Source organism: uncultured Porphyromonas sp. (assembly GCF_938023125.1).
Classification (GTDB): Bacteria; Bacteroidota; Bacteroidia; order Bacteroidales; family Porphyromonadaceae; genus Porphyromonas.
Genome location: NZ_CALHDW010000017.1, coordinates 173,015 through 229,455, shown reverse-complemented (window position 1 = coordinate 229,455; position 56,441 = coordinate 173,015). Strand labels below are relative to the sequence as shown.

Annotated in this window: 60 protein-coding genes and 1 tRNA gene (2 of these 61 running past the window's edge); 32 read left to right on the top strand and 29 right to left on the bottom strand. The window is 50.9% G+C overall.

What is annotated here, in order from left to right; genetic code table 11:
- The 4 genes from Q0090_RS05700 to Q0090_RS05685 form a co-directional block, all read left to right on the top strand.
- A protein-coding gene (locus tag Q0090_RS05700; RefSeq protein WP_297948541.1) for a ribonuclease III domain-containing protein crosses the window boundary here: on the top strand, positions 1-163 show its 3' portion. It extends 734 nt beyond the left edge of the window; only the last 163 of its 897 coding nucleotides appear in the window; its start codon lies beyond the left edge, outside the window; it ends in the stop codon at positions 161-163.
- Positions 164-184: 21 nt separating this feature from the next.
- Complete coding sequence (locus tag Q0090_RS05695) at positions 185-1,375, top strand: aminotransferase class I/II-fold pyridoxal phosphate-dependent enzyme (protein WP_297948538.1); 1,191 nt, start codon at positions 185-187, stop codon at positions 1,373-1,375.
- 291 nt (positions 1,376-1,666) lie between these two features.
- Positions 1,667-3,634 carry a hypothetical protein gene (locus tag Q0090_RS05690; RefSeq protein ID WP_297948535.1) on the top strand — a complete coding sequence of 656 codons (1,968 nt, stop codon included), beginning with the start codon at positions 1,667-1,669 and terminating at the stop codon, positions 3,632-3,634.
- A gap of 17 nt (positions 3,635-3,651) precedes the next feature.
- The gene (locus Q0090_RS05685; RefSeq protein ID WP_297948532.1) at positions 3,652-5,388 is read left to right on the top strand and encodes a leucine-rich repeat domain-containing protein; all 1,737 of its coding nucleotides are present in this window, start codon (positions 3,652-3,654) and stop codon (positions 5,386-5,388) included.
- Between the two features lie 89 nt (positions 5,389-5,477).
- On the opposite strand, the gene Q0090_RS05680 is transcribed toward Q0090_RS05685, so the two are convergent.
- The 5 genes from Q0090_RS05680 to Q0090_RS05660 are packed head-to-tail and all read right to left on the bottom strand — an operon-like array spanning position 5,478 to position 10,601.
- Positions 5,478-5,870 (bottom strand): helix-turn-helix domain-containing protein, encoded by a 393-nt coding sequence (locus Q0090_RS05680; RefSeq protein WP_297948529.1) that lies wholly within the window; start codon positions 5,868-5,870, stop codon positions 5,478-5,480.
- Positions 5,861-8,674, bottom strand: coding sequence for an excinuclease ABC subunit UvrA (gene uvrA, locus Q0090_RS05675; protein ID WP_297948526.1), 2,814 nt, complete (start codon positions 8,672-8,674; stop codon positions 5,861-5,863). The genes Q0090_RS05680 and uvrA overlap by 10 nt, the downstream gene beginning before the upstream one ends.
- A gap of 11 nt (positions 8,675-8,685) precedes the next feature.
- On the bottom strand, positions 8,686-9,474 hold the full coding sequence (locus Q0090_RS05670) for an RNA methyltransferase (RefSeq protein ID WP_297948523.1): 789 nt from the start codon (positions 9,472-9,474) through the stop codon (positions 8,686-8,688).
- On the bottom strand, positions 9,458-10,231 hold the full coding sequence (locus tag Q0090_RS05665; RefSeq protein WP_297948521.1) for a biotin--[acetyl-CoA-carboxylase] ligase: 774 nt from the start codon (positions 10,229-10,231) through the stop codon (positions 9,458-9,460). The genes Q0090_RS05670 and Q0090_RS05665 overlap by 17 nt, the downstream gene beginning before the upstream one ends.
- On the bottom strand, positions 10,212-10,601 hold the full coding sequence (locus tag Q0090_RS05660) for an MmcQ/YjbR family DNA-binding protein (protein WP_297948516.1): 390 nt from the start codon (positions 10,599-10,601) through the stop codon (positions 10,212-10,214). The genes Q0090_RS05665 and Q0090_RS05660 overlap by 20 nt, the downstream gene beginning before the upstream one ends.
- A 52-nt stretch (positions 10,602-10,653) precedes the next feature.
- On the opposite strand from Q0090_RS05660, the gene rdgB reads away from it, so the two are divergent.
- The 16 genes from rdgB to Q0090_RS05580 all read left to right on the top strand — a co-directional run bounded on the left by rdgB (position 10,654) and on the right by Q0090_RS05580 (position 29,132).
- On the top strand, positions 10,654-11,244 hold the full coding sequence (gene rdgB / locus Q0090_RS05655) for an RdgB/HAM1 family non-canonical purine NTP pyrophosphatase (RefSeq protein WP_297948513.1): 591 nt from the start codon (positions 10,654-10,656) through the stop codon (positions 11,242-11,244).
- Entirely contained in the window at positions 11,241-13,550 is a 2,310-nt protein-coding gene (locus Q0090_RS05650; protein WP_297948506.1) for a hypothetical protein, read from the top strand. Before rdgB ends, Q0090_RS05650 begins: the two co-directional genes overlap by 4 nt.
- Before the next feature lie 29 nt (positions 13,551-13,579).
- Positions 13,580-14,983 (top strand): C1 family peptidase, encoded by a 1,404-nt coding sequence (locus tag Q0090_RS05645; RefSeq protein ID WP_297948500.1) that lies wholly within the window; start codon positions 13,580-13,582, stop codon positions 14,981-14,983.
- Between the two features lie 383 nt (positions 14,984-15,366).
- Entirely contained in the window at positions 15,367-16,878 is a 1,512-nt protein-coding gene (locus Q0090_RS05640) for a PAS domain-containing protein (RefSeq protein ID WP_297948490.1), read from the top strand.
- A gap of 76 nt (positions 16,879-16,954) precedes the next feature.
- Complete coding sequence (locus Q0090_RS05635) at positions 16,955-17,860, top strand: nucleotidyltransferase (RefSeq protein WP_297948482.1); 906 nt, start codon at positions 16,955-16,957, stop codon at positions 17,858-17,860.
- A 48-nt stretch (positions 17,861-17,908) separates the two neighbouring features.
- On the top strand, positions 17,909-19,951 hold the full coding sequence (locus Q0090_RS05630) for a M13 family metallopeptidase (RefSeq protein WP_297948474.1): 2,043 nt from the start codon (positions 17,909-17,911) through the stop codon (positions 19,949-19,951).
- Positions 19,952-20,068: 117 nt separating this feature from the next.
- Entirely contained in the window at positions 20,069-21,406 is a 1,338-nt protein-coding gene (gene dgt, locus Q0090_RS05625; RefSeq protein ID WP_297948471.1) for a dGTP triphosphohydrolase, read from the top strand.
- 223 nt (positions 21,407-21,629) lie between these two features.
- A complete protein-coding gene (locus Q0090_RS05620; RefSeq protein ID WP_004332106.1) occupies positions 21,630-22,406 on the top strand; it encodes an AAA family ATPase in 777 nt (258 codons plus the stop codon).
- A gap of 24 nt (positions 22,407-22,430) precedes the next feature.
- The gene (locus tag Q0090_RS05615; RefSeq protein ID WP_297948468.1) at positions 22,431-23,285 is read left to right on the top strand and encodes a ParB/RepB/Spo0J family partition protein; all 855 of its coding nucleotides are present in this window, start codon (positions 22,431-22,433) and stop codon (positions 23,283-23,285) included.
- Positions 23,286-23,292: 7 nt separating this feature from the next.
- Positions 23,293-24,123 (top strand): DUF5683 domain-containing protein, encoded by an 831-nt coding sequence (locus Q0090_RS05610; protein ID WP_297948466.1) that lies wholly within the window; start codon positions 23,293-23,295, stop codon positions 24,121-24,123.
- A complete protein-coding gene (locus Q0090_RS05605; protein ID WP_297948462.1) occupies positions 24,123-25,532 on the top strand; it encodes a lytic transglycosylase domain-containing protein in 1,410 nt (469 codons plus the stop codon). Before Q0090_RS05610 ends, Q0090_RS05605 begins: the two co-directional genes overlap by 1 nt.
- Before the next feature lie 21 nt (positions 25,533-25,553).
- The gene (locus Q0090_RS05600; RefSeq protein WP_297948459.1) at positions 25,554-26,744 is read left to right on the top strand and encodes an ABC transporter substrate-binding protein; all 1,191 of its coding nucleotides are present in this window, start codon (positions 25,554-25,556) and stop codon (positions 26,742-26,744) included.
- Positions 26,745-26,931: 187 nt separating this feature from the next.
- Positions 26,932-27,007 (top strand) — tRNA-His (locus tag Q0090_RS05595).
- A 67-nt stretch (positions 27,008-27,074) separates the two neighbouring features.
- On the top strand, positions 27,075-27,701 hold the full coding sequence (locus Q0090_RS05590) for a YigZ family protein (RefSeq protein WP_297948456.1): 627 nt from the start codon (positions 27,075-27,077) through the stop codon (positions 27,699-27,701).
- The gene (locus tag Q0090_RS05585; protein WP_297948453.1) at positions 27,698-28,657 is read left to right on the top strand and encodes a transporter; all 960 of its coding nucleotides are present in this window, start codon (positions 27,698-27,700) and stop codon (positions 28,655-28,657) included. Before Q0090_RS05590 ends, Q0090_RS05585 begins: the two co-directional genes overlap by 4 nt.
- Before the next feature lies 1 nt (position 28,658).
- Entirely contained in the window at positions 28,659-29,132 is a 474-nt protein-coding gene (locus Q0090_RS05580) for a DUF695 domain-containing protein (protein WP_297948450.1), read from the top strand.
- Positions 29,133-29,927: 795 nt separating this feature from the next.
- Here the strand turns inward: Q0090_RS05580 and Q0090_RS05575 are convergent.
- The 8 genes from Q0090_RS05575 to Q0090_RS05540 form a co-directional block, all read right to left on the bottom strand.
- A complete protein-coding gene (locus Q0090_RS05575; protein ID WP_297948447.1) occupies positions 29,928-30,773 on the bottom strand; it encodes a DNA adenine methylase in 846 nt (281 codons plus the stop codon).
- A 174-nt stretch (positions 30,774-30,947) separates the two neighbouring features.
- Complete coding sequence (locus tag Q0090_RS05570; protein ID WP_297948444.1) at positions 30,948-31,397, bottom strand: phage tail tube protein; 450 nt, start codon at positions 31,395-31,397, stop codon at positions 30,948-30,950.
- A gap of 20 nt (positions 31,398-31,417) precedes the next feature.
- Positions 31,418-31,816: a hypothetical protein gene (locus tag Q0090_RS05565; protein ID WP_297948440.1), complete on the bottom strand. Its 399-nt coding sequence runs from the start codon at positions 31,814-31,816 to the stop codon at positions 31,418-31,420.
- Positions 31,803-32,030, bottom strand: a complete 228-nt coding sequence (locus Q0090_RS05560) for a hypothetical protein (RefSeq protein WP_297948438.1) — start codon at positions 32,028-32,030, stop codon at positions 31,803-31,805. The genes Q0090_RS05565 and Q0090_RS05560 overlap by 14 nt, the downstream gene beginning before the upstream one ends.
- Positions 32,027-32,290 (bottom strand): hypothetical protein, encoded by a 264-nt coding sequence (locus tag Q0090_RS05555; protein ID WP_297948435.1) that lies wholly within the window; start codon positions 32,288-32,290, stop codon positions 32,027-32,029. Before Q0090_RS05555 ends, Q0090_RS05560 begins: the two co-directional genes overlap by 4 nt.
- Before the next feature lie 19 nt (positions 32,291-32,309).
- Complete coding sequence (locus Q0090_RS05550; RefSeq protein WP_297948432.1) at positions 32,310-32,687, bottom strand: structural protein P5; 378 nt, start codon at positions 32,685-32,687, stop codon at positions 32,310-32,312.
- Between the two features lie 72 nt (positions 32,688-32,759).
- Positions 32,760-33,575: a hypothetical protein gene (locus Q0090_RS05545; protein ID WP_297948429.1), complete on the bottom strand. Its 816-nt coding sequence runs from the start codon at positions 33,573-33,575 to the stop codon at positions 32,760-32,762.
- 44 nt (positions 33,576-33,619) lie between these two features.
- Positions 33,620-34,528: an HK97 family phage prohead protease gene (locus Q0090_RS05540; protein ID WP_297948427.1), complete on the bottom strand. Its 909-nt coding sequence runs from the start codon at positions 34,526-34,528 to the stop codon at positions 33,620-33,622.
- A 178-nt stretch (positions 34,529-34,706) separates the two neighbouring features.
- On the opposite strand from Q0090_RS05540, the gene Q0090_RS05535 reads away from it, so the two are divergent.
- From Q0090_RS05535 to Q0090_RS05510, 6 genes are read left to right on the top strand one after another with little or no spacing between them, the layout of a single operon-like run.
- Entirely contained in the window at positions 34,707-34,970 is a 264-nt protein-coding gene (locus Q0090_RS05535) for a hypothetical protein (RefSeq protein ID WP_297948424.1), read from the top strand.
- Between the two features lie 6 nt (positions 34,971-34,976).
- Entirely contained in the window at positions 34,977-36,827 is a 1,851-nt protein-coding gene (locus Q0090_RS05530; RefSeq protein WP_297948422.1) for a hypothetical protein, read from the top strand.
- Positions 36,800-38,881: a hypothetical protein gene (locus Q0090_RS05525; protein ID WP_297948420.1), complete on the top strand. Its 2,082-nt coding sequence runs from the start codon at positions 36,800-36,802 to the stop codon at positions 38,879-38,881. The genes Q0090_RS05530 and Q0090_RS05525 overlap by 28 nt, the downstream gene beginning before the upstream one ends.
- On the top strand, positions 38,871-39,176 hold the full coding sequence (locus Q0090_RS05520; RefSeq protein ID WP_297948417.1) for a hypothetical protein: 306 nt from the start codon (positions 38,871-38,873) through the stop codon (positions 39,174-39,176). The genes Q0090_RS05525 and Q0090_RS05520 overlap by 11 nt, the downstream gene beginning before the upstream one ends.
- Positions 39,177-39,201: 25 nt before the next feature.
- Positions 39,202-42,168, top strand: a complete 2,967-nt coding sequence (locus tag Q0090_RS05515) for a phage tail tape measure protein (protein ID WP_297948414.1) — start codon at positions 39,202-39,204, stop codon at positions 42,166-42,168.
- 4 nt (positions 42,169-42,172) lie between these two features.
- Complete coding sequence (locus tag Q0090_RS05510; RefSeq protein WP_297948411.1) at positions 42,173-42,604, top strand: hypothetical protein; 432 nt, start codon at positions 42,173-42,175, stop codon at positions 42,602-42,604.
- Here the strand turns inward: Q0090_RS05510 and Q0090_RS05505 are convergent.
- Positions 42,601-42,849 carry a hypothetical protein gene (locus Q0090_RS05505; RefSeq protein ID WP_147286688.1) on the bottom strand — a complete coding sequence of 83 codons (249 nt, stop codon included), beginning with the start codon at positions 42,847-42,849 and terminating at the stop codon, positions 42,601-42,603. The genes Q0090_RS05510 and Q0090_RS05505 overlap by 4 nt on opposite strands.
- A gap of 40 nt (positions 42,850-42,889) precedes the next feature.
- Here Q0090_RS05505 and Q0090_RS05500 point away from each other — a divergent pair, with 40 nt between their 5' ends.
- The 6 genes from Q0090_RS05500 to Q0090_RS05475 all read left to right on the top strand — a co-directional run bounded on the left by Q0090_RS05500 (position 42,890) and on the right by Q0090_RS05475 (position 48,512).
- Positions 42,890-43,372, top strand: coding sequence for a helix-turn-helix domain-containing protein (locus Q0090_RS05500; protein WP_297948407.1), 483 nt, complete (start codon positions 42,890-42,892; stop codon positions 43,370-43,372).
- Positions 43,365-44,894 (top strand): hypothetical protein, encoded by a 1,530-nt coding sequence (locus Q0090_RS05495; RefSeq protein WP_297948404.1) that lies wholly within the window; start codon positions 43,365-43,367, stop codon positions 44,892-44,894. Before Q0090_RS05500 ends, Q0090_RS05495 begins: the two co-directional genes overlap by 8 nt.
- A gap of 45 nt (positions 44,895-44,939) precedes the next feature.
- Positions 44,940-45,362, top strand: coding sequence for a phage protein Gp36 family protein (locus tag Q0090_RS05490; RefSeq protein ID WP_297948402.1), 423 nt, complete (start codon positions 44,940-44,942; stop codon positions 45,360-45,362).
- Between the two features lie 21 nt (positions 45,363-45,383).
- Positions 45,384-46,550 (top strand): DUF935 family protein, encoded by a 1,167-nt coding sequence (locus Q0090_RS05485; protein WP_297948399.1) that lies wholly within the window; start codon positions 45,384-45,386, stop codon positions 46,548-46,550.
- Positions 46,547-47,914 carry a phage minor head protein gene (locus tag Q0090_RS05480; protein WP_297948396.1) on the top strand — a complete coding sequence of 456 codons (1,368 nt, stop codon included), beginning with the start codon at positions 46,547-46,549 and terminating at the stop codon, positions 47,912-47,914. The genes Q0090_RS05485 and Q0090_RS05480 overlap by 4 nt, the downstream gene beginning before the upstream one ends.
- A 100-nt stretch (positions 47,915-48,014) precedes the next feature.
- A complete protein-coding gene (locus Q0090_RS05475) occupies positions 48,015-48,512 on the top strand; it encodes a phage virion morphogenesis protein (RefSeq protein ID WP_297948393.1) in 498 nt (165 codons plus the stop codon).
- A 107-nt stretch (positions 48,513-48,619) separates the two neighbouring features.
- Here the strand turns inward: Q0090_RS05475 and Q0090_RS05470 are convergent, their stop codons facing one another.
- The 15 genes from Q0090_RS05470 to Q0090_RS05400 all read right to left on the bottom strand — a co-directional run.
- A complete protein-coding gene (locus Q0090_RS05470) occupies positions 48,620-48,844 on the bottom strand; it encodes a helix-turn-helix transcriptional regulator (RefSeq protein WP_297948390.1) in 225 nt (74 codons plus the stop codon).
- A gap of 9 nt (positions 48,845-48,853) precedes the next feature.
- A complete protein-coding gene (locus Q0090_RS05465) occupies positions 48,854-49,168 on the bottom strand; it encodes a hypothetical protein (protein WP_297948387.1) in 315 nt (104 codons plus the stop codon).
- A gap of 44 nt (positions 49,169-49,212) precedes the next feature.
- Positions 49,213-49,497, bottom strand: coding sequence for a hypothetical protein (locus tag Q0090_RS05460; RefSeq protein WP_297948385.1), 285 nt, complete (start codon positions 49,495-49,497; stop codon positions 49,213-49,215).
- Positions 49,498-49,545: 48 nt separating this feature from the next.
- The gene (locus Q0090_RS05455; protein WP_297948383.1) at positions 49,546-50,097 is read right to left on the bottom strand and encodes a hypothetical protein; all 552 of its coding nucleotides are present in this window, start codon (positions 50,095-50,097) and stop codon (positions 49,546-49,548) included.
- Positions 50,098-50,336: 239 nt separating this feature from the next.
- Positions 50,337-50,537: a hypothetical protein gene (locus tag Q0090_RS05450; RefSeq protein ID WP_297948380.1), complete on the bottom strand. Its 201-nt coding sequence runs from the start codon at positions 50,535-50,537 to the stop codon at positions 50,337-50,339.
- Positions 50,534-51,187, bottom strand: a complete 654-nt coding sequence (locus tag Q0090_RS05445; protein WP_297948377.1) for a DUF3164 family protein — start codon at positions 51,185-51,187, stop codon at positions 50,534-50,536. Before Q0090_RS05445 ends, Q0090_RS05450 begins: the two co-directional genes overlap by 4 nt.
- A gap of 13 nt (positions 51,188-51,200) precedes the next feature.
- Entirely contained in the window at positions 51,201-51,506 is a 306-nt protein-coding gene (locus Q0090_RS05440; protein WP_297948374.1) for a hypothetical protein, read from the bottom strand.
- A complete protein-coding gene (locus tag Q0090_RS05435; RefSeq protein ID WP_297948371.1) occupies positions 51,503-51,934 on the bottom strand; it encodes a DUF4494 family protein in 432 nt (143 codons plus the stop codon). The genes Q0090_RS05440 and Q0090_RS05435 overlap by 4 nt, the downstream gene beginning before the upstream one ends.
- 204 nt (positions 51,935-52,138) lie before the next feature.
- Complete coding sequence (locus tag Q0090_RS05430) at positions 52,139-52,582, bottom strand: hypothetical protein (RefSeq protein WP_297948368.1); 444 nt, start codon at positions 52,580-52,582, stop codon at positions 52,139-52,141.
- 4 nt (positions 52,583-52,586) lie between these two features.
- Positions 52,587-52,991, bottom strand: coding sequence for a hypothetical protein (locus Q0090_RS05425; protein WP_297948365.1), 405 nt, complete (start codon positions 52,989-52,991; stop codon positions 52,587-52,589).
- Positions 52,988-53,251: a hypothetical protein gene (locus tag Q0090_RS05420; protein ID WP_297948363.1), complete on the bottom strand. Its 264-nt coding sequence runs from the start codon at positions 53,249-53,251 to the stop codon at positions 52,988-52,990. Before Q0090_RS05420 ends, Q0090_RS05425 begins: the two co-directional genes overlap by 4 nt.
- Before the next feature lie 7 nt (positions 53,252-53,258).
- Positions 53,259-53,696, bottom strand: coding sequence for a hypothetical protein (locus Q0090_RS05415; protein ID WP_297948360.1), 438 nt, complete (start codon positions 53,694-53,696; stop codon positions 53,259-53,261).
- Positions 53,697-53,894: 198 nt separating this feature from the next.
- Positions 53,895-54,533 (bottom strand): ATP-dependent serine protease, encoded by a 639-nt coding sequence (locus Q0090_RS05410; protein ID WP_297948357.1) that lies wholly within the window; start codon positions 54,531-54,533, stop codon positions 53,895-53,897.
- A 17-nt stretch (positions 54,534-54,550) separates the two neighbouring features.
- Positions 54,551-55,390 (bottom strand): ATP-binding protein, encoded by an 840-nt coding sequence (locus Q0090_RS05405; protein WP_297948354.1) that lies wholly within the window; start codon positions 55,388-55,390, stop codon positions 54,551-54,553.
- A 124-nt stretch (positions 55,391-55,514) separates the two neighbouring features.
- On the bottom strand, positions 55,515-56,441 hold the final stretch of the coding sequence (locus Q0090_RS05400) for a hypothetical protein (protein WP_297948352.1). The gene runs 1,104 nt beyond the window's last position; the window shows 927 of its 2,031 coding nt (coding positions 1,105-2,031); its start codon lies off the right edge, out of view; the stop codon is at positions 55,515-55,517.

Genomic DNA, 56,441 nt, shown 5'->3' with positions numbered 1-56,441 from the left:
TGCCAAACTTGCCCTAGAGGCGATTGAGGCTGATGAGGACTTCCTAAAGTCTTTGCAACATAATGGTTTAAAGCAAGCGGGGGAGCTCTCTAATACCGATGCAGGCGCTTGTGGCTTGCAAAATGCGGATCCCCTCCGAGAGGCTATGCCTATATCCAAATAGAAAGTAACTTAATCTCTCTATATGCACCTACTTCAGGAGAAATTAGCACACTATACAGCCCCTCAGGAGGCACAAGCCAAGGGTATCTACCCTTACTTCCGAAAAATTGAGTCCGAGCAAGATACAGAGGTGATTATTGATGGCCGTCGTGTACTCATGTTTGGCTCTAATGCTTATCTGGGACTGACTAACCACCCCAAACTCAAAGAGGCTGCCATTGCAGCTACTGAGAAGTATGGAACGGGGTGTGCCGGCAGTCGTTTCCTAAACGGAACGCTCGACTCCCACCTCGAGTTGGAGCAGCGATTGGCTCAGTTTGTGGGCAAAGATGACGCCATTATCTTCTCTACGGGCTTCCAAGTAAACCTTGGCGTTGTATCTTGTCTCCTAGGCAGAGAAGACTATATAATCTGGGACGAATTGGATCACGCTTCCATCATTGAAGGGATGCGTCTCTCCTTTGCCAAGTCCCTTAAATTCCGCCATAACGATATGGCATCGCTCGAGCGTCGCCTAGCTCAGTGTGCCCCCGATAAGGTCAAGCTTATCGTTGTGGATGGTGTGTTTTCTATGGAGGGGGACGTATGTAATCTCCCCGAGATTGTAAAGCTCGCCGAGCGCTACAATGCTACCATAATGGTGGACGAGGCACATGGATTTGGGGTACTGGGGCAAAATGGTCGTGGGGTGTGCAACCACTACGGCCTCACCGATAAGGTAGATCTTATCATGGGTACATTCAGCAAGTCGTTCGCCTCGTTAGGCGGCTTTATTGCCGGAGATAAGATCCTGATCAACTACCTTCGCCACCACGCTCGTAGCTATATCTTTAGTGCTAGCTGCACACCTGCCTCTACGGCCGCCGCCGGAGCCGCTCTGGATATCATGTTGAGCGAACCCGAGCGTTTGGATCATCTTTGGGAGCTTACGAAGTATGCGCTTGATCGCTTCCGCGCTCTAGGCTTCGAGATTGGTAATACTTCTACCCCCATTATTCCTCTCTTTATCCGTAACAACGAAGCTACCTTCTGCATTACACGCGATGTTTTCGAAGAGGGCGTGTTCGTAAATCCTGTTGTTTCTCCGGCCGTAGCACCCGAGGATACCCTTATCCGCTTTAGCCTTATGGCTACGCATACCAAGGAGCAACTGGACTTTGCGATAGACAAACTCCATAAGGTCTTTGTAAAAAATGGGGTGTTACCTCACTAATATTCCGGCTAATTTCGTTTGATTTTCTGCCCTAAAATAGGCGCAAACATAGCTGAGATTTTTCCGGCTTTAGCCTAGGAATCAAAAAGATTTAGCGCACGAGTTGTTGAGATGCAGCTCGTGCGTTTTTTCATGCCTCGCCTCATCTTTTTTCGCCTCAACTTGAGTTTCTAGATAGAATAGATCGATTAGGAGAGTATTTATCAATACATTTGTAAGTCGTTGGCACAATACTTCTGTAGGAGTGTCAATGGGAAGACTTTCGCGAGAAAACTCTTAATACAAAATGATATGAAGAAAATTTACTCTTTGCATCCCCTGGGACGGATGTTCTTTTTCCTATTGGGGTGGCTATTGCCTCTCTCTCTTGCTGCCGATCCTGTGGAGATTGTAGTTGCGGAGGCAGGCTCTGGCTCTGCGCTTTTTGCCGCCCATGCCGAGGCTACCGACCTTGTTATCAAGGGTACAATTAACCAAATTGACCTCTTAGAGTTACATGCTCAATGTCGTATGGTGGAGCGTCTCGACCTTAGCGAAGCTACCATTGAGGCCTATTCGGATGAGGAGAGTTATGTGGATTATGCAGCCAACGAGCTCTCTGTTGCTCTCGCCAATAGCCCTGCCCTCAAAGAGCTAATTTTACCTAAAACACTCACCAGCATCGTGGCCAAGGCCTTGCAAAAGTGTCCTAATCTTACGGCTATAACCCTGCCCGGGGAGAGTATGGTAAAGGCAAAAAGTCTCTTTGTAGACAAAAAACAACTCGCCACCATCAAACTCTATGTTCCCGAGGCGTTGGTGGAGCAATACAAGCAATTACCTGCGGCTACGTGGGGCTTCTCCGAGATCCTACCCATCCGGCAAGCACCCCACCCGGAGCCAAAAGATCCCTACGAAGGGGTGGTGTTTGACAATGTCTACGGCCCCAACTACTTCCCCATCACAGAGGGGGAGGCGCCCAAAATCTTCTTCACCTACTACTTTACTAATGGCTCCGATAAGCAGATCGATGAGATCGAGTTTACCTATTGGTTTGACAATAATACAGCGGATAAAAAGACCATAACCCTCAAAGAGGTGCAGCTACTGCCGGGTAGCAATATGGACGACCTACAGCAGGCTTGCGTCTTTGTTGCCCCCAACGATACCGAGCTACATACCATCCATATAAAGCCTACCAAACTCAATGATACGGAGGTAGAGCTTGGTGAGCGAGCTCGCCCCTATCGTCGTTACTATGTAGATCATGGCTACATGCGTCAGCACCAATTGGAGCTCTTTATCGACCCCAAAGACCCCGCTAGTCTTGAGGGGTACAAACGTGCTCTTACGAGTATGATAACCCTCCTCGGTAAGACCAGAACGCCCGAGAAGATCACGCTTGTTACTATTACAGGAGACCTCTCAAGCGAGGGTGTTTTTACGCCTCAAGTCGCCTCGCTTAGCCCCGTGGCCCAAGCCTTCCGCATCAATCAATCTCCGCTTATGGTCTACGATCGTGATCTAATGACTGTCTATGGTACGTTGAATAATGCCGAGCAACTTCTCAATCTCTCGCTCTACACGCCTGCGGTGCGCATAGGTTCGCTAGAGGATATCTACAACTATATGTTCTCCAATTCGTTCCATAGAAAGGCCTTTAGTGACCTAGCTATTGGGATGAGCCGTGCCGCTTCGGGTGAGTTCACGGTAGAGCTTACGGGTAAGCTGAGCGTGGATGAGAAGAGTACAAGCGACCTCCGAGCTATGGTCTATCTGGTAGAGAATAGCACATTGCCCACTTTCGATCCTGAGACAGAGGCCGTGTCCGTAGCCGAAAATACCATCTACAATAGGGTGCAACAGGTGCTTAGTGCCGCCGAGGGTACTCCGCTAGAGATCAAAGAAGATGGCTCTTTTGCTCTCCGCCTCCCCACCTTCAAAATGGAAGACTATGCTGCGGATAAGTATAGACTTACGGCTGCTGTATTCCGCCAAGGTACTGCCGAGCAACCCTACCTTACCTATACCTTGCAATCCGCATCTACCCCAATTAACGACGCCTTGCTCACCGGGTGTGCTCCGGTAGTGGCACCTTCTCTTCCCGCTCTCGGTCGCGCCGCCGGCTATCTCTATACCCAATCAATGGAGTGGAATATCGCCCATATCTATACGCTCGAGGGGGTAGAGTATGCCAATGGCTCCCTTGCTCAGGGCGCTTATGTGGTCGTATTGCAACACACCTCGGGGGCGCTCCGCTCTGTAAAGTATATACTCTAAGTCTCAACTATAAGTCGATGAATAAGATTCGTATCGCCCTCCTTGTGGGGGCTTCTCTCCTCCTCGCTGTTCTTACGGGAGGGGCCCAAGAGATCAGGCTCTCCACAGTCGCTGCCAAGGGGACGCCTATTAGCTTTAACCTTGCAGCGGCCCAAGAGGGAACCCCGGCAAGCATTGACTGGGGTGATGGTGTCTTTGTAGAGTATGTTATCGGCCCTACATTTAGCGAACCCTCGGGGGAGGTTAAGGGGGAGGATATTGTGATTAAGGGCGATGTGCGTCGCTTCAATTGCACCTCTTCTAAGCTAAAAATGCTGGATGTGAGTAACTGTCCCCGCCTCGAAGTGTTGATGGCTGCTCTCAATTATCTGAGTGAGATTGACCTGAGCCGGAATACAGAACTTGCCAATATCGAGCTCTTCAGCAACAACCTCAAGAGCCTGGATGTAAAGGCTTGTAGCAAGTTGCAACGCTTGGTTGTTTCGGGTAATTTCTTGAGCGAGTTGGACGTAACTCACTGCCCTGAGCTGGCCTATTTAGACTGTGCTCGTATGGGACGCCTGGAGCGGTTAGACCTAGCCCGCTGCCCAAAACTGACCCACCTCGTTGCAAGTGACTGCAGACTCATGGCGCTAGTGCTAAGTGAACAAGCTCCCCTCGAAGAGCTATTGATAGCAGATAATCGCCTCTCGGAGCTTAATTTGGCCCCCTACAATCAGCTCAAAATAGCCAATTGCTCCGGCAATAAAGAGATTAAAGAGCTCACCCTCAATGCGCCCGAGTTGACCCAATTGCTCGCTATGAATACGGCTATCTCTCAACTCGATTTGACCCATTGTCCGAAGCTATCTTACCTCATGGTGACGGGGGCAAGCAACCTCTCGAAGCTACTGCTGCCTACTCCTTGCTTGCTCACAGACTTAGGGCTGAGCTCGTGCAATTTTGATCAATTTGACTTCGGAGCAATGGCTTCCCTTAGCCAGCTCTGGTGCAATAGCAACAGCCGCCTCTCTCACCTTGATGTGAGTAAATGCCCCGAGCTGACTCGCCTGGAGGCAAAGAAATGCGCCTTAGAGAGCCTAACGTTGCACCCCTCGCCCTCAAAACTTGCCTTCCTACAAGTGCCCTACAATAAGCTGACCGCCCTCTCCCTCAAGGGCATGGCGCAGCTCGAAACGCTTGACCTCGGAAGCAATCAATTGAGCGAGATAGACCTCTCGGAGTGCCCACAACTCAAGTTGCTCAACCTGCGCAATAATCAAATTCATTCGCTAGATCTCTCGCGCACTTCTAAGCTTACGATGTTGGGCATCCCAGAGAATAAGATGACAAGTCAAGAGCTTAATGCCATCTACAGGCAGCTGCCGATGCTCGATGAGAAGCCTACAAAGGTCAATCTTATCAATGGGCTGAAAGGCGATTTTTCCGCCCAATGCAGTAGTACCGATATAGCAGAAGGGCTTAACTGGACACCCCAAATCAAGGGGGATGGATCGGGTGCTGATATAGATGCTTTGCTAGAGCCCGAAGGGGCTAAGGCCGTACGCTTTGTCGTGAGCGATGGCCAACTAGCGATACAAGGGCAGGCGCTGCAAGGCGTGGTGCAGCTCTATGCTTTCGATGGCTCCCTCCTATATACTGCGTCTGTGGAGGGTAGTAAAGTAGTACTCTCTCGCCCTGCCCAGGGTACCTATCTTGCGGTTTATACCGATGCTGTATCGGGGCATAGGCATCTCGAAAAACTCTATTTCTAAGGAGGTGAAGGGCTACTGATTCGGTACAACGTCGCCCCAAAAAGAGAGCGGAGCAATCCTAATAAAGCTAGGGTTGCTCCGCTTGTTTTTTATTCGAAGAACTCGTCGTTGGAGTCGTGGTGTACGCCGCCTTGGGATAAGCGATAGGCGTTGAAGGCTTTGAGCAGCCCCTCCACCTCGTTTAGAGAGATGCGCAGTTGCTCTATTACCTTGCGCTTGTTTTCCTCTTTATTGGGGTTTTGGAGGTAATGTTTTACGCCATCGCTGGTAAACTTTCTCTCGCGGATGAGGAAATGAATCAGCCGCAAGGTCTCTATGTTTTGCGGCGTGTAGCGTCGGTGTCCGCCCCGGCTTCTTTCGATGGAGAGCCCGAAGGTATCTTCCCAATAGTAGAGGGTGTGCACGTCCTCCCCGATAAGTTCGCAAACTTCGTGGGGGGAGTAAAATAGCTTCTCGGGTGTTGTTTTCTTCTTTAGGGGCATAGGGGTTGTAGTTTTTCTCGTAGATATTGCCCTGTAATAGACTGAGGCGAAGCTGCCACCTCCTCCGGAGTGCCGCAAGCCATGAGTAATCCTCCTTTTGCTCCCCCCTCAGGGCCGAGGTCTATAACGTAGTCGGCACACTTGATAATCTCCAGATTATGCTCAATAATGAGTACGGAATGCCCTTTCTCTATAAGGGCTTGCAGGGAGTGGAGTAGGCGGGAGATATCGTGGAAGTGTAGCCCTGTAGTGGGTTCGTCGAAGATGAAGAGTGTGGGCTCTACGGTGCGTTGAGCCAGGTAGTAAGCGAGCTTTAGACGCTGGTTTTCTCCCCCCGATAGAGTAGAGCAACTCTGCCCCATTTGCACATACCCGAGGCCTACCTCTTCGAGCACTTTGAGGCGAGAGACAATGGCTTTGGTGTACTCTTCTTCGGGGTATTGTTGGAAGAAAGCGACGGCTTCGGATATGCTCATCGTGAGGAGATCACTGATGTTGACCCCATGGTATTCCACGTCCAAAATCTCACGTTTGAAGCGTTTCCCTCCACAGGCATCGCAGGTGAGGATCAGGTCTGCCATAAACTGCATTTCCACCGCAATCGTGCCCTCGCCCTTACACTCTTCGCAACGGCCTCCGTTCTTATTGTTGAAGCTGAAGAAGGAGGGTTTGTAGCCCATTTGGCGAGAGAGGGGCAGGCGGCTATACAGTTCGCGGATCGAGTCAAAAGCTCCGATGAAGGTCGCAGGGTTGCTTCGCGCATTGCGCCCTGCCATATTCTGATCTACGTATTCTACGGCTTTCAATCTCTTGAGATCGCCCGAGAGAGAGCCCGGTTCGTGTGTGTCGAAGTAGTGCCGGAGATCTTCGTAGAGCACGTCTCGTACCAGGGTGCTCTTGCCCGAGCCACTAATGCCGGTTACCACGGCCAAGACCCCGAGAGGGAGGTCGAGGGTTAGGTTTTGCAGATTGTTTTTCTGAGCGTTGTGTATGGTGATATGGTGTTTGTAGGCGCGACGTGTTGCGGGGATGGGGATAGAAAGCCGTCCGGATAAATAGCCGGCAGTGTACCCCGGAGTCTCCCGGGTTATGGTTTTTGGGGAGCCTACATAGATCACTTCTCCCCCATGAATGCCTGCATCGGGCCCGATGTCTACGAGTGTATCTGCTGCACAAATCATCTTCTCGTCATGCTCCACCACCACAATGGTATTGCCGGCATCACGCAGGCGCTCTACCACCCCGATGAGTCGCTCCGTATCGCGCTCGTGTAGTCCTATGCTAGGCTCGTCGAGTACGTACATAGCTCCGTAGAGGTTGCTCCCTAGCCGAGTGGAGAGGGTGATACGTTGGCTTTCGCCCCCCGAGAGTGTATTGGAGAGACGATCTAAAGTGAGGTACTCTACCCCCACGTCGCAGAGTACCTGTAGTCGGCTTCGAATCTCGTAAAGGAGTCGCTCTGCGGCTTTGGCTTCGGCTTCGGGTAGTGCGATTCCCTCAAAGAAGTTACGGGCGTCGAGGATAGAGAGTTGGGTGATTTGGTCGATTGTTTTCCCCTCAAATTGTACATATAATGCCTCGGGGCGTAGTCGCCTCCCTCCGCACGAAGGGCAGGTCGTTCGGCCCCTGAAGTGGGCAAGTCGTACCCTATTTTGTACCTTGTAGAGCTCCTTCTCCAGCATTTTGAAGTAGCTGTCGATCCCTACATATTCTTGGTACTGCTCGTGGTAGAATCCTCGCCACACCAGCCTCTGTTGCTCGTCGGTAAGATCTTTATAAGGCGTGTGGATGGGGAAGTCTTCCTTACTGGCAAGAGCCATAAACTCCTTTTTCCAGAGGGAGGATTGGGGCCCGATCCAGCAGGCAACGGCGTCTTCGTAGATGGAGAGTGAGGGATTGGGGATAATCAAGTTGGGCGATAAGCCGAGGATTTTTCCGTACCCTTCGCATTCGGGGCAGGCTCCTGTGGCGCTGTTAAAGTCGAAGAGGTCGGGGCTGGGCTCGGCAAAGGTGATTCCGTCTGCCTCTAGTCGGTTGCTAAAGTCTAGTTTGACGGGATTCTCTCCCTCCGCAACGATGCTACAAGCTCCGTGCCCTTCGTAAAAGGCAATTTCCACCGAGTCGGCAAGTCGGGTCTCGAAGGCTCCATCGGCATGTCGCACCGACATTCGATCCACTACGAGGTAGAGAGCCTCTTCTTGCTCGCCAGGAGAGAAGTCTCCTAGGCGCATCACGCCCCCCTTTTCGCTCCAAACTCGGCTGAATCCGGAGCTCTGATAGATTTGGAGTCGGCTCGTAAGAGCCGCGCCACGCTCGGCTAGAGGAGCCACTATATAGATGCGAGTCCCCTCCGGGAGGGTGCCCACCGCTTTTACTACATCGTGGGAAGTGTGTTTTTTGACTTCGGCGCCGGAGATGGGAGAAATGGTCTTACCAAAGCGAGCAAAAAGCATCTTCAGATAGTCGTAGATCTCCGTACTTGTTCCCACCGTACTACGGGGGTTACGGCTGATTACGCGCTGTTGTATAGCCACGGCTGGCGGTATGTAGCGGATAAAGTCGCAGTCGGGCTTGGGCATTCTGTCTAGGAATTGACGTGCATAGCTCGATAGACTCTCCACATATCTTCGCTGCCCCTCGGCGTAGAGGGTGTCGAAGGCCAGAGAGCTTTTCCCCGATCCACTAACTCCCGATATAACGGTGAGTTTCCCTCTAGGTATGGAGAGATCAATGTTCTTTAGGTTATTGACACGATTCCCACGAATCTCTATATAGCCTTGGTCGTGCTTGATTGTTTCGTTCATAGAGGGAGAGGTTAGTGACGGTGTAGGCAGGCCAATACAATAGCGGTAGCGGCAGCTACGTTGAGGCTTTCTACCTGTTTGCCGTCTGGAGAAGAGGAGGGGATAGTAAGACGTTGAGTTACATATTGAGCAACCGTGGGGGAGATGCCTTGCCCTTCGTTGCCCATAATTAAAAGATAAGGGGAGGAGAAGAGGGGCGTGCTGTGGTGTGCGAGAATATCTTCGCCCTCTAAGAATGTCCCCCAAATAGCAACGCCATCCCTATGGGCTTGCCCGAGTAGAGAGTGGATGTCGGTTACCGGCGTTACCTTGACCCGTGCCAAGGCGCCCATCGTTGCCTGTACCACCTTAGGCGAAAAGGGGTCTGCTGTACCCTCTGTAGTAAATACAGATCGGCAGCCAAACCAATCGGCCGTGCGTAGGATGGAGCCTACATTGCCGGGGTCTTGTACGTTGTCGAGCAAAAGACTCGGAGCGGTAATGGTAGAAGCCGAGGGGGGAATCGGGAGCTCCAGCAAGGCAATCACGGGGCGCGGAGTACGCAGTGTGCTGAGGGAACTAAAGTCGTATTCCTCAGGCAATAGCACCACACGTTGGATCTGACCCAAGCCCTCCACAAGAGGGAGGAATGAGGCGGTAGTAACCAGCAATCGGCAAGGAAAGGTAGCAAGGAGCTCCCCTATAAGTTTGGGACCCTCCGCCACAAAAAGCCCCTCCGCACGGCGCACTTTGGCTTGCTGGAGGGCTACAATGAGTTTTTTCTCACGCTGTGAGAGTGTATTGCTAGAGGTCGTGAACATATTCTATCTCCTTAAAGGCGAAGTGCTTGAGCCCATCCTCTGCCATCATTACAAGGAGCCCATTGGGTTGAACATCGCGTATTATTCCTACGAACTCCCGTCCGTCTTGGGTATTGCGGAAGGTGGCTTTTTCGTCGCGTTTGTAGAGTCTCTCGAGGTAGTCGAGGTGATACATGTTGAGCGTTGGGGTGAGCGTGGCAATCTCCCCGAGGCGTTGCTCCATCGATTGGTAGAGGAGGGAGCGTACGAGAGAGAGGTCTAGCTCTTTCCCAACTATCTGATAAAGGGATATAGGGTTGGGGAGGTCGGAGGGGAATGTACGCTCATTGACATTAAGCCCTACCCCTACGATGCTATAATTGATGCGCATTTCTGAAAATGAATGCCCTACTAATATGCCTGCGAGTTTGCGCTCTCCGTAGTAAATATCATTGGGCCACTTGATGCGTAATAGCTCCGGAGAGGGCACGAGTGGGGCTGCAGCCTCCCAAACGGCGAGTGCTGTAAGCTCCGAGACGGCCCAAGCCATGGGGGCATAGAAGTGAGGAAAGCGAACGAGAAAGGAGGGTAAAAGATTTTCCCCCTCCGAGGAGTACCATGAGTTCCCCTGCTGACCGCGCCCTGCCGATTGGTAGGGCACCTCTAGCACATAGGCGTTCGGGTCTTGAGGGTGTTGTGCAGCCCAATCGTAGAGGTAGGTGTAGGTGCTCTCTACGGGTGAGGTGGGGGATAGTACGCTAAAGCTGAGGGTGGGCATAATCTGCGAGGGAATCCGGTAGGGTAAGTGTGCAGCGAAGTCTCTTGGGTAGCCCTTGTACTACAAGATAGTAGCTGTGTAGGAGCATCTTTTCTACTCGCTCCCAAGAGAGTGTCCCCCCTAAAATAACACTATTCCAATGCTTTTTATTCATGTGAAATGCAGGCTCTACCTCCTCAAATCGGAGCCGCCACTCTTCGGCAAGATCGGGGTCGCACTTGACCATCATTTGGGGATCTTTCTCTAGGGGAATAAGGGCAAACATCTTTCCGCCTACCTTAAAAACGAGCGTTGTCTCGTCAAACGGGAAGCATTCTTCCACCCCCGGAAGAGCTAAACATAGCTCCTGTATTTGGATAATATCTGCCATCTTGCTAATTTTGCTACCTGTGTGGAGTTCACTAACTGCACTCACAAAGATAATGGAAAAACTACTTTTTGCTACGAATAATACGCACAAGCTCGCAGAGGTGCGCCAAATCTTGCAAGAGCGATGCACTCTAATCAGTCTGGCAGAGGCCGGAGTGCAAAGCAATCCCGCAGAAGATGCCCCTACCCTTGAGGGGAATGCCCTCATAAAGGTGCGCGATGCCCATCGCCTTTCTCTGCTCCCTACGATTGCCGATGATACGGGGCTCGAAGTCGATTGCTTGGGAGGCGCTCCGGGGGTACACTCCGCACGATATGCCGGTGAGGCGCACAACGATGCTGCCAATCGGCAAAAGTTGGTGGCAGATCTTCGTGCTTTCGATCCGCCTTACAAAGCTCGTTTTCGTACCGTGGTTGCCTATATCGATGCCACCGGTGATGAGCATCTTTTTGAGGGAAGCGTGGAGGGAACGATCATACTAGAAGAACGTGGAGAGGCGGGCTTCGGGTACGATGCTCTTTTTGTGCCGGAAGGCGAGGAGAGAACCTTTGCCCAAATGTCGGAGCTTGAGAAGAATGCCATGAGCCACCGAGCTCGCGCCATCGCCGCCTTTAGTCAATACCTTAAACAACATCCCCTATGAAGCCGCTACTTCGCTTTGCCCTAGCTTTGGGCGTTTGGGTTATGTCGCTACTCCCTCTTGTCGCTCAGGAGGCTATTTGGAAGCCGATCCTTGCCATGAACGACTATGAGCAAGTAGAGGATACTCCGACCCATATTTACCTTGTTGCCAACGGAAGTCTTTTCGGGATCGAGAAGAAACGCCCCGACCATGTACACCTCTATGGTCATGCCGATGGGCTGACCGATAATCGGATCTCTAGGATCTATTACGAGGCTTCGGCGCAGCAATTATTCATATACTATCTATCCGGTAAAATGGATGTGCTCTCCCCCCAAGGGGTTGTGAGCAATACGGCCTTGTATGACAATTACCGATTGGCAGACAAAAAGCTCCACCGCCTTGTGCCCGATGAGGGCAAGGTATATCTGGCCGGGGGCTTTGGTATCTCCAGAGTATCGCTAGAGCGTGCCCATATCGAGGCCACCTACTTTTTGGGCTCTGAGGTGCGAGATGTTGCCCGGTTGGGGAGCGTTCTTTACGCTTTGCGTCCCGATGGCTTGCTATTCCGAGGCGATGAGGCGCGTAATTTGCAAGACCCCTCTGAGTGGACGCGGGTCACTCTCCCCAACGATACATCTCAATTAGTGCAGATTGCACCCTACAAAGGCGATTTGTTGCTGTTACGCAAAGGTGGCGCTCTCTACCGCCTCCCAAAAGGAGAGGGGACGCCCACTCTTTTCTATTCGGGGATTGAGAATCTTCTTAGAGAGCACAAAACCACGTTGCTACAAGGTAAAAAGAACCTGATTCTTCTCGACGAAGAGCAGGCGCCTCGCCCGCTTTCTTTTCGGCCAGACCTCGTAGACTTGGGAGCCGGAGGCCTTCCCTCGGAGCTTTGGCTTGCCACTTCGTACAGTATAGAGCGCCTCACCCTCTCGGGCTCTGAGGAGAGTGGCGAAGAGTGGAAGCCTCAATACGATAGTCCTTGGGACAATAATTATTTCTACACCCTGCTATCCGGAACCCGTTTTTACGCCGTCTCCGGCGGAAGAGGGGGCGACCGTAGCTATATCCGGGGGTGCATCAAGATACAAGATGGGGCACTCCCCTGGGCCAAGATTACGAGTAAGGAGGTGCAGTGGCGAGTAGAACCTCAGTTCTACGACGTGGTTTCCTTGGCCGTAGACCCTCTCGATCCGAAGCACTTTTTCGCCTCTACTTGGGGCGAAGGCTTGCTAGAGTTTCGCAATGATGAGCTGGTACAGCAATATTCGTTGGACAATAGTCCCCTCTCAAGTGCTATCCCCAATAGGCCCTACAGCAATAGTTTTGTGCGTGTGGGGAGCTTGTCTTTCGACTCGAAAGGGGGGCTTTGGATGTTCCAAGGCTCTGTGGGCAAAAATATTCTCTACCTCGATGCCAAGGGCAATTGGTATAAATTCGAAGAGATGAGTGTGCGTCAGGTAAACGCCTTTGGCCCCTCTTTGGTACTCCCCGGGGATATCGTTTGGAGCACAATTGAGGATGCCGACAAGACGGGTGTGGTAATTGTGGATATCAATGGCACTCCCGATAATACGTCCGATGACGTGATTCGCAATATCTCGCAGTTTGTCGACCGCTCGGGTAGGAGCATTGCCACGCGCACTTTTTACTGTATGGCACTCGACAGAGAGGGCGTGCTTTGGTTGGGATCAGACAAGGGCCCCATCATCGTAAACGCTCCCACTCGTGTGCATAAGGCTTCTTCTCCCATGGCTTCTCGCCCCGTAGGTGGGGTAGAGCCTAACCTATATTACGTCCTCGACAACGTGCGCATCAATGCCCTAGCCGTGGATCGGCTCAACAATAAATGGGTGGGAACCGCAAGCGATGGGCTCTATTTGCTCAGTAGCGATGGTACCCAAATACTGGCACACTATCGTGCCGAGGATAGTCCTCTCTTGAGCAATAGTATAAATACCCTCTCGCTCGACAATACTACGGGGTTGCTCTACATTGGTACTTCTGAGGGGCTAATTACCCTGCAAACCGGCAACTTCGATACAACGAAAGAGTCCTTGAGCTCTATTCATGTCTACCCCAATCCTCTCCGCCCCGAAGACCCGGACTTGGTTACCATTACGGGCCTTAATACCGGTATGGAGCTACGTATTACCAATGCTCAGGGGGGCTTGGTGCATAGCGATGTTGCCACGGGGAGTGAATATCCGCTTACCGTACGCTCCTCGAGTGGGGAGCGCTATGCCCCGGGTGTCTACTCCGTACTTATCAGCGACCCTAAGAGCCATAAGGCTACGGTTGTGCGCTTTGCCGTTTTGTAAATAAATAATCCAAATAGAGTAATAGAACAATGAAAAAAAATCTACTCACCTCGCTATCGCTGGCGTTAGCTTTCACGCTTTCTCTACCGGTTGCAGCTCAAGTGGGCAAGGGCGGTCTTACCGAGCAAGATCTCGCTACTATCCGCTCGGGGTTCGATCAAAGCCCTGCCAATCGAGCCCTCCTTAACGCAATCCAAGCCAATGGAATGGTGCTTACCAGTGCCGCTCCTAAGGACTATCCCACAGGGGAATTCTCTCATAGAGTAGCGAGCCGAGGTATCGCCGACCAAAAGCAGAGCGGACGTTGCTGGCTCTTTACCGGTCTGAATGTGCTCCGTGCCGAGCTAATGCAAAAGAATAATGCGGGTGAGTTCTTCTTCTCGCATAACTATTCTTTCTTTTGGGATCAGCTAGAGAAGTCCAATCTCTTTCTCCAAAGTATTATCGATACTCGTAAGAAACCCATCGACGATCGTACGGTGGCTTGGCTCTTCCACAACCCCATCGGCGACGGAGGTCAGTTCACGGGCGTTTCGGATAACCTTACTAAGTATGGTGTGGTGCCGAGCGAAGTTATGCCCGAGACAACCAACAGCAATAATACAAGCCGTCTCTCTTCTCTTATCGCTAAGGTATTGCGCCAAGGGGGGATTCGCCTTCGCCAGGCTGCTGAGAAGGGGGCCAGTGAAAAGCAACTAGAACAGCAAAAACTAACCGTTCTCAAGAGTGTGTATCGTCTCTTGGTACTCAATTTGGGAGAGCCCCCTACGAAGTTTACCTATACGCTCCGCGATGCTCAAGGCAAGGCTATCAGTACAAAAGAGTACACCCCTAAGAGCTTCTATCAAGAGTTTATAGGGCGCGATCTCCGCAACGAGTATGTGATGATTATGAACGACCCCTCGCGTCCCTACTACAAAACCTACCAGATTGAGTACGATCGCCACATGTATGACGGTAAGAACTGGACGTACGTAAATGTGCCCATCGAAGAGCTAAAAACAATGGCGATTGCCTCTATAAAGGACAGCACAATGCTCTATTATTCTTGCGATGTGGGCAAGGAACTCGATAGCAAGCGTGGGGTACTAAGCCTCGGTTACAACGACTACGAAGCGATCCTCGGTTACCCCATTGATATGACCAAAAAGGAGCGTATCGAGACCGGCGATAGTGGTTCGACCCACGCCATGACTCTCGTTGCCGTGGATCTGAATGCAGCGGGCAAACCTACCAAATGGATGGTGGAAAATAGTTGGGGAGCTACCTCGGGGCACCAAGGTCACCTCATCATGACGGACGAGTGGTTTGATGCCTATACTTTCCGTATCGTAGTGGATAAGAAATACCTTACGGATAAAGTGCGCGCTGTGATGAACGACAAGCCTACCATGCTTCCCCCCTGGGATCCTATGTTCCGTGCCGAAGAGTAATACTTCGCACTGAGTACGAAGCAATCGAATGCTGCTATCTTTCTCTTTGGGTAGAAAGGTGGCAGCATTTTTCTTTTGCCTTGGGAGGGGGTTCCCTTTCTGCCCAGAAAAGGACAGAAAACTAGCCGGAAACGCCTCGCTATATTGCCTGATCTTTGAGGAAATCTAGCCCAAGAAATATTTTCTTTTAGGCCCGTGTACAAAAAAATATAGGCTGTCGTTTTTCTTTTGTTTTGAGTGTGGGGAGAATCGACTTTTTCTCAATGTTTTATCGTGTAGGATTGGGCTGTTAGAGTGATTCTCTGTATATTTGTATCGGTTTGGGAGAGCATTGAGTGGCTCCCTCAGCGCAAACAAATAATCACGACCATAAAAAAGAAAGTATGAGTCCGACAAATCCCATATTCGATAGCCTAGATAAAGGCAAATTGCAGCGCATGCTCCAAATTCGTAGTGAGTACAGCGATGGTTTAATCACCCTAGAAGAGGCACAAAAACGTATGCTCCAAGATGTGGGGCGCATCACTCCCGAAGAGTTTGCCGCAGCTGAGCAGCTGGTAAAAGCTGACGAAGATCCCGATGAATGCCGCACGGAGAATGTACACGAGATCCTGCAAATCTTTAATGGACTTATTGAGCAACCCAAGCTCTCTCTCCCCTTTGGGCATCCCCTCGATGCCTATTTGCGAGAAGCCGAGAAGATGAAAGCCTTGCTCCAAGAGGGCGAGAAGTTGCTGCAAAGCAAGTTCGCTCCAGAGCCTTGGACGGCTTTGATGCAAGAGATCATGCCCTATAAAGTGCATTTTAGTCGTAAACAAAATCAACTCTACTCCGTACTCGAGAGAAAGGGTTTTACTCGCCCCTCTACTACAATGTGGACGTACGACGACTATGTGCGCGATGAGATGAATAAGGCAATGGATCTACTGCAGTTGGGCAATTATGCTGCTTTCCCCGAGGCCTTCCGCACCATGGCAACCGATATGCTCGACTTGATCAGCAAAGAGGAGCTAATCCTTTATCCCACCTCGCTCAAATTGATTTCTGAGACAGAGTTTGAGGCCATGAAGCATGGGGACTACGAGATCGGATTCTTTGGTATAGAAATGCCGGAATACAAGCCTTCTAACGCTCCGGCCCCCAAGGGTGACTTTATGGGAGAGCTGGCCGATTTGCTCGCTCGCCATGGACTTGGCTCCAAGGGGCAGTCGTCCGACGAGGTCCTGCACGTGGCTGAGGGGAGATTGACGTTGGATCAGATCAACCTCCTCTTCCGCCATCTCCCCGTAGATCTTTCTTATGTGGATGAGAACGAATTAGTCAAGTTCTATACCGATACTCCGCATAGAGTATTCCCCCGTAGTAGGGAGGTGATTGGTAGAGAGGTAAGCAAATGCCACCCGCCCAAGAGCGTTCATATTGTGGAGGAAATCATAGAGAAGTTCAGACGAGGCGAGCAGAGTAGGGCGGAGTTTTGGATCAATAAGCCCGGCCTCTTTATCTATATCGTTTATGTGGCGGTGCGTGATGCCGAAGGGCACTTCCGAGGCGTTTTGGAGATGATGCAAGACTGTACTCATATCCGAAGCTTAGAGGGCTCTCGTACGTTGCTTACTTGGGATGAAGAGCAACAGACGCCCGAGGCTCCGGAGGAAGAGGGCAATAGCTCGGTACTATCTCCCAATACTAAGTTAAAAGACTTACTCAAACGTTACCCCCAGTTGAAGGAGGATTTGCCCTCGATCAACCCCAAATTCGCAATGCTACAGACGCCCATTGCCAAGGTGATGTTGCCCATGGCTACCCTCAAAACGATGAGTGAACGCTCCGACATGCCCCTTGACGAATTGATGAGCCGATTGGCTGCCCTTATCTCCTCGTATGGCGGGATTTGATCATTAAGTAGGGTGTCTAGGCAAAAAAGCGTACCTTTGCAGCCGCAAGAGACGAAACTATTTAGATTTGTAAGATATGAAACCGACCCTTCTTGTAATGGCTGCCGGCATGGGAAGCCGGTATGGAGGCCTTAAGCAATTAGACGGAGTGGGTCCCAATGGCGAGACCATTATGGATTATTCGATCTATGATGCATTGCATGCGGGATTCGGTAAGGTCGTATTTGTAATTCGTCGAGATTTTGAAGAAGAATTCCGCTCGAAGGTCTTATCTAAATATGAGCACGCCATTCCTACGGAGGTTGTTTTTCAAGAGATTGGTAAGCTCCCTCACCCTTTTGTTTGCCCGGAAGGGCGTGTAAAACCTTGGGGTACAAATCATGCTGTATTGATGGCTGCAGAGGCTATTCATGAGCCTTTTTGCGTGATCAATGCCGACGATTTTTATGGTAGAGAGGCTTTTGCTGTGATGGCAGAGGCGCTACAAAATGTGGACCCTATGACCAAGGGAGACTACTGCATGGTGGCCTATCATTTGGGTAATACGCTTAGCGAAGGCGGAACGGTATCGCGTGGTGTTTGCTCGGTAGACTCGGAGGGTTGCTTGCAAAAGGTGGAGGAGCAGACGGCTCTTGCCAGAGACCCTAAAGATCCCTCTCGCTGCCTTGATGGGAAGTCCGGCCAAGCCTTCCCCTTGTCTACCCCTGTTTCGATGAATTTTTGGGGCTTTACTCCCGATTATTTCGACTACTCCCAAAAGGCTTTTGTACGCTTCTTAGAGGAGCATATCGCAGAGCCTAAGAGTGAATTTTACATTCCTCTAATGGTAGACACGCTTATAAAAAGCGGTGAGGCAAAGGTGCGCCTTCTCTCGAGTACGGCACAGTGGTTTGGCGTGACCTACCACGAAGATCGTGATAACGTGGTGGCTCGTCTAGCCCTTCTAGCGGCCGATGGTACGTATCCATCACCGCTTTTCTGAGGTCCGATCATCTTTTTTTGAGAACAAAACTTAGTCATTATAAAACCTATGAAAGTAAAGATGTTACTTCTTTTGCCCTCATTTATGGGGGTTATGCTTACGGGTTGTAGCGGTGGCAATGGTACAAAAGACCAAGATGCTATGCCTGCTATTGACCTTACAGCGCTAGACACGACGGTAAATCCTGCCGAAGATTTTTATCTCTTCGCCAATGGCGGTTGGATGAAAAACAACCCTCTCCCCCCTACTCATAGCCGTTATGGCTCGTTTGATGTTCTCCGCGAACGCTCCATCGAACAGATCCGCGACATCGTAGAAGAGCTTGCTGATAAAAAACAAAAAGAGGGTACTAACGAGTATCGCGTTGCTGTACTTTACAAGCAGGCAATGGATAGCACCACCCGCAATGAATTGGGTGCTACGCCTATCAAAAAAGACCTCGAAGAGATCGAAGCCATCGCTAATAAGCAAGACCTTCCCAAGATCTTTGGTAAGTGGGAAAAAGAGGGCCGTTCTGTATTCTTTGGCACTTATGTAGCTGCCGATGACATGAACAGCACCATGAACATTATGCACGTGTCTCAGCCCTCTCTCGCTCTCGGCAATAGAGAATACTACCTATCTGCTGAGAATGCACAGATCCTAGAGGCATACAATAAGTACATCAATAAGGTGCTCACTCTTGCCGGTTATAGCAAGGAAGACGCTGATCGTATTACCAAAAACAATGCAAAGATCTCTCGTGAGCTCGCTCAAATGAGCTACTCGCAAGAGGAGTTGCGCGATAGCCGTGCCAACTATCACTTTGTGGCTGTTAAGGAGTTTGCCGCTTCGCACAAGGGCTTTGATTGGAACGCATACCTTGCAGAGCGCAATCTCTCTAATCTCGAAAAGTGGGACGTAACCCAATACAACTACTTCGATAAATTCGACAAGTGGTTCCCCACGGCAGACCTACGTGAGATCAAGGACTATCTTATCGCATCCGAAATAGATGGCGCTGCTAGCTACCTTAGCGACGACTTCTCTCTTGCCTCTTTTGAGTTCTACGGAAAGACTCTTAGCGGTAGCAAGGAACAACATCCTCGCTGGCGTCGTTCTGTCAACTTGGTTAATGGCGTTCTCGGCGAAGCTCTTGGTGAGGTATACGTAAAGCGTCACTTCTCGCCCGAGTCTAAGAAAAAGATGGCTCAGCTTGTTAAGAACCTCCAGGTTGCTCTCGGTGAGCGCATCGCAAGCCTCGATTGGATGAGCGATGCTACCAAGGCAAAAGCACAAGAAAAACTCAATGCCTTTACCGTAAAGATTGGTTACCCCGACAAGTGGAGAGACTACTCAAAGCTCGCTATCAGTGCTGATAAGAGCTTCTACGAAAACCTCAAAGAAGTAACTCGTTTTGAGCAAGACTTCAACATGAGCGAGCTAGGCAAGCCCGTAGATCGTGAGCGTTGGCTCATGAACCCTCAGGATGTAAATGCTTACTACATGCCTACAACCAACGAGATTTGCTTCCCTGCAGGTATCTTGCAACCCCCGTTCTTCAACCCCAATGCAGATGATGCTGTAAACTATGGTGCCATCGGGGTAGTGATCGGTCACGAGATGACACACGGATTTGATGACCAAGGCCGTAACTACGACAAGGACGGTAATATGAACGATTGGTGGACCTCAGAAGACGCTGCCAAGTTCCAAGCCGCTACCGCTAAGCTCGTAAATCAGTTCAACGCACTCACCGTAGTGGGTAACGTAAAGGCAAATGGTGCTCTTACTTTGGGCGAAAACATTGCTGACCAAGGTGGTCTTATCGTAGCCCACCTCGCGCTACAAAAGGCTCTTGAGGGCAAGGAAGTTCCCATGATTGATGGATTTACCGCCGAACAACGCTTCTTTATCGGTTATGCACGCGTTTGGGGTCAAAATATCACAGAGCAAGAGATGATCCGCCTTACCAATATCGACCCCCACAGCTTGGGTATGTATCGCGTAAATCAGACGCTCCGCAATATCGATGCTTTCTTCAAGGCTTTCGGTATCAAGGCGGGTGACAAGATGTATCTTGCTCCCGAAGATCGCGTACTCGTTTGGTAATATAGTATAGGAGAGAGTCACTCTCTTCCGTAACCCTTTTGTGCTCTAGCAGAGAAGACCTTTTCTCTCTGCTAGGGCACTTTTTTTGCTCTCGAATGAGTACCTTTGTTCTTATCTATGGAACAGATGAATTGGCATACTCTTTTATCCGATAGGCGCCTTGATCGGGAAGTCTCTTCGCTTCCGCCCATTCGCTCTCGGGTGCGCAACGAGTTTGAGCGAGACTACGACCGCATGGTCTTCTCCGCCCCTTTCCGGCGATTGCAAAACAAGGCTCAGATATTCCCTCTCCCCGGTACTATCTTTGTGCACAACCGACTAACGCACAGCTTAGAGGTAAGTTGTGTGGGGCGTTCTCTAGGGAATATCGTCACAAGCGGACTGCGAGAGCGTTACGAGGGGTTGCCTTTTTACGATTCGGATATTGCCAACATCGTTTCGGCCGCTTGCCTGGCTCACGATATGGGCAACCCGCCCTTTGGTCATAGTGGAGAGCGTGCTATCTCTGCGTTTTTCCGTGAGGGAGCTGGCGCCGAATGGGAAGAGGCTGTGCGCAAAGAAGGGGGACGATGGGAAGATTTTATCCGCTTCGAGGGGAACGCCAATGCCTTTCGTCTGCTTACTCACCGCTTTGAGGGGAGGCGCCCCGGTGGCTTTGCCCTTACGTATAGTACGTTGGCTTCCATCGTAAAATATCCCTATTCGTCGCTCTCGGCAGGAGGTAAAAATAAGTTTGGATTCTTTGCAACCGAGGAAGATACTTTTGCCGAGATTGCTCAGCACTTAGGCATCCTTCGCTTGCAGGAGTCGCCCGATGTTTATGCCCGTTATCCTCTGGTCTTCTTGGTGGAGGCTGCCGACGATATTTGTTACCAAATAATGGACTTGGAGGATGCCTACAAGCTACGGATCATTTCGTCTGACGAGGTTTCTGAGCTCTTTATGTCCTTCTTGGATGACGAGGAACAGGCTACCTCGCAAGAGGTTTTGAAGTCCATCGAAGATCGTAACGAGCGTGTGGCTTACCTCCGCTCTAGGGTCATCAATCACCTGACCGAGGCTTGTGGAAAGTCCTTTTTGGAGCACGAACCCGAGATTATGGCTGGGACGTTTCGAGGTTCTTTAGTGGCTGCCATCCCCGAGGCCGAAGCCTATAAGGCGGCCAGTCGGTATGCCTACAAACATATCTATACGGCGCAAGATGTGGTGGATGTAGAGCTGGCCGGTCATCGTGTTTTTTCCGAGATTATAGAGAGGATGATGCACGCCTTGATGCATCCCGATAATGCCTATTCGAGAACTTTTCTCAACCGCGTAAGCAGTCAATACAACGTACACGAGAAGACAATCTATGGTAAAATCCAATGTACCCTAGACTACGTGTCGGGTATGACGGACCTCTATGCCTTAGATCTTTACCGTAAGATTACGGGGATGAATCTCCCCTTCGCTTGATCTACTATCCCCCCATCCCTACCGGGATTTTTTGCTCCTCGTTCTCCCAAGGCTCCTTCCCCGAGACAAACCCGAAATTACCGATGGTAATGGTTTGAGAGAGAGTAGAAAAGGCGGACGAAATAGGGGCTATAGGGCTCTCTTTGCAGAGGAAAGTTGTCAACAATTAAGCAGCCGACTCGCTTTTTATTCGTAGTTTTGCCCTTGTAAAAGATAGAAAACTATGGGAAAGATCATTGCACTGGCAAATCAAAAAGGGGGGGTAGGCAAGACTACAACAACCATCAATCTTGCAGCCTCTCTGGCTACCCTTGAGCAGAAAGTGCTTGTAGTGGATGCCGACCCCCAGGCGAATGCGACTTCGGGGCTGGGCGTGGCTGTAGAGCAACAGGCGAAGACTATCTATGAGTGTTTGGTGATGGAGGCTTCCCCTCGGGAGGCTATAATCCCTACGGGGATAGAGATGCTAGACATCCTGCCCTCGCATGTAGATCTTGTGGGAGCCGAGATAGAGATGCTAGAGTTTGCTCAGAGAGAGTCTGTAATGCGCAAGATGCTTACTCCTCTTGTGGATCAATATGATTACATTCTCATAGACTGCTCTCCCTCTCTTGGGCTTATTACGGTGAATTCTCTCGTGGCAGCCCACTCGGTAATTATACCGGTGCAGTGCGAGTATTTTGCGCTTGAGGGGATCAGTAAGTTGCTATCGACCATACGTATTATTAAGAGCAAACTTAATCCGGAATTGGCCATCGAAGGGTTTTTGATGACGATGTACGATAGTCGTCTTCGCCTTGCCAATCAGATTTATAACGACGTGAAGCAGCACTTTGGGGATATGGTCTTCGAGACCGTAATTAACCGCAATGTAAAGCTTAGCGAAGCCCCCAGCCACGGAGTGCCCGTGATCCTTTACGATATCGAAAGCAAGGGGGCTGTGAATCACTTGCAGCTTGCCGAGGAGCTAATCCGCCGGAATCCCAAGCGACGCAAATAGTCTTCTGTAAAACGATCAATTACTATGAAAAGAGAAAATAGACCTCTTGGACGGGGGCTCGACAACCTACTTGGAGAGGCTTCGGGTACCTCTAGCATCAACGAAGTTAATATAGATAGCATACAACCCAACCCCGATCAGCCCAGACAAGTCTTCGACGAAGAGAGTTTGGCGGAGCTTGCTCTCTCTATTCACTCCATCGGGTTGGTGCAGCCTATTACGCTTAAGCAGCTCCAAGATGGTACCTATTTGATTATATCCGGGGAGCGGCGTTGGCGAGCTTGCAAGCGGGCAGGTCTGTCCACTATCCCCGCCTACATCAAAACGGCAGACGATGAGCAAATTATGGAAATGGCACTCATCGAGAATATCCAACGTGAGGATCTCAACGCCATTGAGATAGCCCTTGCCTACCATCGTTTGCTCCAAAACTCCGATATGAAGCAGGAAGATCTTGCCAAGCGCGTGGGCAAGACACGCTCTTCTATCAGTAATTATCTTCGTCTCCTGAGGCTCCCTGCCGAGATCCAATTGGGGCTGACAGAGAAGAAAATTGATATGGGGCATGCCCGTGCCATATTGGCTCTCCCTCGCCTGGAGGATCAGCTATCGGTATACGCTACCACCATCAAAAAAAATCTATCGGTACGCCAGATTGAGTATTTGATTAAGCGTATGATGCGAGAGTCGGAGCTTGTACGTACGGGGCGCGAACCGCTACCGGACTTTTCCGTTCTCAATACACAGCTATCGAAGTTCTTTGGTAGTAAAGTAAAGATCACGGGCAATAAGTCGGGTAAGGGCAAGCTCACCATCGAATTTGCCAATGAGGCAGAACTCGCTCACATTATAGAGCGACTAGAGGAACAACGTAAGTAGATATCCTATGCGAGTTGCGACATCTCTGGTTCGTCTTTTTGCCCATGGGGCTCCCGAGTGGCACCTGTACCTTGGCCGCTTGGTGGGGTGCTGTCTGTTGCTCATTGGGCTTCTCGTTTTCCCCCACAGAGATGCTTTTGCCCACAGACCTGCCTACACCTTAGACGATCTGGCCCTCCCGCAACTCCAAGTCGATACGCTACAAGGCGACTCCGTTGTTACCCAAATCGCAGAGTTTCCCGCCTCTACCTCTTTATCAGACACGCTGCAGATGCTCCCTACTCCGGAGGCGCCTCTCCGTCGCAACTTCCTTGCTACAAGCAGTCACTTTACGCCCAATTCAACCGTTGCCCTGCTCTGTGCCATCATCCCCGGCGGGGGGCAGTTTTACAACCGTAAGTATTGGAAGATCCCCCTGGTGCTTGCTGCAGCTACCGCTTGTACCTATGCTGTATCGTGGAATGCACGTCTGTATAACGAGTATCACACGGCGTATGTAGATTTTATGAACGAGAATCCGCTCGATAAGGACTCGTGGAAGGGGTTTGTCCCAAGTGGAGGAAACCCCGCAGATTATGTGGGAGATGGTAATATACAGAGCCGTCTCAAAAAAGGTACCGACCTATACCGGCGCAACCGTGACCTAAGTATTATTGTGTCGGCAGTCGTGTATCTTCTCTCCATCGTGGATGCCTATGTGGATGCCGAGTTATTTCTTTTCGATGTGTCCCCTGATCTCTCGATGTCTCTTGCCCCGTCGTTGATTGCTCAGCCGGGGAATCCTATCTCGCCCTCGCCTAGTGTGGCTCCGGGGCTTTCCTATAGATTATTGTTCTAATGGCTTATAAAGAATCTTGCCATGCCTATGGCCTCATCCTTATTGCCTATTTTATAGGCATACTTAGTACGCTAGGTCTCGCTGCTCAGCAACGCAAAGTGCTGACCCACTCTAGTGAGATCGTTACCCCTCCCAGCCTTGAGGCAGATGCCGATGCCCTCATTGCCAAATGGAATCAAGGTTACAGCACCAATCTCCCTGATGATACAACCTGCGGATCTTACCGGCGCAACACTCCTCAAATCACTTCCGAAATGCTCTATCGTGATCGAATATTCCGCCTCCCTACAGCGATGAATATTCCGCTAAACGAGAAAGTGCGAAATGGTATAGAGATCTTTTTGACTCGCAAAAAAACGCTCATCTCTGCCATGCTTAGCTTGGGCGACTATTACTTCCCGACTATAGAGGCGATCCTCGATAAGTACAAACTCCCTCTAGAGCTCAAGTATCTTATTATTGTAGAGTCGGGGATGAACCCCACCGCCGTATCCCCAGCCGGAGCCGCCGGTCTGTGGCAATTTATGGCTCCTACGGCCAAAGCCTATGGCTTAACCATTAATTCGCTCGTGGACGAGCGGCTCGATCTCGAGAAGAGTACAGATGCTGCCGCCCGATACTTGCGCGACTTATACCAAGTCTATCACGATTGGTTTATGGCTCTGGCAGCCTACAATTGTGGATTAGGTAACCTCAATAGAGCGGTGTACCGAGCCGGAGGGCGTACCGACTACTGGAGCGTTTATCCCTTTCTTCCCCGTGAGACGCAAGGATATGTACCCCTCTTTATTGGGGCATTCTATGCCATGCACTATCATGTAGATCACCAGATTTGTCCCAAGAATGTATCGCTTCCCTTGGCTACCGATACGCTGATTATTCATCATTCTCTCTCTATTCGTGAATTGTCTGAGGCGGCCGGAGTCTCTCAAAGTCTTTTCCAACTCCTCAATCCTCAGTATAAGCAGGGCACCGTTCCGGGGCATATCTCCCCTTGTGTCATACGCTTGCCCATGAAGGCAATTAACCGATTGGATAGACGCTTAGAGGAGCTATACGAGAATGTGGAGAAGGTACGTCTTGGCAAGATGACAGTGGCAGCCTCTGAGCTCTCGGCAGTCGAAGGTGAGAGTACTGAAGAGGAAACATTGGAGTCCGCCGAGCCTATTGCGCCATCGGCAAAGACATCCACTTACACGATACGTAAGGGGGATACCTTAGCCGGCATTGCTAAAAAGCATGGTATTACCATGGATCAGCTCATGAAGGCGAATAGTATCAAAAGTACCCAATATAAGCTGGTGCCGGGAAAGAAACTCACCATCCCGCTCAAGGGTGGTAGCTCCAAAGTGACAAAAACAAAGGCTACGAGCAAATCGAAAAAAAAGTCACGTCGTCGCCGTCGTTAGGCCCATTTTGCTGTTTGACCCATGATAAGGTTCTTTTATTACCTCCCTAAGGGGGCCCGTTATTCCCTCCTAGCCTTGTTGGTACTCCTTGCAGGCTACCTGGGCTTTACGAGCAGTCGTCCGCACTCACAAGACCCTTATCCCGACTTGGAGTCTACCGACTTCTCCATTATCTTTTCGCAGAGTCTCTCCATAACTCACTTGCCGGAGGCTCAGCATCGGGTTGTGATACTCGATCCTATGGAGCCTCAAGATACTGTAGCTGTCTATCTATTGGTACCTCGCCAGGATGTGGGAAACGTTACGCACCGTTCCAACGAACGAGTGATTCCCATACCGGTGCGCAGTGTGGTGTGCCTAGGGCTCTCTGGCATTGGTGCATTAGAGGCGCTCAATCAGCAAGCCTCAATTGTGGGGGTAGAGAGCGTAACTCGTCTCTATGATAGTGAATTGAATGAACGTCTCAAGGCACGCACGCTCGATACACTAGGGCGTGGAAAGAATATCAATGCAAGAAAAATAAAAGAACTCGACCCCGATATTATTCTCTGGAGCCCCCTCCCGGGGAACTCCAGATCGACAATTCCCCCGGCAGAGTTCGCTAGTAGAGTGGTGATCTCGTACGACATCTATGAGAGAACGCCCCTAGGACGTGCCGAGTGGCTCAAGTTTATTGGCCTGCTGATGGGCAAGGGGAGGACGGCAGATAGCCTATTTACGTTTAGGGCTTCGCGCTACGAGATGCTACGCCTTATCGCCAAAAGTCGTCCGGAACGCCCCCAGGTCGTTTTTGCTCAAAGGGGCGAGGATGGTTGGAAGATACCCACCCCGGCCGGTTATGCAGACCATCTTTTGCATGATGCCAATAGCACATTTTCTACCCTCAAAGGCTCTATTGTGGGATTTACGCTGAGCTCGCAGGAGTTGCTTCGTCGCTATCGGGATGCTGAGTACTGGCTCTCGTGGGAAATACCGGGGATACAGAGTCTGGAGCAATTTGGGGAGGTCGATCCCGAGGTTCGGAGCATTAAGGCTTTCCGTAATGGTCAGGTGTATCTCAATGCAAGATTGGTAGACATCCAGGGCGGTAACCAGTATTGGGAGCAAGGATGGTATCACCCCGATCTTATTTTGCAGGACCTTGTATACATCTTACATCCCTCTTTGCAGCCGCGTGGCACTGCGCATAACTATTGGGTGAAGCTGCAGTAGCGAGAGAAAAGAAGGAGTGTTGAGGGTCTCTGCGGCAGGAGTTCTCCTCTTATATATCCCTTATTCTTGAGGGATATGTCAAGAAAATAGGGCGGAATTCTTGTGTATATCAAAACTATTTGTACCTTTGCAGCACCAATTACGAGAGGTGCATATAAAAAGCCCTCAGCGAGGTTGGTTTAGTATGGTGGTCGTAGCTCAGCTGGTAGAGCCCCGGATTGTGGTTCCGGTTGTCGTGGGTTCGAGTCCCATCGTCCACCCCATAAAAGAAGAAGAAAGAGTCGGAATAGGGCCTAATATCCTCATTCCGGCTCTTGCTGTTTTACCACAATGGAGCAGGAAAGACAAGATCGTTACGAGACTCTTGCAGAGCAAAACCAAGTAGAGTACTCCATACAGAGAAGCCGATTTATAGCCCATGCCTATCCTATTCAATCGGTAGAGGAGGCTTTGGAGCTTGTAGCCTCTCTGCGCAAAGAGTACTATAATGCTACGCACGTTTGCTGGGCTTATGCTGTGGGGGTTCTGCGAGAGGAGAGTAGAATGAACGACGATGGGGAGCCGTCCGGCACAGCAGGTCGCCCCATCTATGGGCAGATCTTGGCTCAGAACGTAAGCGATGTACTGGTGGCTGTGGTGCGTTACTTTGGTGGGGTAAAGCTTGGAACGGGTGGGCTTATAGATGCTTATAAAGAGAGTGCTCGCCTGGTGCTTATGGAGGCTCCTCGTCGGGAGGTGATTCTCTTGAGCCCTTTTACGCTCCGCTTTGCTCCCTATCTGACCGGCACCGTGATGCGCCTTATCAAAACCATGGGCGCCGAGATCCTAGAGCAGGGGTTTGCTCAGGGCGAAAGCCTTTTGGAGTGCCGCATACGGCAGGGGCAGCTAGGGATCTTGCGGTCGGCAGCTGCTGCCATTTATGGCCTCACTTGTATCGTTGAGGAGCAAGACGCATGAAGCACTCACTCCATCGCCCCCTTCCCGGTCGCTTTATGCGGCGCATCAAAGACTACGGTCTGCCTATTGCGATTCTTATAGGGATTCTTTTTTATCGATGGCTTAGCCCACTGAGCGTTGCCATTCCCTACATGATTGTGTGCATGCTCTTCTTTACGTTCTTAAAGTTGCGCCCGAGAGACCTTCATTTTTCTCCTGTACATGGGCTTCTCGTTGTTCTGCAAATTGGTTTGGCTCTTGGCTCTTACTACTTCCTACGTCCCTTCTTTCCCGAGAGTATAGCTCAGGGGGCTTTCAATTGTTTTCTATGCCCTGCCGCCTCCGCTTCGCCTGTGATCATCGGTATGCTGGGGGGCAATATTGCCGTAGGTACAGCCTATGTGCTGCTCACAAGTATCGGTATCGCCTTTGTGGGGCCCCTCCTCTTTAGTATGGTGGGGGAGGGGAATATGCCCTTTTGGGAGTCGGTTCTAACGATTTTTGCGCACGTGCTCCCCATCGTCTTGACTCCGCTCCTTCTGGCCTGGGGGTTACGTGCCCTCGTGCCTAAGGCGCATGCTCGGCTGGTGGGCTTTTCCTCTGTTTCTTTTTGGGTTTGGGTGGTATCCCTATCCATTATTATAGCTAAGACGGTGCAGTTTATGGCGGAGGAGCCTCGTTCCGAGATCCCCTCCATGCTCCTTCTCGTCTTGGTGGGACTTGTGGCTTGCCTAGTCCAATTCGCCTTGGGTAAGTGGCTCAGTAGACGCTTCCTCAAGGAGAGCATTACCCTAGGGCAGAGCCTGGGGCAGAAAAACTCTAGCTTGGCCATCTGGATGGCTCAGGTATATCTCAATCCTCTATCAAGTGTGGCAATGGCGGCCTATTCGATCTGGCAGAATCTGATCAATAGCCTGCAATTGATGCGCGAAAGTAAACGACAATCTCGGCGCGAGCGAGAGCAAAAGATTCAATAATATGGTATTAACGGACAAATGGTTCACCACCATCGCTAGTGACGATAGCGGTGCGGTAGTAATAATGAATGGGCGACTCGATCTCGAAGCCTTTCGTCTATCGGGGAAGCTCAAGCATCGTATCGAGATCCGACTTCCCTACGAAGCGGACGAAAAGGGGATGCCTACGCGCGAGGCGGAGCGTATCATTGCCCAAGTAGAAGACCTATTGCGCCCCAAGATGGAGCGAGACAAGTTGGCTATCCTCACGGGCAATCACCTCGGGGGCGGGGTTAAATACTGGGTCTACTATGCCCGCACCGATAGGGTTTTCTTCGAGCGACTCAACGAGGCACTTGAGCCGCTTCCTCTTCTCCCTCTAGAGTTCGACAACGAGCTGGATGCGGCGTGGGAAGAATACCTAGATATGCTCTCGATGAATCCCGACGAGGGAGACGACGAAGACGACGAAGAGGGCGATCTTGCCGAAGAATAAGGGCCTTTTATCCCATTTAATCGCTATTATAGAGTAGTTGCTTCCGCAAAAATGCCTATCAGAAGGTATTGCGGAGGGGCGAAATCCATGCTAATTTTGCAGCAGAGATTTAGTTAGATAGCGATTTGATTGGATCTTAGTTCGAGAGGGTGGTTCGGGTAATGCGTTTTACTCTTCTCCCCTTGGGAACGGCAGGGCGACTCCCCGGAGGTGGGAGAGCATGGCTAGAAGTGTTATCCTTACGAAGCCGGAGAGCCGGAGAGCTTTCGGAGTATCTTCTAGAAGGGTTCCCTCTGTCTAAGAATTAGATTTTCTCTCTTTCAAATTTATTTCCTTAATTCGTTTCGTGCCGCCTTCTCTTCGTAGCTAGAAGAGGAGGTGGTACGTTCTTTTGTGGGGTGCAGGCTGGTTTCCCGGAAGAAACTGGGCTGCACTTTTTCCTTTTTAGACCTAAATCTCTGGAAGTTTAGCCCTAGATTTTTTTATTTTCCAGCCGGAAAATCTCCCAAAAATCACCTGGGAATAAAACTCTTTTCATGAAGGAGATTTCTCTGGAAATGTCTACATTTGCGACCGACTTAGTCATAACAAAAACCAGAACGATTATGAAAATCAAAAATGCAATTAAGACCGGAAAAACGAAAAGTACAAAGCTGCAGAACGAAAAGTACAGAATTAACAATCCGAAACAGCAAAACGAAAAGTACGAAGGAGGGGCGAAAAACACACGCCACCTCCTTTTTTACATCATATCGAGGATACTATCGATATGATTAATTAGCACTTAAGCAGCATTTAATCGCTACTTAACTTATAATAGAGCACCTCGGGATTAGCTCCTCCCGACCCGAACGGATTGGATCGGTACAACACTTGAGCATCAACAAATGGATGCTGATAACCCCACGCAGCGGAGGTGCGTCGGAGAAATGGGACGAAGTCGAACTTAGTCGAAGAGAAGTAGAGGTAATTATTGGTTGGCATCGAGGTGAGAAGATCTAGATAATCATCGCACGACCACGAGCTACCTCGGTATCCACCGCACTCAGTCGAGAGATAGGGAGGGTCAAGGATTAGTATCGTATTAGAGGCGTCCTTGTGTGCTGATAGTAACTCTCTGTAATCGACAGACACAATCTCCAGCCCCCGCAAATATCTCTCGGATGCGTTAGCATCGGAGAGAGCCGTACGGCTCGGATGGGCATAGAGGCCTGTCGCCTCAAGGTCTGCTATCGAATAGGCGAACTTATTGGTGAATAACAGCCAGCCTGACAGGGTTATCCAATCTACATAATGGTATCGATCTTGATGAGCTTGTATCACTCGTAGGACAAGAGTCTTGTACTCATCCGGTACGCGAGCATTGCGCTTGATCGAGGAAAGAATAGAGACAATCTCTTGTCTTAGCTGCTCGGTCTCCTTAATGTGGCGGAGACGCTCGGAGTAGTTATCGTAATCGTTGTATATAACTCGTGCAGTAGGATGTACATCCTTGCAGAGGCGGGATACGAGCCCCGAGCCTCCGAAGACATCGACAAAGGTCGCGGTAGAGGACAACGAGCGGATAATAGGCTCGATCTGCCTTAGCCACCTGCGTTTTTGCCCCGCAAATGGCAAAGGGGCTGTAGTGTATTGTATCATGGTCTTAATAAATGCACTACCTTTGTAGTGCCAAACTCAAAATTAAAATAGGTGCTAGCACACTGACGGGATCTATATCCCCTCGCTGGGTGTGCTAGCACCTTTATTTTTGCCCTTGGAGTTTGGCGACAAAAGGGCAGAAAGGCGAGGGGCTTTTTATGCCCCTCTGTGTGTTTATTCTTTAGCGGTTACCTTGGTGGGTTTACCATCATTGACAAAGGTTGCGGAGTAGGTCGAATTGTCACTCGCAGGGTCAGTCTGATCGAAAGAAGAAACGATAAAATCGCCCTCTGTAAAACTCTTGCCACCATTTTTGTCCTGCTTGTACCCGTACTTGAGTTTTACGGTCTTACCTTGCGTGATAGCCGCCTCAATCTCCTCGATGGAGGTATCGCCAGTTTTACAGAATCCATCACAAGTGATTGTGATATCTACTTTTTTTACAACCTTTCTCTCATATAGAGAGTCTTCAACGTCCTTATCGGTAACTACAGCAGTGGTAGTCTTGATTTGGCGCTTGTGCGTTTTGGCTCCAAGCATCACTTTATCCCCAACGGCGAGGACAATGTCACTACCATTTATGTATTTTGTTTCGGTTGTGGATGATGAGGGAGGGTTAGGCATAATCTTTTGGGTTTAGTGTTTTATCTTTTGTTTTTGGCTAATCTATATGTGACATATAGAGCGATGGGTATAGCAGCTCCAAGGCCGAGCAATAGGAGGATATTATTATCCTTTTGCTGAGGGGGAGGGCCCTCTATAATACGCTTAAGTGTCGTGACACTTGGAGGGGGGACAGAGTCTACTCGATGATTACTCTTGCTCTCACTCGTTGCTCTCAGTCGGTCAGAGGTCTCGCGTATGTAGATCGTATCCCCTACTTGTCTGATAATGACGCTATCTACCTGCAAGATCGTATCGCGTTGTATTGTTGCGACACTATCGCGATGGTAGTGGTGCACGTCAACGGGGACGATACGAGCCTTGCACCCTGCAAGGGTGAGGAGAGCAACAAGGAGGAGGGCGGCTCTACTCATTATCATTATCAATTTGGGCTTTAAGATCAGAAAGGGCTTTTATAAGGCGCGTGCGCTCCTCAACCAGCACGGAGTTGGAGTCCATTAGCATGTTGATTGTATCCTGATAGCTTTTGATGCCCTCAGCCTTGCGGCTCCGGCGAGATGTTACGACGTTAACAATCGTTCCAACGAGCCCTCCGCCGACGAGGGCTATAATGACATCGACAATAAGACTCATCGTAGGTACTTACTATATCTAGGTCGCGCGAGTGGGGTACGTATACGCTGCCGCTTAATCTCGGTCAGATTGTTGCTGATAACCGAGTATTGTGTGCGCAGCTCGGCATATTGCGTGCGCAGCTGCTCTTGCTCACGGCGAGTACGCTCAATACTCTCATTAAGCTGCCTAATAGCGCGTCGAGATCGGATATAATACCCATACAGGTAGCCTACCCCAACTCCGGCAATAAAGGCTATAAGGTTGATAAGGATCTGCATAGTTGTAATAGGTTAAGGGTTAGATCATGGCTTGTGCTCGCTCCCACACATCGATGGGGACCTCTTGTCCTGTCTCTACTTTGGTCATTGCACGGGCGAGGGCGACATCCTGTGCGGAGGACAGGTGAACTCCGGCAGCTACTCCGAGACGCTTACTGACATATCGGATATATCCTGGGGTATCATTACCATCGGTGGGCGGTGCCCATCTTGTGATAATACCCTGTATGGTTGTTAGCTTATGCTTAGTGCGGTAGGTAGAGAGAAGCTTGAGCATTGCCCTGCAGCCCCACTCGAGGGTGGCAAACTCGCAATACTTATCACCTTGTCGTGTGATCTCGCCCTGCCACTTTTGAGCCGAGGGGCGGAGGTTACCCGGATTGTTACGTTTGATCATAAGATATTATGCTAGGGGTGCAGGGCGATGGCTCGCTCCTGCAGAGCCCTAGACGGTAAAAGATTAAGGTTATTACTCAGTATAAGCGGTACCGGTTGCATTAACAAGGTAGACGCCCTTAGCATCCTTACGGATCACCGTACCACCGGCGCGCTCTTGCCCCGAGATCACGTCTCCGTACATGGTTGCACTGCCCTCATCCGTAAACAACTCGGGCTCACTTTTGGCGACGCCTACGCAATTTTTTTGCCATGCAAGCATATCGACCCCAGAGGGGAGGAAGAAATCCTGAACGACGGAAAAGCCTAGGATCTTACCTAGCACTCCCTCTGCCACATTTCCGCACTGAGAGAAAGCAAGAGACTCATTTGCAGTCATAGAATCAAGGAGGGCGTAGTAGTTAGCGGGGGAGAGCATCACATACCGCTCGGTTGATAGCACCTTGTCTGTAGCGAACTGTTCTGCAGCATCAATAATCCACTTTTTTACTGTTTCACCGGATTCTGTCTTACGAATCTTTGTGGTCGCTTTACACCACTTCTTGATGACATCTTGAGCGACTTCCTCCTTGAGAGCAAGACGGGCATCAGCGCATACGCTCTCTCGTTTATTATACGAGGTCTCGAGCTCTTCTGTACGCCCAACTCTGATAGGCTGAATAACAAACGTATCAAGCTCAAAATCCACATCTGCATCTTGTCTCTCTCCCACAGAAACAGGAAAAGATGAGGGGTTTTTTGAAATGGTGGCCGGGGTGCCCGCATTGGGAACATGGACTTTATGTCCATTAATAAACTCGGAGTAGTCGTTAGCCTTGGAAAGGATGGAGTCGGACGAAAAGAGATTACCAACAAGGGTATCCGCCCACAATTCTACTAGGATTGGCATGTTTTTAGGTATTAGAAATTAAGGTTAATAGTTAAGGTTGTGTTTTAGTGTTTGCCGAATCGCTCCTCGTACTTTTGTTTGAAGAGTTCGGGGTCCTCTGCTCGGAGGGCTGCAAGCTCGCCTCGCTTATCGAGCTCGTCCCAGGATCCGGAGAATCGCGTCTCAGCGGGAGGGGCGGACTGGAGCATAGAGCCGAGTGATTGAGGCTTGGACATAGATGATAGGACTCTCTTACAGAGCTGCTCATCCTGGGCATAGAGCTGCTCATAGGTCGCTCTATCGGCCTCCTTAATACGACCATCCTGGACGGCTGCTGTAATCAGAGCAGTACGCTCGGCAGTACGGAGGTCGGATAGCTCCCCTTTTAGTTTTGCAAATTCGGCGGACAGGGCAAGGATTGCCTGCGACATCTCATCCGCAGACGCAGATGCATCAAGAGCAAGGGCTTGATACACCTCGGCGTGGAGCAGGACAGTCTCATGGACGGGGGTTGGGTTGGGTTTTGGCATGGTTGCTTTTAATTGTTCTAGATATTTAACTTCTTCTTCTTGGTCGAGAGGCACCCCCTCTCGGCTGTATAGTTTGACAGCCCCTCGATTAGAGGGGATAGAAACGATAGAGATCTCCAGGAGCTCCCACGCGGTTACAGAGTCATAGTCCTCGTGATAGGTCATCTCGGATATAAAAAATCCGGGGGACACACCGCGCAAGAAGCCCTTTTCGGCTTTGCGCTGCACCTCTTTTGCGAGGGGATCATCGGTGTCAAACTCGACACTTGCTATGAGCTTACTCCCATCAATACGGATGTTAGATGCCTTACCCACAATACGCTCTGTATCGTGCTGATAGAGTACGATAGGGTTAGCAGTGTAGCGAGTAAGGTCGCACCCTCGATTGGATAGGCGCCAGCCTCTGTCGTTTGTTATTGATTCGTCGTTGATTATCAGGTCCATCTTGGTGTGGTTGGGCTTAATTCGGGGGCAAAGTTGCCCCTCTTTTTGTTATAGACAAAATCAATACCACGCCGTGTTGTAATTGTTTTTATCTATACATTATCGGCTTTAATTTTGCCCCCGAATTAAGGTTTAACCACTATTTAATCAGCAATTAAACATGGACAAAAAACAATCAATGACTACTCAGACTACTATTACGATTAAGGGCGTAAGCTACCCTTGTTATGTGACGATGGGAGCCCTCCTGCTCTATAAGCGCATCACAGGGCGCGAGATGAACGAAGTAACAACCCCCTCCCTCGAGGACACTATGCAGATCATCTATTGCGTCGCAAAAGCTGCCTCAATGGCAGAGGGTATAGAGTTCCCGTTTGCGGACGTTGTCGAATTTGCGAGCCACCTCACCCCCGATCAGGTCTCTGCTATCCGTATTGCTTAATATCTAATGATCTACCTACACCCCTCCCTCGGCATCTCAAATGCCCCCTCTACACCTCCTCGCATCACAGATCCTAGTTACATCGACAGGATCTATGAGTTTGTCGGGGTGCAGAAGGCGCAGTTTAGCCTTGTGATTGAGGCAAGCAATGGTACTGTACTTGACGACATCAAGGAGACACGCCTTACTGCTCATCTCTTTGATGTGGAGGGGCGCGAGCTCACGGAGCATCTAACCGCCCTGTCTCTCTACTGGGAGGAGCATAATGAGGCATGGACAGAGGTCGGGAGGGGGTGGTCGTACCTTGTTAATGACACCTCTCGCTTTTTGCGCCTCTTGCGCGTACGTGTCTCACAGCTTGACATAATGACTGCACTTGGTGCTACAATCGACGCAGAGACAAAAAAAACACTCGCGGGGATTATGGTACAGCAAGAGGTCAAGATAACAAGCAGCTCCTCTATCTATAATCGCATACCATCTGCAGATCTCATACATCAGCAACTTGTTAATGATGCCAAATTTAGAGAGTTGGTCAAGGGCGAAAAGGGGGAGCGAGGTACACAGGGGGTACAAGGCCCTCGAGGCATCCAAGGCCCCCAAGGAGCTAAGGGTGCTGACGGCAAAAGCGTAACGGCTCAAGAGGTGGTATCGGCAATCAATACTGACTCCTTCCGCGGCTCGATCCGCGATGCACTTAAGGGAGATGCAACTTTTGTCGCAGCCACCAGGGGCGAGAAGGGGGAGCGAGGCGTACAGGGTGTACAAGGCAAGCCCGGGGCAGCGGGGGCACCCGGCAAAGACGGCAAGAGTGTAACGGCTCAAGAGGTGGTATCGGCAATCAATACCGACTCCTTCCGCGGCTCGATCCGCGATGCACTTAAGGGAGATGCAACCTTTGTCGCAGCCACCAGGGGCGAGAAGGGAGAGCGAGGTGCACAGGGTGTACAAGGCAAGCCCGGAGCAGCGGGAGCACCCGGCAAGGACGGAAAGAGCGTAACGGCTCAAGAGGTCGCAGACACTATCAATACGGCCGACTGGCAAAATCAGATTGCAAGCGCAACAGCGTCTAATATAATAAAGACACCCATCCTATCTGACAAGCTCCGCGAGCTGGTACAACCCGACACAACTGAGCTTATCAAGCGTCTATCGTCACGTACTATGCAACAAGATATCCTCTCACAAAATGGGGGTAAATATCTCATTAATGTGCCTGCCTTTGCTCTCTTTGAGCCTGAGGTTGAGGATGGGGCTGCTATCAGCCTCCAAGTGAGTATACGACAGCCGATCGGGAGTTGCACCAACCCTAATAATCACGATGAGAGAGGATACTTTTTTATTGTTAAGAGCTGGGAGCCCATCTATACTACAAGTGCCGAGAAACTTTGCAAAAAGGGAGGAGAGATTAAGGTCTACTACGATAGCGAGCAGTGTGCAGAGTCTCTCCTTAGCATCAAGCTAGAGCGATCCAACGACCACTGGATTTTTGTCAACTACTACGATTTTGCCGCCTCGATACAAGCAGATTGTACGCAGATTGTCCCCCAATCTCACTACAGCAATAAGAGTCAAGATGAGATGCTAAGTTACGCCCCGCTGCAGTACCTATCCGGAAAAAAAAGGAACGCCGTCTTGCCCACAGGACGCGTCGGGATCGTAATCAGGGTATGGGCGAATAAGTGGGTCGGGGATGTACGTGTACGCACAGAGCTAGGAGAGTCTCTCTACAACACCTCTGACAGTACGGGAGGTAATATTGGGAGCGATGGTGCTCTTATCCCTGCCGGGCATATCGGAGAGTTTATCTGCATTAACGAAGAAAAAATTTGGCTTTATACCGATTTATCACGATGAGCTACGACCGCTATACATACGCTAATAATCGCTACTCAGTCTCTCTCTATCGAGATGGGGCATCGAGTACTGCTCCTACACGCCGCATCAAACTATGGGGGGAGAGCCCCCTTGTTGTCGAGCGGGATGCGAGACGTACGATGGACGCACGCTGGGGGACACGTACAGAGCTGCATCTTGTCTCGGAGACGCACTATGCTTACGAGCACATTGTGCTCGATGAGCGCGAGTGGTGGATGGAGGTCAAGACTGGTACTACCCTCATATTTAAGGGGCGAGTAGAGCGCGGGTTGTACGAGGAGCAGTACGACTCGACACCTTACGAGTGTATACTGACCGCGAGCTGCGGTATCAAGCGGCTCGACGACTACCGTCTTGACATCGATGCCCTACCGCGCACTGAGCGGCAAGTTACCTCCTTGTGGGAGGTGATTAAGGGCTGTCTTAGGCTTACCGGTCAGAGTGAGGTAGAGGCGGCCGGGGACGTTGCGCCCTGGTTCACTGCAGCACATATTAACGCAGAAATCTACCGAACAGACGAGGACGGACTTATATCATCCGAGACGGCCGGAGAGGTGCTAGAGGGGATACTATCCTCTCTAGGGCTTGTGTGCTACCATACAGGCAGCACATGGCGCATCGAGCGAGTCTCCCACCTTGCGACATCGACACCCGTAATCCTCGAAACCTCAGAGCACTACCTAGAGGGGACGCCCAGCCTCGAGACGGAGGCAGCCATGGGCTCCATCCGCATCAACCTCCCTGAGGAGAGGAGCCAAAATGTTTACCGGCTTATGCCTACAACGTTTCCCTTACGAACTTGCTCATACTCAGAGGACTACTTTTATGTAAATAATCCGCCATTGTTTATGCTATCCGCCTCGAGTGGCATCGCAAAAAGGGCAACACGCCCCTCAGCGCGAGAGCAAGCACGAGGGATGCAGGTACGTATCCCCTACGTCGCTAAGGAGGCGGTCGCTCTCAGTATCCCCTACAATCCGCCGCGAGAGGCGACGGGTATAAAGATCGATATCGAGCTCGGATTTGAGGGGCTAGAGGATTGGGACGGCGACCTACTCGCCGTCGCTGAGATCAAAGCCGGCAATAGCAGGGAGCCGGAATTTATGAGTGCTCGAGGCGGAGTCTGCTACACAGCGACCGATCGCAAAGACCCGACAAAGTTTCAGCGTCTCCCGCAGACCGCCACTGAGGTGCGCGACAACTCAATAATGGGGCAGTTCCTATTTTGTGTAGGGATGGGCAAGGAGGGGGCGAATACCTTTAGATCGGTATGGTCGGTGACCCCAAGAGACAAGATGCAGTACCAAGCATACTACAAGACCTCTATCGATGACTACCTCCGCAACCACCTCCCTTACGCTAAAGTCTCTCGCTCCGAGCTCGAGGGGGGCAGACTGGCAAAATTTGGCTTTGCCACTGACCTCGTCTACCCTCAGACAATTGAGATACACGAGCGACGCCTGCAAGATAGGGGCGTTAGCTTTAAGACAAATCTTACGACCCTTGCCGTCTATATACCCCTGCGTTTTTATGCCGTGCGAGATGGGCTCGAGGCGACAGAGATCGCCCCGACGACGGTGATGGTAGGACGTATCTACATCACGTACGAGTATGCCAACAAGGGCGAGTACGACCGCTTTGTCGTGGCCGATATGGGCAAGGCCTACTTGCGCAAAGGAGAGCCCATCGACTTAACCTACACGACTGCAATAAAGGGGGTAGCTCTCCCCCCGTCACTCAAGGGGCAACTCACCGACAAGGATGGTAAACCCCTGCAGGATCTCGGGGGGCGTACCGTCCCCGAGTGGGTCGCTGCCTCCTATTTTGCAACGATGGCCAAGCCGAACGACACCCTGAGTCTCACAACAGCCACCCCCACCCCCTACCCCGTGGGGACGCTGTTTAGGCTCCGCAACCGCCCCCATCACACCTACCGCCTCATGGGCTCTCGGTACGACGCTCGACTAGGGACAAGCGAGCTCACTCTATCCGATGCCCCCTCACCCTTAGATGCTACGCGCTATGATCTATGACGACCTTGCGTTTGCTGTGACGCATTGCGGGCTGAGCCCCACCGATTTTGCCCGCCTCACTACGGCAGAGTGGCACGCAATTGCTACGATGCAACTCAAGCGAGAGGAGCAGGAGGCGCACACCACCTGGGAGCAAGCGCGGAGCATTATGTACGCCTCCGTTGTCCCTCATCTCTCCTCTCCCATCTCCGCGCACGAGGCTTTCCCCCTCCCCTGGGACACTCCAAGAGAGGAGGCCCCTCCCGACATCCTAACCCCTGAGGAGCTCCGCGCCATCGAGGAGCGATACCGATAAGACCCAATACACCAACCCTAATACTATGAGCCAATCTATCCATACTGCCACTATCCACGTTGACATCTCTCAAGCCCTCACAGCGACCGACGACCTCGCTCGTGAGGTCTCGGAGCTGCAGTCTAAGGTCAATAGCGCGGGGGAGCAGGCGACACAATCCGCCCAAGCGGCTGCAAACAAAACAACACAAGCTAGCGAGCAGACCCGAGACGCCAAGCAGCGTCTCACTAAGCAGACCAACGAGACCCGAAATTCTCTCGATCAATTTGGTGAGCACGGGGAGCGGGCAGCGAACCGTATCTCTACTGCGATACAGACTATTGAGCTGTCGGCTATTATCAGTCAAGTACAGGGGATAGCCTCAGCCCTCGGAGATCTAGCCGCCCCCGCCATCAACTTTGAGCAATCGATGGCCGACCTCTCGGCCATTACGGGGAGCGTAGGAGAGGAGCTCGAGGACCTCTCCAAGACCGCGCGGCGGGTCGGAGTGGAGAGCGGATTGGGAGCGTCGGAGTCCGCCCGCGCCTTTGCCATCCTTGCGGGACAGATCGACGTACCGCTCGAGCAGCTCAAGGTGTTGCAGGAGCAGACCATCCTGCTTGCTCAAGCAGGGGCTCTCCCTCTCGAGGAGGCCAGCAACGCCCTTGCGGGGACGATCAACCAGTTTGGTCTTGAGGCGTCCGAGGCGGCAAGGATCGTCAACGTGCTAGCCGCAGGGTCGAGAGCCGGAGGCTCGGAGGTTGTCGACCTCGCCGAGTCCTTTAAGGTCGCGGGGGCGGCCGCAAGTTCCGCCGGCGTGTCCGTCGAGGAGACGGCCGCAGCCCTAGAGATTTTAGCCCAAAACAACACCAAGGGCGCAGAGGCAGGTACGGCGATGCGTAATATGCTTATCGCGATGCAGACCCGGCTTAAGATTGACATCACAAAGACGGGCTTTGCTGGGGGGCTGCAAATCATCCAAAAGCACCTCGACGGGATGAACTCGGAGACTGAAAAAGCTACGTTCCTCGCGAAAACCTTTGGCCGCGAGAACATCGTGGCCGCTCAGTTTTTGCTAAAGAACACAGAGGGCGTTAGAGCCATGACGAAGGAGGTGACGGGGTCAAATGCGGCTATCGAGCAAGCTAATATCCGCAACAGTACCTGGGCACATCGACTCGAGGTGATGCGCGCCAGGATGGACGAGCTGAAGATATCCATCAACGAGGCCACCGGAGGGATGCTCCCCTGGATGGCAGGCCTAGGAGAGCAGCTGGTACCCCTTGCGCAGCTTACCCCCCTGCTTACTAATCTTAAGGGGGCGTTTAGCGGCATCAATAAGGTATTGATTGGCTCACCAATCGGCAAATACGCCCTTATTTTTGGAGCTATTGCAGGAGCCATCTACATCGCGTACGAAAACAGCGAGACGTTCCGCGCAGCCTGCCAGGAGCTGTGGCAGGCCGTACAGGAGACCGCGGGCGAGATGATGGAGCGACTTAAGCCGGCCTTTGATGCGCTCATCGGGGCGGTGCGTGACCTTATGCCCTCTATCACGCAGCTTATATCGACCCTAGGGGGGCTATTAGCCTCTGCCCTCCGCTCCCTAATGCCGATTATCCGCACCATTATAGAGCTGTTTGCCCGTCTCATCCCTCCGATTGTTAAAATCATTGAGGCACTCATGCCCCTTGTGGATCTTATTATCCGCCTCCTTATCCCCGTCCTCGATAAGCTGGGTAAGCTCATCGAGAGCCTCGGACCCATCTTTGAGCTTTGGGGATGGTGGATCGAAAACTTTGTTATTAAGCCATTGGAGGTGGCGATCGGACTTGTGGCTGACCTCATCGACTGGATAGGTGACCTCTTTGCCACCGACCCCCCGACCGATAAAATCGAGGCAACAACACGCGCCATCGACGACCAAACCCGCGCTATACGCGATAACAACCAGGCGCGAGGTGTACAGAGCCTAGGAGGAGCCGGCGGATCTTGGGGGGATGACAAAAAAGAGGTGCCGACTAAGGTCGAGACACCTACCCACTCTCTATCACTACCCACAAAAAAGGATAAGGGGGAGGAGAAGAAGATCTACAACCTCACAACGATTGAGGGCCTCACAAACAACATCTCTAAGCTGCAGGAGCAACTCAATAAGAGCAACAAAGAGGATGCCATCGCCCTGCAAAAGAAAATCAACGAGTATCAACAGATCCTCGACAAGCTCAAGGAAATTATTGCGATTGAGAGTAGGGCGAGTAAGCGTGTCGGCATCGGAGAGACCCTAGACAAAGCGGGCAAGGTCGCAAGTAAAAGCGACCTCTTTGGCCGCGATAAAAAGCAGCAGCAGGAGGACGCAAAAAAATGGGATGCGAAGGAGCTAGTCTCCGGCGCAGTCAAAAAAGCCCCGGAAACGCTGTACAACGCAACAAAAAAGAGCCTAGACAGAGCGCGCAAAGAGTGGGATCGATACGTAGCCGGGGTGCAAAAATCGGTGGGCAACATTGCCAATCTCGCCGGCACCATGGGAGGGATTATTGGCAACCTGGGGGATATGACAGAGAGCTCCATGCTGCAGGCTGCCGGGGCGTGGCTCGAGTGGGGGGCTAACGTGGCAAGCGTCATCAAGGACGCCCTCCCCAACCTCCTATCGCTCTTTAATGCTAATGTGGCGGTATCCGCCTCCGAGGCAGGTAAATCACAAGCCGGTATCCCCATTGTGGGCCCGATTATGGCAGCGGTGAGCATTGCAAGCATCATCGCCTCCCTCACCTCTATCCCTAAAGTTAACGCCTTTGCGGATGGGGGGATTGTGTACGGACCCACGCTCTCCTTGACGGGCGAGTATGCAGGAGCAAGCAACAACCCCGAGGTGATTGCCCCCCTTGATAAGTTGCGCTCGCTGATACAACCGATGAGCGCGGGAAGCGGAGGGCAAGTCGAGTTTAAGATTCGCGGCCGCGAACTCGTCGGTATCCTCTCCAAGGAGGGAACTATACGTAAGCTAAGCTAATACTATGATTATTACAATTGACAGCATCAAGGCTCTCATAAGAGCCCTACAAGAGACCCAGTCCCTCGCCTACATTGCCCTAGACCAGGGGCAGTGTGACGAGTACCTCGATGAGCTTAAGCACCCGCCTATCAAGACCCCGGCGCTCCTTATTGCCCCGGATGGCGAGGAGCGATGCAACGAGGACAAGGAGTGGGATCGATACCGTGCAGACCTTGCCCTCCGCCTCTACGTTAACCTCCCCCTTATTGCCTCGAGTGCCGCACCCGACCGCCATCTCGAGAGTTATGCCCGCTACCTCAACCTCATCGATGAGGTTATCAAGGCAGCGAAAAAAGAGGGATGGAGATTAGAGGGGTATAAGGTAGGGGCAAGGGTAGAGAGCCTGCAGGAGACGAGGATACAGCTAGCCCGCGAAGAGTGGGCGGAGGATTAAAACTCAAGATCGCCAAAGAGCGACGCCTGCACGGGGCGAGACTGAGCTGCACGCATCTGCGTCTGCTCCTCCTTAAGGTTAATCGCCATGATGCGGCGGAGCGTCTCGTAGCACATCGGATAGACCGGATAGACCCACCTACGCCACACTTCGGCAAGGCAGCGGTCCTGCCGCCCCGGCTCGTAGTACTCCCGTACTAGTTGCTGCACCATCTCAACGTGCCTTAGATAGTTTTCATGCTTCATATAGACAAAATCAATACCCAAGCACAAAGTTATAAACAAAATGAATACAAAGAAACCCTTTGCCCCGAAAGACCCTGCTAAGTATGACCATGCCAAGCGATTGTACCTCGACAAGGTCCCCCTCCGAGAGATTGCGGAGCGGCTCGGTATTACCCCTCAGACCCTTACCAAATGGAAAAAAGAGGGGGCGTGGCAAGCGAGCCGCAACGCCTCTCTCCTCTCACCTAAAACCATCTACAATAAGCTACTTAAGCAGCTCGACGACCTTATTGAGAGAGGGGATCCCCTTGCTACTGCGGATGCGATCAGTAAGATCTGCAAACAGATAAAAAGCCTGCAAAAAGAGGCGACAGCCGACGATGTCATCCTCGCCCTCACGGGCTTTGGCGATTGGCTCGTGGCAGAGGGTAAGCGACTCAAGACAAGTCGTGAGTTTGTACAAGAGCTTACTCGCCTGCAGGACATCTATATCCATTATCTCCTCGAGCGCGACAACCTACTAACACAGCAAGCAGATGATTAAGCGACCCCAAAGACAAGTATCGGCGGAGCTCCTCAAGCGTTGGGATGAGCGGGTGTCCCTCATCACCCGCACAACCTTTGACCTCGGGGAGTGTGAGGAGACCAAGGAGGAGCGCGTACGGCGTGCCAAGGAGGACTACAACTACTTCGTGCGTACCTATTTTTCGCACATCGCTCCCTGCGACTCCGCTAAATTCCACCTCGACGCGGCAAAATACATCGCGGGGCATCCGAGGGCGCGCGCCCTTTTCGAGTGGGCGCGGGGACATGCAAAATCTACGCACATGGGCTGCCTTATCCCCTTGTGGATCCTCGCACGAGGGGAGAACTTGTTTCGGTTTATCGTGCTGGTATCCAGCAGCAACGACAACGCCAAGGGGCTGCTAGCCGACCTCCAAGCGGAGCTTGCCAACAACGAGGCCTATATCCAAGACTTTGGCATTAAGGCGGATAAGGGTACCGAGTGGACCTCCGGCAAGTTTTCCTTGGCCGATGGCACCACGTTTGTGGCCATTGGCCGTGGCCAAAGCCCTCGAGGTCTCAAAAAAAACGGGCAGCGCCCTGACTATATCCTTATCGACGATATCGACGAAGACCAACTTAGCAACAACGAGAGCCGCGTCCGCAAGGCTTATAACTGGGTGATGGGGCCACTATACGGTACCATGGCCGGGGGGCGTGGGCGACTTATCATGGTAGGCAATCGATTTGCAAAAAATATGATCCTTGCGCACTTTGCTAATATCAAGAATCTATACCATACGCGCGTCAATATCATAGACAGCAAGGGCAATCCCTCGTGGGGTTACTACTCGCGCGAGGATATACAAGCTATGCGCGATGAGCAAGGCGAAATCAGCTTTGCCCGCGAGTACCTTAACAACCCGATCGAGGAGGGTGCCGTATTTAAGCCCGAGTGGATGCGGTACACAAAAATTCTGCCTCTCAAGGAGTACGTCAAGATCATAGCCTACACCGACCCCTCCTTTAAGTCGACAAAGGCTAACGACTACAAGGCAACAATGCTCGTCGGTAAGACCAAAGAGGGGTATTACCACGTCCTCAAGGCGTACGCGGGGCAATGCTCTGTCGCTGAGATGGTGGCTTGGCACTACGATATCGAGGCGTGGATTGCGCGCAAAAAAGGGCGCAAGCCGCCCCGCTACTACATGGAGGCGAACTTTATCCAAGACCTCCTACTCAAAGAGTTTAAGGATGAGGGTATTGCCCGAGGAGGGCGACAAATCCCCATCACACCCGATAAGCGCAAGAAACCCGACAAGTACTCGCGTATTGAGACGATGCAGCCTCTTTTTGAGCGCGGGTTTGTCCTCTTTAACGAGGAGGAGCGCGATAGTGAGGGGCTAAAAATCCTCATTGACCAGCTACTCGCAACCGAAAAGGGGAGCCGCCTACATGATGACGCCCCCGACGCCCTCGAGTCCGCCATTTGGATGCTCAACAAGGTAGGGTCAGACCAGCGTAACTATACGACCTCCAAGCGTCCCGACCGGCACTATTAACGGCCGTTTAACCTGCGATTAACCACCACTTAACTAATACCGATTATGCTCGTACAACAACAAGAGATGCTTACCGTCGTCGATGCTTACAAGCTTGAGGAGATGACCGACAATACCCCCGATATTACCCTCACCTGCCTCCGTGCCTCCGAGGCGCGGGTACTTAGTTATCTATCCGCTAAGTACGACATCACCGCGATACAAGCCATGCCCTCTGACGCCCCTTGCCTTGCCGACATCAAGGAGATGATCAAGGATATAGCCCTCTACTATATCATGCGGCGACACAACGTAGATATCGCCTTTGAGCGCGTTGTCGAGGCGTATAAGCTACATCAAGAGTACCTTAAGGGCATCGCGACCGGCACGCTCGGCATCGTAGGACTCCCGCCCCGCAAGACCGAGGACGGGCGGATCGTATCCCACCTCACCATGGGCTCACGCCCTAAAGTCGATTTTGAGTACTAACCTTATCTAGCATTTAATACCATGGCACTACACAAAGCCACTGAAACGCTCCTCGAAAAAATCATACAAAAGCAAGCCTCGCAGACCTCGCGCGACATGCGCTCCTGGCGCGATGCCAAAAGGGAGGCTACCAAGCCCGATTTTCCCCGCCGCACACGACTCGTCGATATTATCGACGATATGTTGCACGATCTCTACCTCGCCTCCAAGATGGAGCTGCGGAGGGACCGGTCGCTGAACAAGCCCTTTGCCATCCTTGATGCTAAGGGGGTAACTAACGAGGAGGTAACAAAGCTCCTTAGCGACTCTATCGCTTTTAACGAGCTATTAACCATCCTATTTGAGACGCCCTACTGGGGGCACTCGCTCCTTGAGCTTACCCCCTCCTCGACGGACCTCTTTACCGTCTCGTTGCTCCCTCGTCGCCATGTTGTGCCGGGGTTGGGGCTAATCCTCCCGGATGTGGCTGACACAAAGGGGATCGACTACCGAGCAGACAGCCGGTACGGCACCTCCATCCTCGAGGTAGGCTCTCCGAGCGACCTCGGTATCCTCTTTGACTGCTGCCCAAATACCATCTTTAAGCGTTATGCGCTAAGTGCCTGGAGCGAGTTTGCTGAGACATTTGGCATACCGCCACGGACGCTCAAAATCGACACTGACGACCAAGAGGCTCTCGCTCGAGCTGAGGAGATGATGACGCGGATGGGACGCGCTAACTGGGCAATTATCGACAGCAACGAGGAGATGTCATTTGCGACCGGTGTCGCCGGCAATGGGGACATCTTTGAGCGCCTTATATGGGCGTGCAAGCAAGACATCTCGATTAAGATCCTCGGGTGTATAATCGGCGAGGATACCGCTAACGGTAACTACAGCAAGGAGGAGTCATCTCTTAAGCTCCTCGACGCTAAATGCGCTAAGGATCGTGCGCTCATCGAAAAATCGATGAACTCTACTATCCTGCCTGCCCTCAGCACTCTCGGACATATCCCCTCAGGCCTCCGCTTTGAGTACCCCGAAGAGGAAGATAAAAACGCTCTATGGCAGCGCACGAAGGACATCCTCCCCTATTACGAGGTAGACGAGAAGTGGATCGAGGATAAATTCGGCGTCGCCGTGACTGGCAAGCGTGCCACCCTGGGGGAGACTAACCAACTCACCGCCTCCGATCCTTTTTTCGGGTGACCCCCTCGAGGTATGAGCGATTAACCTCTATCCTCGAGGGGCTATACACCCCTATCCGCCTCGAGCTCAAGGGGGATGACGACCCCGACAAGAGCGGCCGCCTCCGAAAGGCCTTTAATCGTGCCAAAAAGTTTGTACTCGAGCAGGGGGGCAAGATGACCCCCAACATGCTACGTGAGAAGCCTATCCGCAAGGCTATCGAGGTGAGTGCTCGAGGGTACACCGCCAAGGTAGACCCCATCATTCGAGACCTCTCTAACTCGACGCAGCGCGCACTAAAGCAAGACCTGCACACCTTTGCCGGCTTTAAGACCTACCACCACCTGCAGGAGGTGGCCGGTCGGTCGCGCAACGCCGACGGAACTCTAAAGAGCTGGCAAGAGTTTGTAGCCGACACGGCTAAGATTGACGACAAGTACAACAAAACCTGGCTCAAAGCAGAGTACGCCTTTGTGCAATCATCCGCGCAGATGGCAGCCAAGTGGGAGCGATTTGCCCAATGGGGAGACGCTTATGACCTCCTCTACAAGACGGCAGGCGACGAAAAAGTACGCGCTGACCATGCCCGACTCAATGGTATGTGCCTACCCTTCAGCGACCCCGCCTGGGACACCTGTTTTCCCCCAAACGGCTGGGGGTGCCGGTGCGATGTAATACAGGTAATACCGGGGACGCACCCTCGCTCAGAGAGCAAGGAGGTCGTCGACCTCCTAGAGGAGATGACGCCCGGGAAGCAGGAGATTTTTAGGTTTAATCCCGGCAAGGAGAAAAAACTTATCCCGCCTCGTCATCCCTACTATGGCAAGGAAGGCAACAAGGAGAGTGAGGCAATTATAAAAAATCTCGATAAATACACACCGACAAAAAAAATCATCGAGAAAACAGAAAAAGGGCATACTATTGAGCTATACGACAATGTAGATACAACAAAATCAGACTACAAACAGATACTTGCGTCTGCACGCTATTTTGCTAAAAATGGGGAGGACGTCGAGATCTTGCCAAACGTGCAACATGGGGCAAGAGATTTTGATTACAAGACTATATATGCAGACTTAATCGGGACTGAGTACGAGGGCAAATGTCCCGATTTGCGTTGTACAAAAGATGGAGTAAGCGTATATAGAGAGGTCAAAGGATACAGTGACAACACAGACGGTAAACGTGCAATAAAAAACATGCTCAATAGGGGATTAGAGCAATCTCCTCGAGTCATAATACAACGTCACCCCGATTGGACGGATTACTTTGTAAAAAAGGTAATTGCCAATCGCTGTAGAAACGGCGACAAAATAGACGAAGTTTGGATACAAGAGGGTGAAACCGAAAATGTTATGATTATCTATAAAAAGACGGAAGGCTAACACTTATGAACTAAGTATTAGCCCCCGCGGACGAAGAATAGCGGCATTACCCGGTTAATCCTCACCACAAAGATAATAATAAAATCGGAATAAACAAATCATGGAACTAGATAAGCAAGACCTTGAGCGCTTGTTAGCTAACGATCTACTCGTCATCATGCAGGAGGAGACCGCAGAGGCATTTGTACGCAAGGAGTGGGATGGTAAGGCGTGGCCTCCACGCAAGCACGAGGATGGCATCGGCTCTCTTATGCTGCGCAGCGGGGCACTAAGGCGGAGTATCACGATTGAGGCGGACGGCAACCAGGTCGTTATCAACAGCAGCACTCTCTATGCTCATATACACAACGAGGGAGGGGTTGTACAGGTCCCGGTAACAACCAAGATGCGCAAATATTTTTGGGCGAGGTATAAAAGCACAAAAGAGCCTAAATACAAGGCGCTTGCCATCACTAAGCGTACGCAGCTTACCATCCGCATACCTAAGCGTCAGTTTGCAGGTGTTACTCGTCATACGCGCAGCAAATGGCGCAAGGCTGTAGACCATCGCCTGCAGTCTCTCGACCTCCTAAGCTCCATAAAAGCAAAAATCAAGTGATAAAAAGGGGAGACCCAAGCGAGCCTCCCCAACGATCGAAAACCGAAAACGGTCAACGGGTTATCTACAAATAGTAGAAATTGTCACTAGTGACAATGCAAAGATAATCATTTTTTTGACTCTGCCGTATCCTTATCGACAATAATGATATCTTTGCCGTACGCCTCGAGCAAGCGCAGCAGCGTTGAGAGACGTACATCACGACGCGCCTCCTCGATATCCTGTAGCTGAGTTGCACTCGTCACTACCTTATCCTTAATGAGTCGATACTGCGTAATACCGCTCTCCTCGCGCAATGTACGCAGTATTGCGCCTAACTCTTTGTTTGTCATATTATTACATCAATTATCAAACATATCAAAGCATTGATGCTTTGCAGCCTTGTAGAGCGTCCAGTCGCCTTTATCATAACACCCCCATCCGAGTTCTGTGTTCAGATCGATGTAGTATGTCTCTTCCGTCTCTACAATTGTAATTTCTAGCTTGACCTCTCCTTTTGTCGCAAGAGCGGTCATTATCTTAGCATTTCTAAATGCATCAAGAGGCTCATAATCGCAGAAGCGTACAATATCCTCTATACAATCTTCGTACTCCCCGATCTCCTCCACGTATGCAGGGGTAGTGTCGATAATCGACAACCTAAATCTGTTATCCATATTCTTTTCACTTAGCGGGGGCGGCTGCCCGCCCCCTTGTTGTCTTACTCGCCGATATTAATGTAGATATCACTATCTATCGTTGTGCAGTTCGGGGCGCTGAACTTATACACTCCCCACTCGGGCTCGTACTCCGTCGATTCTGTTATATCTGTAGGAGCCTTGTCCGCAGGCACAAAACCATCGAAATGCATATCCTTAAGGGTCTCAGCAAATTCGATGCACTCATCCCAACAATTGATGTGTCTCTCTCCCGCATTATTTGAGATTAGGAGTCCGTCTGCACTGCTTACCAGCTCAATTACTTGTTCTTTTGTTAGAGTTTTCATATCCTTTATTGTTGTGGGGGTGGTTGTCCACCCCCGGGTTGTTATCACTTACTTAATTACTACTTTTTTACCGCTCTTGAGCGCATCGATAATCTCTGACGCATCAAACTTAGTAAGACTGCGCTGTGCGTTCGTGTTCGAGGGGAAATCCCATCCCTCGATATTGTCCCCTGTCGCAAGGGCATCAATGTATTTAATTTGTGCGTACGTCATTGCGATCTTGTCGGTTGCCTTGTGCCAAGTAGTTGTGATTTCTACTACTTCTGTTGCTTCTGTAGTAGCTTCTTCCTTCTCGTCTTCTACGTTGCTCGAGTAGAGGACTTCCACGTTCTCCATTTTGATTTCGCTTGCCTCAACAATATCCATGATTTCTTTGTCTTCGATTGTGATGTACACGGTCGTAGCCTTGTGCATCATGATCTCTCCCATTTGCACCTCTAGTATCATGCCGCATCCGTCATTGAGGATGCGGATAGACTTAATGGCTTCTGCGTGTCTGTCGCTGCAGAGATAGCATTCTAGTGCGCTGTCGGTTCCTTCAATCGTAAAGTCAATGTACTGACCAGCTCCGAGTTGTTGTAGTTTTTCGATCGTTGTCATTTCGTTTTCTTTTTTCGTTCGTTTCTTTCTGTTCTGTCTCTTTTGACATTACAAAGGTAGTAATATATTTAATACCTGCAATACATTTCTATCACAAAATACTCGCCATGTATAAGATTTATGTTTATATAATATTTGGAGCAAGGAAGTGTAAACAAAACAGCCCGAATTGTAAATAAAAAGGGGTGCTGCATCTCCCGACGTCGCACCCCTGGATGAAAAGATAAGAAATAAACTAACTAACCCTCAGGTGCTGCTCCCTTTGAGAGCACCTCTATGTTGTGCCACTCTCGCTCTGTAAGATGGAGCACAAAACGCAATCCCCCCTCCATCACACACTCCTTGCGAGTGGTAGGGATACGTCTATCTCTTGCTGCCGCAGGGCTTACCACTGCAACAAATCCCTTACCGGATGGAGTAAAACGTATACCCCTGCTCATACCTCTGTCATATTAAGAGGTATGGTCGCCCAGCCAGTTGCCTCCTTAACTTGAGCCTGCACAAATGTGCGAGAGGCATACGGTTGATACGACTCCTCGATGATTTTCACCCCCTCAAGGAGGCGGGCATCTTTCCTCTTGTCAGCAAGCTGACGCAGCTGGATCACCCGAGAGGGCTGTAACACTCCGCGCTTGTTGCGCGAGAGGAGATGCATCACCGTCTCGACGAGATCCGCGCTATCCTGATCTTTAGCTAACGATTGCAGATACTCTGTAACGATTGCAATACCATCCTCTACTGTGTCTCGATAGTCGTCGACAGTACGACAACCGAGCGTTATCCTGTAACGCGAGTCAGAGGTTGTAAAAGTATGCGTATACTGCCCTCCATCGCGCGAGAGATGCATTACCTCATTTTTCATTTTCAGGATTGCTTCAAAGTTGCTGTAGATGGTCGCCTTTATCATCCGCATCGTCTCGCTAAGCTCAGTGAGCTGGGTAACTGCAGTCGACACCTCACAATTGACGAGGATAGCGTAATCCTCGCGTTGCTGCTTGCGCGCTGCCTCCTCACGTTCCTGGGCTTTTTTCGCCTTAAATTCTTCGTATTCAGCCCGTTCTTCGGGCGTCATGGTTACTTGTTCTTCCATATTACTACTTATTTTAGTGATTATATCTAATTGCTAGGGTTAGATCGATATGACAACTCTCGCACAGACGCAAGCAACTACCCCATGGTCTGTGGTACAGATCTACTTCCGGTTTTGTCTTAACTCGTCCGTCATAGTTATCTATAATCTTCTGTGCCTCAATCTTGATTTTTTCGACCTCTTCGTCGGTAAGGAGTTGATGTTTGTATCCATTGGCGAGGGTCTGTAGCTGAGATTCCAGTTTGTTTTTTGCCTGTGTGGCCCAAATGGCAACAAACCACCACTCCTTCCGAGATTCTTTTTTTTGTCCTTCTATCATATCAACCAATCCTTGATTGTGCTAATCGAGAGGCTTAGTAGCTCTATATCCCTTGTCATCATAACACCCCATTGTCGCACACAATTAGCGGCGTCGGCAAAATCATCTGCATTGATAACAAATGATAGCGACTCCTTGCGAGTACGATCCCTCGCGTCGTCATACTCCAGCATTGCACATCGAGCGCGATACCATTTTTCTCGATGCCTTTCCCGATCGCAAACGGCAATTATCTGCTCGACTTTGACCTGCTTGATACTTAGTATATCTACGTCTCGATAAGAGCTAAGCTCGCTAAGCATTGCGATCTCAGCCTCATGCGACATCAACGCAGAGACAAGATAGACCTCTGTTACTTTTTTAGCCTTGCCGGCATCATCAATACGCTCATAGCGTACCTTGACCTCATAATGCAGTTTTGTAATCATAATCTTATAGTGTTATTAGTGTATATATACCTATTGCGTCGAGCACGACAGATAGCATCAGACTTGTCATGACAAATACAGATATAGCGTTGCTCCATGTGCCCATATTTTCCTCGCGCATCGCCTCGACAATAAGACCTATAATATATGCGCATATCCCTGCGTGCGCTAAAAACACGAGCACGCCTAGTATGATTAGTATCATCATCTCCTTGCCTCCTTGTACATTGCCTCTACTCGCTTAATATCCTTGAGCTTAAGCATAAACGCCCCATAGAGCGAGCGGAGTCGCTCCCGGGGAATTCGATTAAACTCGCGTATCCCCGCTGCCCTGCAGGCGGTCGCCTTGATGTACGCTATATCCACATTAAACTTACCGCACGCTGTGAGGTACTTGCCGACAACTGCGATAAGCCGCTTACGCAGCGCATCCATCGATTGATGCCCATCTCGCCGCTCAATCTCCCTCGAGAGGCAAGCGCACACGTCGACAAGCTCATGCTGCGAGAGGTCGACACTGCTCTTTACGTTGTACTGAGAGAGGAGAGCTCGCTTGTCCTCATCCGTCATACCCAGCTGCCCGGCAAGGGTATGGTATTTCTTGAGTAAGTCCTTATGGATCTTATCCATTACCTTAGTTTCTTTCATTGTTTTATACTCCTAACGTTTCTTTTAGTGCCTGATACAGGTGCTTACGAGCTGCCTGTTGAGCCTCCTCAAGATCATAATACTTACCGAGGACATCTTTATGATCCTTTTTAAGGATACACTCATTGTCCTTGATCAAGATTACATATGTAACAAGCGGAGTGCGACAAGCGATGCAGCAGACGTCCGTATTATTGACAACACGCCATCCTAACTCAATATCGTAGATGATATCACACTTAACGCTCTTATGCATATCCTCTACCACGATATCTTCCGCAGCACGGGTCTCCGATAAGACAATATCTACAATTCCCCTCGACTTCTTGCTCTTATACCGCCTATACAGATGCTGTCTAACAGCCTCTCTCATCTCCTCGAGAGCTAACACATACCTATCCGCTATCATACTCCTCCTATATTTTCGTCATATTCTCTATATTTTGGCCCCATTGTCATCATCATTCGCTCAGACCTGATTCTATAATCTTGCAGCGCACGCTTCTTTGCCGATTCTAGGGTGGGATATATCTCCTTAACCCCTCCTGCTTCGAGTACCCATCCGCATACAGCAGTCTTTATTGTGTAGACCATATCGCCCGCTTCCCCGAGCCATGTACGCTGATCATACAATGACCAGCGTATGCCTGCAATTCTGATTTGTTCCATATTACTATTACATTGCTCCATACTCCCCGCCGATTTCAAATTCTTCTGAACCGTCCTCATCACAAGATCTCCACGACCCCTTGATGCGATCGTAGGGTACAAAAGGCCTGCCGAGCAACTCAAAAACCCGGCTCTTAAAGTCCATATTGATAGCCCGGATACCCTCTTTTTTGCTTTCCACGATTGTTTCTACTCCATCCATAGATTCTGCGACCCACCACCCCATATTCTCATAGAGCGCATAAGCCCCAAAAGGGGTAAACCCATAGAGGCAGTCGCCATGCTCATTAGTACCCCAAAACCACTCAATATAGATTCTGCTCTTATTGATCGACATGGTAAATGCCTGACTATCTAAGTCCATCCTATCATCACTTACTAGTGTTACTATCTTACCGTTGCGCACAACAATCGTCATAGTGCCGTTATTTTCCGAGATTTTCATTTTCTGTTCCATCGTTTTTAGTCATTCTTAATATCCATTTCGGGTAGTCGTGTCGCGCGAAGTAGTGCCTCACGATAAGGAGGTTAGCTATCACTGCGCCATACCATACAAGGTATACCCACCAAGGGAGCGTGTCCACAGTTTCTGTCATTAGCGATAGCCCTGTAATAATGAGCCATGCTGTCCTTAGTACGTCTTTCATTCCATTTCCGCATTAAAGTCCTTTTTTCTCTGCTCATAGGCTACAAAGTCTGCACCTCCGTAGCCATCCTCTGTGCTGTACCTCGTCTCGCATTGCGCCACGCCCCCCACGACGCGGATCTTGATGTCCGCATCGTGCTTAATCTTGAGCTGCTTCGTGTTGTAAGCGTCACCATTACGCTCTTGCCCAATCATGATAAATAGCTTGTTCGGATGTCGATGTCTAAGGGCAATGATGTCACTAGCGGATGAGTCCTCTAAGTACATTACGCTATCGACAAAGACGATGTCGGGGGAGTGCTTTTTAGAGAGCCTTTTGCTTAATTCGGGGAGTTGCTCCCCATCAATGAGCATAATACGTCGTCCACACTCCTCTAAGCCGGCTCTTCGCCACGCCATCTGCATAGCAGGAGATAAACCCTGCTCCAGCGAGTTGTAGGCGACCTTTTTCACAAATTGAGTAAGGTACTTAGCGAGCTTAAGGCAGTAGGTTGTCTTACCGCTCCCCGACTTACCGTAGACAAACCAAATTCCACGCAGGGCAGGTCTGCCGAGATGCTTGAGCCATGCCCCCTCAAAGGGGGATATCTCGAAGCGAGCGGATAAAACGTTGTTATTAGAGTAACTCTTAGCCATTACCTCTATCCTCCCTCTTACGCTGCGTTTTTGGCCGCCCACACCGACCGCTTAACCCTGCGCAGATCGCTTTCGCTCTCTTTCGTGATTTTGCGAATTTTGGCGTCACTCTCGATGCCGTTTGCAACGCACACAAGGGCAACATCCTCCTCCCCGATTTTTGCAAGCTCAAAAAACCTTCGCCCGAGTCTCGATAAAATCTCCTCAAATCCCTTTTTCCCAAGCCGTACCCCTCGAGCAATACGAGCCTTAAGGTATTGAGTACCGCAGAGGACAATACCGCAACGCCCCTCTAGCTGATTGTACAGCGTGATAAAAAAGTAAAGGACTTGGTCGCTGAGCTTGTCCGCTTCGTCGAGGATTAAAAGGGGGTTATCCGCCCGACTAAGGGCATCTACCACCTCTTCCATCATATCATTGATGGTGTAGCCGGCAACATTCGCCCCCATCGACTTAAGCACCTTAGAGACAAAGGTGCGCCGGTTCCAGTGCTCGCCGCACGTAATGTGGTACACGTTGCGGTGCTCGTCTGCATACTCTCTGCAGGTCTCTGTCTTGCCCGATCCTGCCGCTCCGATCACACCTGCTACAAGGGCATCTTGTTGTGCTCGAGAGAGGAGCATTGATAGCTCCCTATGTACCGAGGTATCGGCAAGCTGCCACCCCTCCGATTTGGTTCGGGTCTGTTGGGCAACGCTCCGCCACATCTCCTCCGAGATGGTCTCCCAGTCCGTGCCGTTCAGCATCTTATTGATCGTCGCAGAGCTAACGCCATCTAGCGAGTTAGCCGCCTTCTTCTGTGAGCCCTTACGAGCCACATAACTGCGCAATTGCGCTACGATTTCTTCTTTTTTCATTGCTCTAATCCTATTATCTGTCTATACTGCCCCCCTAATCCCCCCGGCATTCTTTGGGGGCGACAGAGAGGCGTTTATATGCCTTTTATCCGTCGTTTAATCGCCGCTTAACTGTGACTTAAGTCTAAAACTTGTCCCAAAAACTATTGTCCGATTTCTTCTCTTTCTCTCGAGGGGCTGGAGTCTCCTCGATCTCCTCTTCCACCTCTTCGTACTCGGCTGCCTCGAGAGCTTCACTCCGTCTGTCCTTATGATTGCCCTTACTATCGACAATCAAGAGACGCCCGAGTAGTGTCTTAATGTCTGAGTGACTCCCGATCAGCCTTTCGGTCGAGCGATGTGCCTCTATTAAGGTCTCCTTAACCTCCGCTTCCATTGCATCGTTAAAGTCAAACACACGTTTCAGCTCCTCTGCATCGCCCTCTACTCGATCTTGCAATGCCATCGGTTGTACGTATTTTTCGTCAAGCAGATAACGCAGACTCTTATCCTTATTGACCACCAATACATTGCTTAAGTCGTCACGATCATAGAGCACTATCCAATCCTCCTTGCGGTGCGTACGAAACGACTGCTCGAAGGTGTCGTACACACGCTCCTTGCCCATCAACGTCGGGCATAATCCCTTACCCTGCATGCGGTTTGTGTAACCCGTTGTCTCGCCAAAGTGGAGCAGGTACTGCTCGCGGGGCATGGGGAATCGCCTATCCTCGGGCATAGCCTCATAGAGGGCGACAAACTGATCGTGCTTTATCCTCCGCTCCTCGGCAATGATGGCCTCCAGCTGCTTGACCACCTCCTTGCGGTCGGGGAAAAACTTGCGCAGCTGATTTAGGGCATCGCTATTGGGTTGGTTATCGGGATCGCTGGTGATATTGTGACCTGCCCAGTTGCCAAAACGTCGACAATACTTCTCATTAAGGATGTCGAAATAGTGCTCGATAGGCTTACTCTTAGCGTTGCCCTGTTTAGCAGGGATTAGCTTCTCGCAGCACCCTTTATACAGCATGGCAAGGTCACCCTCTAGCTTGCGGTCGAGGGCGTAGTGGTC

Bases quoted from the DNA above. Each gene is read 5' to 3' on its own strand.
- Q0090_RS05640 (WP_297948490.1), top strand. From the start codon at position 15,367: ATGAGTCCGACAAATCCCATATTCGATAGCCTAGATAAAGGCAAATTG.
- Q0090_RS05500 (WP_297948407.1), top strand. From the start codon at position 42,890: ATGAATACAAAGAAACCCTTTGCCCCGAAAGACCCTGCTAAGTATGAC.
- Q0090_RS05465 (WP_297948387.1), bottom strand. From the start codon at position 49,168: ATGGATAACAGATTTAGGTTGTCGATTATCGACACTACCCCTGCATAC.
- Q0090_RS05460 (WP_297948385.1), bottom strand. From the start codon at position 49,497: ATGAAAACTCTAACAAAAGAACAAGTAATTGAGCTGGTAAGCAGTGCA.
- Q0090_RS05610 (WP_297948466.1), top strand. From the start codon at position 23,293: ATGCGAGTTGCGACATCTCTGGTTCGTCTTTTTGCCCATGGGGCTCCC.
- Q0090_RS05620 (WP_004332106.1), top strand. From the start codon at position 21,630: ATGGGAAAGATCATTGCACTGGCAAATCAAAAAGGGGGGGTAGGCAAG.
- Q0090_RS05515 (WP_297948414.1), top strand. From the start codon at position 39,202: ATGAGCCAATCTATCCATACTGCCACTATCCACGTTGACATCTCTCAA.
- Q0090_RS05415 (WP_297948360.1), bottom strand. From the start codon at position 53,696: ATGAAAATCTCGGAAAATAACGGCACTATGACGATTGTTGTGCGCAAC.
- dgt (WP_297948471.1), top strand. From the start codon at position 20,069: ATGGAACAGATGAATTGGCATACTCTTTTATCCGATAGGCGCCTTGAT.
- Q0090_RS05510 (WP_297948411.1), top strand. From the start codon at position 42,173: ATGATTATTACAATTGACAGCATCAAGGCTCTCATAAGAGCCCTACAA.
- Q0090_RS05645 (WP_297948500.1), top strand. From the start codon at position 13,580: ATGAAAAAAAATCTACTCACCTCGCTATCGCTGGCGTTAGCTTTCACG.
- Q0090_RS05680 (WP_297948529.1), bottom strand. From the start codon at position 5,870: ATGCCCCTAAAGAAGAAAACAACACCCGAGAAGCTATTTTACTCCCCC.
- Q0090_RS05650 (WP_297948506.1), top strand. From the start codon at position 11,241: ATGAAGCCGCTACTTCGCTTTGCCCTAGCTTTGGGCGTTTGGGTTATG.
- uvrA (WP_297948526.1), bottom strand. From the start codon at position 8,674: ATGAACGAAACAATCAAGCACGACCAAGGCTATATAGAGATTCGTGGG.
- Q0090_RS05535 (WP_297948424.1), top strand. From the start codon at position 34,707: ATGACTACTCAGACTACTATTACGATTAAGGGCGTAAGCTACCCTTGT.
- Q0090_RS05405 (WP_297948354.1), bottom strand. From the start codon at position 55,390: ATGAAAAAAGAAGAAATCGTAGCGCAATTGCGCAGTTATGTGGCTCGT.
- Q0090_RS05630 (WP_297948474.1), top strand. From the start codon at position 17,909: ATGAAAGTAAAGATGTTACTTCTTTTGCCCTCATTTATGGGGGTTATG.
- Q0090_RS05545 (WP_297948429.1), bottom strand. From the start codon at position 33,575: ATGCCAATCCTAGTAGAATTGTGGGCGGATACCCTTGTTGGTAATCTC.
- Q0090_RS05490 (WP_297948402.1), top strand. From the start codon at position 44,940: ATGCTCGTACAACAACAAGAGATGCTTACCGTCGTCGATGCTTACAAG.
- rdgB (WP_297948513.1), top strand. From the start codon at position 10,654: ATGGAAAAACTACTTTTTGCTACGAATAATACGCACAAGCTCGCAGAG.
- Q0090_RS05455 (WP_297948383.1), bottom strand. From the start codon at position 50,097: ATGACAACGATCGAAAAACTACAACAACTCGGAGCTGGTCAGTACATT.
- Q0090_RS05450 (WP_297948380.1), bottom strand. From the start codon at position 50,537: ATGAGCAGGGGTATACGTTTTACTCCATCCGGTAAGGGATTTGTTGCA.
- Q0090_RS05520 (WP_297948417.1), top strand. From the start codon at position 38,871: ATGATCTATGACGACCTTGCGTTTGCTGTGACGCATTGCGGGCTGAGC.
- Q0090_RS05690 (WP_297948535.1), top strand. From the start codon at position 1,667: ATGAAGAAAATTTACTCTTTGCATCCCCTGGGACGGATGTTCTTTTTC.
- Q0090_RS05445 (WP_297948377.1), bottom strand. From the start codon at position 51,187: ATGGAAGAACAAGTAACCATGACGCCCGAAGAACGGGCTGAATACGAA.
- Q0090_RS05635 (WP_297948482.1), top strand. From the start codon at position 16,955: ATGAAACCGACCCTTCTTGTAATGGCTGCCGGCATGGGAAGCCGGTAT.
- Q0090_RS05420 (WP_297948363.1), bottom strand. From the start codon at position 53,251: ATGGAACAAATCAGAATTGCAGGCATACGCTGGTCATTGTATGATCAG.
- Q0090_RS05505 (WP_147286688.1), bottom strand. From the start codon at position 42,849: ATGAAGCATGAAAACTATCTAAGGCACGTTGAGATGGTGCAGCAACTA.
- Q0090_RS05670 (WP_297948523.1), bottom strand. From the start codon at position 9,474: ATGTTCACGACCTCTAGCAATACACTCTCACAGCGTGAGAAAAAACTC.
- Q0090_RS05425 (WP_297948365.1), bottom strand. From the start codon at position 52,991: ATGATAGCGGATAGGTATGTGTTAGCTCTCGAGGAGATGAGAGAGGCT.
- Q0090_RS05685 (WP_297948532.1), top strand. From the start codon at position 3,652: ATGAATAAGATTCGTATCGCCCTCCTTGTGGGGGCTTCTCTCCTCCTC.
- Q0090_RS05605 (WP_297948462.1), top strand. From the start codon at position 24,123: ATGGCTTATAAAGAATCTTGCCATGCCTATGGCCTCATCCTTATTGCC.
- Q0090_RS05410 (WP_297948357.1), bottom strand. From the start codon at position 54,533: ATGGCTAAGAGTTACTCTAATAACAACGTTTTATCCGCTCGCTTCGAG.
- Q0090_RS05565 (WP_297948440.1), bottom strand. From the start codon at position 31,816: ATGATAATGAGTAGAGCCGCCCTCCTCCTTGTTGCTCTCCTCACCCTT.
- Q0090_RS05585 (WP_297948453.1), top strand. From the start codon at position 27,698: ATGAAGCACTCACTCCATCGCCCCCTTCCCGGTCGCTTTATGCGGCGC.
- Q0090_RS05470 (WP_297948390.1), bottom strand. From the start codon at position 48,844: ATGACAAACAAAGAGTTAGGCGCAATACTGCGTACATTGCGCGAGGAG.
- Q0090_RS05600 (WP_297948459.1), top strand. From the start codon at position 25,554: ATGATAAGGTTCTTTTATTACCTCCCTAAGGGGGCCCGTTATTCCCTC.
- Q0090_RS05495 (WP_297948404.1), top strand. From the start codon at position 43,365: ATGATTAAGCGACCCCAAAGACAAGTATCGGCGGAGCTCCTCAAGCGT.
- Q0090_RS05540 (WP_297948427.1), bottom strand. From the start codon at position 34,528: ATGGACCTGATAATCAACGACGAATCAATAACAAACGACAGAGGCTGG.
- Q0090_RS05575 (WP_297948447.1), bottom strand. From the start codon at position 30,773: ATGATACAATACACTACAGCCCCTTTGCCATTTGCGGGGCAAAAACGC.
- Q0090_RS05560 (WP_297948438.1), bottom strand. From the start codon at position 32,030: ATGAGTCTTATTGTCGATGTCATTATAGCCCTCGTCGGCGGAGGGCTC.
- Q0090_RS05555 (WP_297948435.1), bottom strand. From the start codon at position 32,290: ATGCAGATCCTTATCAACCTTATAGCCTTTATTGCCGGAGTTGGGGTA.
- Q0090_RS05665 (WP_297948521.1), bottom strand. From the start codon at position 10,231: ATGCCCACCCTCAGCTTTAGCGTACTATCCCCCACCTCACCCGTAGAG.
- Q0090_RS05475 (WP_297948393.1), top strand. From the start codon at position 48,015: ATGGAACTAGATAAGCAAGACCTTGAGCGCTTGTTAGCTAACGATCTA.
- Q0090_RS05485 (WP_297948399.1), top strand. From the start codon at position 45,384: ATGGCACTACACAAAGCCACTGAAACGCTCCTCGAAAAAATCATACAA.
- Q0090_RS05530 (WP_297948422.1), top strand. From the start codon at position 34,977: ATGATCTACCTACACCCCTCCCTCGGCATCTCAAATGCCCCCTCTACA.
- Q0090_RS05550 (WP_297948432.1), bottom strand. From the start codon at position 32,687: ATGATCAAACGTAACAATCCGGGTAACCTCCGCCCCTCGGCTCAAAAG.
- Q0090_RS05440 (WP_297948374.1), bottom strand. From the start codon at position 51,506: ATGATAGAAGGACAAAAAAAAGAATCTCGGAAGGAGTGGTGGTTTGTT.
- Q0090_RS05615 (WP_297948468.1), top strand. From the start codon at position 22,431: ATGAAAAGAGAAAATAGACCTCTTGGACGGGGGCTCGACAACCTACTT.
- Q0090_RS05435 (WP_297948371.1), bottom strand. From the start codon at position 51,934: ATGATTACAAAACTGCATTATGAGGTCAAGGTACGCTATGAGCGTATT.
- Q0090_RS05695 (WP_297948538.1), top strand. From the start codon at position 185: ATGCACCTACTTCAGGAGAAATTAGCACACTATACAGCCCCTCAGGAG.
- Q0090_RS05660 (WP_297948516.1), bottom strand. From the start codon at position 10,601: ATGGCAGATATTATCCAAATACAGGAGCTATGTTTAGCTCTTCCGGGG.
- Q0090_RS05570 (WP_297948444.1), bottom strand. From the start codon at position 31,397: ATGCCTAACCCTCCCTCATCATCCACAACCGAAACAAAATACATAAAT.
- Q0090_RS05430 (WP_297948368.1), bottom strand. From the start codon at position 52,582: ATGAAAGAAACTAAGGTAATGGATAAGATCCATAAGGACTTACTCAAG.
- Q0090_RS05590 (WP_297948456.1), top strand. From the start codon at position 27,075: ATGGAGCAGGAAAGACAAGATCGTTACGAGACTCTTGCAGAGCAAAAC.
- Q0090_RS05580 (WP_297948450.1), top strand. From the start codon at position 28,659: ATGGTATTAACGGACAAATGGTTCACCACCATCGCTAGTGACGATAGC.